The organism is Mesorhizobium sp. 113-3-9, from assembly GCF_016756515.1.
Lineage (GTDB): Bacteria > Pseudomonadota > Alphaproteobacteria > Rhizobiales > Rhizobiaceae > Mesorhizobium.
Genome location: NZ_AP023246.1, coordinates 1,022,882 through 1,079,721 on the forward strand (window position 1 = coordinate 1,022,882; position 56,840 = coordinate 1,079,721).

The 56,840-nt window shown below is 64.9% G+C and carries 53 protein-coding genes and 1 tRNA gene (2 of these 54 running past the window's edge); 24 read left to right on the forward strand and 30 right to left on the reverse strand.

Translation table 11 applies throughout. The features are described 5' to 3' along the window. From MesoLj_RS04830 to lpdA, 3 genes are all read left to right on the forward strand, one after another. Window positions 1-452: the final stretch of an alpha-ketoacid dehydrogenase subunit beta gene (locus MesoLj_RS04830; protein ID WP_202325257.1), read on the forward strand. 562 nt of this gene lie to the left of the window's left edge; the window shows 452 of its 1,014 coding nt (coding positions 563-1,014); the start codon falls outside the window, past its left edge; the stop codon is at window positions 450-452. Window position 453: 1 nt separating this feature from the next. Further along, window positions 454-1,776, forward strand: coding sequence for a dihydrolipoamide acetyltransferase family protein (locus tag MesoLj_RS04835; RefSeq protein WP_202325258.1), 1,323 nt, complete (start codon window positions 454-456; stop codon window positions 1,774-1,776). A 240-nt stretch (window positions 1,777-2,016) separates the two neighbouring features. Further along, complete coding sequence (gene lpdA, locus MesoLj_RS04840; RefSeq protein WP_202325259.1) at window positions 2,017-3,411, forward strand: dihydrolipoyl dehydrogenase; 1,395 nt, start codon at window positions 2,017-2,019, stop codon at window positions 3,409-3,411. Window positions 3,412-3,567: 156 nt separating this feature from the next. Here the strand turns inward: lpdA and MesoLj_RS04845 are convergent, their stop codons facing one another. After that, complete coding sequence (locus tag MesoLj_RS04845; RefSeq protein ID WP_202325260.1) at window positions 3,568-4,671, reverse strand: saccharopine dehydrogenase family protein; 1,104 nt, start codon at window positions 4,669-4,671, stop codon at window positions 3,568-3,570. A 121-nt stretch (window positions 4,672-4,792) separates the two neighbouring features. On the opposite strand from MesoLj_RS04845, the gene MesoLj_RS04850 reads away from it, so the two are divergent. From MesoLj_RS04850 to MesoLj_RS04870, 5 genes are all read left to right on the forward strand, one after another. Next, window positions 4,793-5,221, forward strand: coding sequence for an Lrp/AsnC family transcriptional regulator (locus tag MesoLj_RS04850; protein WP_202325261.1), 429 nt, complete (start codon window positions 4,793-4,795; stop codon window positions 5,219-5,221). A gap of 166 nt (window positions 5,222-5,387) precedes the next feature. Then, window positions 5,388-5,540, forward strand: a complete 153-nt coding sequence (locus MesoLj_RS04855) for a hypothetical protein (protein ID WP_202325262.1) — start codon at window positions 5,388-5,390, stop codon at window positions 5,538-5,540. 100 nt (window positions 5,541-5,640) lie between these two features. After that, window positions 5,641-7,167, forward strand: a complete 1,527-nt coding sequence (locus tag MesoLj_RS04860) for an ArnT family glycosyltransferase (RefSeq protein ID WP_202325263.1) — start codon at window positions 5,641-5,643, stop codon at window positions 7,165-7,167. Next, complete coding sequence (locus MesoLj_RS04865; RefSeq protein ID WP_202325264.1) at window positions 7,164-8,327, forward strand: glycosyltransferase family 2 protein; 1,164 nt, start codon at window positions 7,164-7,166, stop codon at window positions 8,325-8,327. The genes MesoLj_RS04860 and MesoLj_RS04865 overlap by 4 nt, the downstream gene beginning before the upstream one ends. A gap of 110 nt (window positions 8,328-8,437) precedes the next feature. Beyond that, on the forward strand, window positions 8,438-8,989 hold the full coding sequence (locus MesoLj_RS04870) for a phosphatase PAP2 family protein (protein WP_202325265.1): 552 nt from the start codon (window positions 8,438-8,440) through the stop codon (window positions 8,987-8,989). Between the two features lie 88 nt (window positions 8,990-9,077). On the opposite strand, the gene MesoLj_RS04875 is transcribed toward MesoLj_RS04870, so the two are convergent. From MesoLj_RS04875 to MesoLj_RS04915, 9 genes are all read right to left on the reverse strand, one after another. Beyond that, complete coding sequence (locus MesoLj_RS04875) at window positions 9,078-9,332, reverse strand: DUF1344 domain-containing protein (protein WP_202325266.1); 255 nt, start codon at window positions 9,330-9,332, stop codon at window positions 9,078-9,080. Between the two features lie 130 nt (window positions 9,333-9,462). Beyond that, on the reverse strand, window positions 9,463-12,117 hold the full coding sequence (locus MesoLj_RS04880) for an ABC transporter permease (protein ID WP_202325267.1): 2,655 nt from the start codon (window positions 12,115-12,117) through the stop codon (window positions 9,463-9,465). Continuing rightward, window positions 12,114-12,797 carry an ABC transporter ATP-binding protein gene (locus tag MesoLj_RS04885; protein ID WP_244735293.1) on the reverse strand — a complete coding sequence of 228 codons (684 nt, stop codon included), beginning with the start codon at window positions 12,795-12,797 and terminating at the stop codon, window positions 12,114-12,116. The genes MesoLj_RS04880 and MesoLj_RS04885 overlap by 4 nt, the downstream gene beginning before the upstream one ends. Next, the gene (locus tag MesoLj_RS04890; RefSeq protein ID WP_202325269.1) at window positions 12,790-13,452 is read right to left on the reverse strand and encodes an ABC transporter ATP-binding protein; all 663 of its coding nucleotides are present in this window, start codon (window positions 13,450-13,452) and stop codon (window positions 12,790-12,792) included. The genes MesoLj_RS04885 and MesoLj_RS04890 overlap by 8 nt, the downstream gene beginning before the upstream one ends. Before the next feature lies 1 nt (window position 13,453). Beyond that, window positions 13,454-14,056 (reverse strand): hypothetical protein, encoded by a 603-nt coding sequence (locus MesoLj_RS04895; RefSeq protein ID WP_202325270.1) that lies wholly within the window; start codon window positions 14,054-14,056, stop codon window positions 13,454-13,456. Between the two features lie 127 nt (window positions 14,057-14,183). After that, entirely contained in the window at window positions 14,184-15,563 is a 1,380-nt protein-coding gene (locus MesoLj_RS04900; RefSeq protein ID WP_140776292.1) for a HAMP domain-containing sensor histidine kinase, read from the reverse strand. After that, window positions 15,560-16,243 (reverse strand): winged helix-turn-helix domain-containing protein, encoded by a 684-nt coding sequence (locus MesoLj_RS04905; RefSeq protein ID WP_140776290.1) that lies wholly within the window; start codon window positions 16,241-16,243, stop codon window positions 15,560-15,562. The genes MesoLj_RS04900 and MesoLj_RS04905 overlap by 4 nt, the downstream gene beginning before the upstream one ends. 105 nt (window positions 16,244-16,348) lie before the next feature. Continuing rightward, the gene (locus MesoLj_RS04910; RefSeq protein ID WP_140776288.1) at window positions 16,349-17,143 is read right to left on the reverse strand and encodes a COG4705 family protein; all 795 of its coding nucleotides are present in this window, start codon (window positions 17,141-17,143) and stop codon (window positions 16,349-16,351) included. A gap of 142 nt (window positions 17,144-17,285) precedes the next feature. Beyond that, the gene (locus MesoLj_RS04915; RefSeq protein WP_202325271.1) at window positions 17,286-17,534 is read right to left on the reverse strand and encodes a hypothetical protein; all 249 of its coding nucleotides are present in this window, start codon (window positions 17,532-17,534) and stop codon (window positions 17,286-17,288) included. Between the two features lie 265 nt (window positions 17,535-17,799). Between MesoLj_RS04915 and MesoLj_RS04920 the strand changes: the two genes are divergently transcribed. After that, window positions 17,800-18,435 (forward strand): methyltransferase family protein, encoded by a 636-nt coding sequence (locus tag MesoLj_RS04920; protein WP_202325272.1) that lies wholly within the window; start codon window positions 17,800-17,802, stop codon window positions 18,433-18,435. Window positions 18,436-18,458: 23 nt separating this feature from the next. On the opposite strand, the gene MesoLj_RS04925 is transcribed toward MesoLj_RS04920, so the two are convergent. From MesoLj_RS04925 to MesoLj_RS04965, 9 genes are all read right to left on the reverse strand, one after another. Beyond that, window positions 18,459-19,763, reverse strand: coding sequence for an NAD(P)/FAD-dependent oxidoreductase (locus tag MesoLj_RS04925; RefSeq protein WP_202325273.1), 1,305 nt, complete (start codon window positions 19,761-19,763; stop codon window positions 18,459-18,461). A 108-nt stretch (window positions 19,764-19,871) separates the two neighbouring features. After that, window positions 19,872-20,924, reverse strand: coding sequence for an ABC transporter substrate-binding protein (locus MesoLj_RS04930; protein ID WP_202325274.1), 1,053 nt, complete (start codon window positions 20,922-20,924; stop codon window positions 19,872-19,874). Further along, a complete protein-coding gene (locus MesoLj_RS04935) occupies window positions 20,917-22,029 on the reverse strand; it encodes an ABC transporter ATP-binding protein (protein ID WP_202325275.1) in 1,113 nt (370 codons plus the stop codon). The genes MesoLj_RS04930 and MesoLj_RS04935 overlap by 8 nt, the downstream gene beginning before the upstream one ends. Further along, window positions 22,026-22,832, reverse strand: a complete 807-nt coding sequence (locus MesoLj_RS04940) for an ABC transporter permease (RefSeq protein WP_244735294.1) — start codon at window positions 22,830-22,832, stop codon at window positions 22,026-22,028. Before MesoLj_RS04940 ends, MesoLj_RS04935 begins: the two co-directional genes overlap by 4 nt. A gap of 5 nt (window positions 22,833-22,837) precedes the next feature. Further along, window positions 22,838-23,719, reverse strand: coding sequence for an ABC transporter permease (locus tag MesoLj_RS04945; protein ID WP_244735295.1), 882 nt, complete (start codon window positions 23,717-23,719; stop codon window positions 22,838-22,840). Continuing rightward, complete coding sequence (locus MesoLj_RS04950; protein WP_140776276.1) at window positions 23,716-24,891, reverse strand: acyl-CoA dehydrogenase family protein; 1,176 nt, start codon at window positions 24,889-24,891, stop codon at window positions 23,716-23,718. Before MesoLj_RS04950 ends, MesoLj_RS04945 begins: the two co-directional genes overlap by 4 nt. 20 nt (window positions 24,892-24,911) lie before the next feature. Then, window positions 24,912-27,044: an acetate--CoA ligase family protein gene (locus MesoLj_RS04955; RefSeq protein WP_202325277.1), complete on the reverse strand. Its 2,133-nt coding sequence runs from the start codon at window positions 27,042-27,044 to the stop codon at window positions 24,912-24,914. Window positions 27,045-27,223: 179 nt separating this feature from the next. Further along, window positions 27,224-28,147, reverse strand: coding sequence for a LysR substrate-binding domain-containing protein (locus tag MesoLj_RS04960; protein WP_202325278.1), 924 nt, complete (start codon window positions 28,145-28,147; stop codon window positions 27,224-27,226). Then, a complete protein-coding gene (locus tag MesoLj_RS04965; RefSeq protein WP_202325279.1) occupies window positions 28,144-28,791 on the reverse strand; it encodes a TetR/AcrR family transcriptional regulator in 648 nt (215 codons plus the stop codon). The genes MesoLj_RS04960 and MesoLj_RS04965 overlap by 4 nt, the downstream gene beginning before the upstream one ends. Window positions 28,792-29,045: 254 nt before the next feature. Between MesoLj_RS04965 and MesoLj_RS04970 the strand changes: the two genes are divergently transcribed. Next, window positions 29,046-29,345 carry an aminotransferase class III-fold pyridoxal phosphate-dependent enzyme gene (locus MesoLj_RS04970; protein WP_202325280.1) on the forward strand — a complete coding sequence of 100 codons (300 nt, stop codon included), beginning with the start codon at window positions 29,046-29,048 and terminating at the stop codon, window positions 29,343-29,345. Further along, window positions 29,342-30,364, forward strand: coding sequence for a peptidase C39 family protein (locus tag MesoLj_RS04975; protein ID WP_244735296.1), 1,023 nt, complete (start codon window positions 29,342-29,344; stop codon window positions 30,362-30,364). The genes MesoLj_RS04970 and MesoLj_RS04975 overlap by 4 nt, the downstream gene beginning before the upstream one ends. Before the next feature lie 293 nt (window positions 30,365-30,657). On the opposite strand, the gene MesoLj_RS04980 is transcribed toward MesoLj_RS04975, so the two are convergent. Beyond that, the gene (locus MesoLj_RS04980; RefSeq protein WP_140776266.1) at window positions 30,658-31,143 is read right to left on the reverse strand and encodes a hypothetical protein; all 486 of its coding nucleotides are present in this window, start codon (window positions 31,141-31,143) and stop codon (window positions 30,658-30,660) included. Between the two features lie 220 nt (window positions 31,144-31,363). Here MesoLj_RS04980 and MesoLj_RS04985 point away from each other — a divergent pair, with 220 nt between their 5' ends. After that, complete coding sequence (locus MesoLj_RS04985) at window positions 31,364-31,729, forward strand: RidA family protein (RefSeq protein WP_027047560.1); 366 nt, start codon at window positions 31,364-31,366, stop codon at window positions 31,727-31,729. 31 nt (window positions 31,730-31,760) lie between these two features. Further along, window positions 31,761-32,996: an amidohydrolase/deacetylase family metallohydrolase gene (locus MesoLj_RS04990; protein WP_202325281.1), complete on the forward strand. Its 1,236-nt coding sequence runs from the start codon at window positions 31,761-31,763 to the stop codon at window positions 32,994-32,996. A gap of 30 nt (window positions 32,997-33,026) precedes the next feature. Here the strand turns inward: MesoLj_RS04990 and MesoLj_RS04995 are convergent, their stop codons facing one another. From MesoLj_RS04995 to MesoLj_RS05020, 6 genes are all read right to left on the reverse strand, one after another. Continuing rightward, window positions 33,027-33,608: a CatB-related O-acetyltransferase gene (locus MesoLj_RS04995; RefSeq protein WP_140776262.1), complete on the reverse strand. Its 582-nt coding sequence runs from the start codon at window positions 33,606-33,608 to the stop codon at window positions 33,027-33,029. 101 nt (window positions 33,609-33,709) lie between these two features. Further along, complete coding sequence (locus MesoLj_RS05000) at window positions 33,710-36,010, reverse strand: xanthine dehydrogenase family protein molybdopterin-binding subunit (RefSeq protein ID WP_202325282.1); 2,301 nt, start codon at window positions 36,008-36,010, stop codon at window positions 33,710-33,712. Continuing rightward, complete coding sequence (locus tag MesoLj_RS05005; RefSeq protein ID WP_446720295.1) at window positions 36,003-37,367, reverse strand: c-type cytochrome; 1,365 nt, start codon at window positions 37,365-37,367, stop codon at window positions 36,003-36,005. The genes MesoLj_RS05000 and MesoLj_RS05005 overlap by 8 nt, the downstream gene beginning before the upstream one ends. A 2-nt stretch (window positions 37,368-37,369) precedes the next feature. Continuing rightward, window positions 37,370-37,828 carry a (2Fe-2S)-binding protein gene (locus MesoLj_RS05010; protein ID WP_140776256.1) on the reverse strand — a complete coding sequence of 153 codons (459 nt, stop codon included), beginning with the start codon at window positions 37,826-37,828 and terminating at the stop codon, window positions 37,370-37,372. A gap of 290 nt (window positions 37,829-38,118) precedes the next feature. Next, window positions 38,119-39,909, reverse strand: a complete 1,791-nt coding sequence (locus MesoLj_RS05015) for a flavin-containing monooxygenase (protein WP_202325283.1) — start codon at window positions 39,907-39,909, stop codon at window positions 38,119-38,121. 24 nt (window positions 39,910-39,933) lie between these two features. Further along, window positions 39,934-40,878, reverse strand: a complete 945-nt coding sequence (locus MesoLj_RS05020) for a MurR/RpiR family transcriptional regulator (RefSeq protein ID WP_140776252.1) — start codon at window positions 40,876-40,878, stop codon at window positions 39,934-39,936. 311 nt (window positions 40,879-41,189) lie between these two features. On the opposite strand from MesoLj_RS05020, the gene MesoLj_RS05025 reads away from it, so the two are divergent. The 5 genes from MesoLj_RS05025 to MesoLj_RS05045 all read left to right on the forward strand — a co-directional run bounded on the left by MesoLj_RS05025 (window position 41,190) and on the right by MesoLj_RS05045 (window position 46,880). After that, a complete protein-coding gene (locus MesoLj_RS05025; RefSeq protein ID WP_056574351.1) occupies window positions 41,190-42,023 on the forward strand; it encodes an ABC transporter ATP-binding protein in 834 nt (277 codons plus the stop codon). Further along, entirely contained in the window at window positions 42,020-42,862 is an 843-nt protein-coding gene (locus tag MesoLj_RS05030; protein WP_056574354.1) for an ABC transporter permease, read from the forward strand. Before MesoLj_RS05025 ends, MesoLj_RS05030 begins: the two co-directional genes overlap by 4 nt. A 69-nt stretch (window positions 42,863-42,931) precedes the next feature. Beyond that, the gene (locus tag MesoLj_RS05035; protein ID WP_202325284.1) at window positions 42,932-44,095 is read left to right on the forward strand and encodes an ABC transporter substrate-binding protein; all 1,164 of its coding nucleotides are present in this window, start codon (window positions 42,932-42,934) and stop codon (window positions 44,093-44,095) included. A 75-nt stretch (window positions 44,096-44,170) separates the two neighbouring features. Then, window positions 44,171-45,259, forward strand: coding sequence for a Gfo/Idh/MocA family protein (locus MesoLj_RS05040; protein ID WP_140776244.1), 1,089 nt, complete (start codon window positions 44,171-44,173; stop codon window positions 45,257-45,259). Between the two features lie 184 nt (window positions 45,260-45,443). Next, window positions 45,444-46,880, forward strand: a complete 1,437-nt coding sequence (locus MesoLj_RS05045) for an amidase (RefSeq protein ID WP_202325285.1) — start codon at window positions 45,444-45,446, stop codon at window positions 46,878-46,880. Between the two features lie 255 nt (window positions 46,881-47,135). Here the strand turns inward: MesoLj_RS05045 and MesoLj_RS05050 are convergent, their stop codons facing one another. Beyond that, window positions 47,136-48,377: a M24 family metallopeptidase gene (locus MesoLj_RS05050; RefSeq protein WP_202325286.1), complete on the reverse strand. Its 1,242-nt coding sequence runs from the start codon at window positions 48,375-48,377 to the stop codon at window positions 47,136-47,138. Window positions 48,378-48,692: 315 nt separating this feature from the next. Here MesoLj_RS05050 and MesoLj_RS05055 point away from each other — a divergent pair, with 315 nt between their 5' ends. Together MesoLj_RS05055 and MesoLj_RS05060 are read left to right on the forward strand one after the other, a co-directional pair. Continuing rightward, a complete protein-coding gene (locus MesoLj_RS05055; RefSeq protein WP_202325287.1) occupies window positions 48,693-49,481 on the forward strand; it encodes a SapC family protein in 789 nt (262 codons plus the stop codon). A gap of 289 nt (window positions 49,482-49,770) precedes the next feature. Then, the gene (locus MesoLj_RS05060) at window positions 49,771-50,064 is read left to right on the forward strand and encodes an adenylate cyclase (protein WP_202325288.1); all 294 of its coding nucleotides are present in this window, start codon (window positions 49,771-49,773) and stop codon (window positions 50,062-50,064) included. Window positions 50,065-50,160: 96 nt separating this feature from the next. Here MesoLj_RS05060 and MesoLj_RS05065 read toward each other — a convergent pair. Next, window positions 50,161-50,235, reverse strand: a tRNA-Gly gene (locus tag MesoLj_RS05065). A gap of 210 nt (window positions 50,236-50,445) precedes the next feature. On the opposite strand from MesoLj_RS05065, the gene MesoLj_RS05070 reads away from it, so the two are divergent. From MesoLj_RS05070 to MesoLj_RS05085, 4 genes are all read left to right on the forward strand, one after another. Next, a complete protein-coding gene (locus MesoLj_RS05070) occupies window positions 50,446-50,943 on the forward strand; it encodes a prolyl-tRNA synthetase associated domain-containing protein (RefSeq protein WP_056574368.1) in 498 nt (165 codons plus the stop codon). 84 nt (window positions 50,944-51,027) lie between these two features. Beyond that, the gene (gene trxA / locus MesoLj_RS05075; protein ID WP_202325289.1) at window positions 51,028-52,029 is read left to right on the forward strand and encodes a thioredoxin; all 1,002 of its coding nucleotides are present in this window, start codon (window positions 51,028-51,030) and stop codon (window positions 52,027-52,029) included. A 123-nt stretch (window positions 52,030-52,152) separates the two neighbouring features. Continuing rightward, on the forward strand, window positions 52,153-52,824 hold the full coding sequence (locus MesoLj_RS05080) for an LON peptidase substrate-binding domain-containing protein (RefSeq protein WP_140776232.1): 672 nt from the start codon (window positions 52,153-52,155) through the stop codon (window positions 52,822-52,824). A 94-nt stretch (window positions 52,825-52,918) separates the two neighbouring features. Continuing rightward, window positions 52,919-53,161: a Trm112 family protein gene (locus MesoLj_RS05085; RefSeq protein ID WP_202325290.1), complete on the forward strand. Its 243-nt coding sequence runs from the start codon at window positions 52,919-52,921 to the stop codon at window positions 53,159-53,161. Window positions 53,162-53,420: 259 nt separating this feature from the next. Here the strand turns inward: MesoLj_RS05085 and MesoLj_RS05090 are convergent, their stop codons facing one another. Together MesoLj_RS05090 and MesoLj_RS05095 are read right to left on the reverse strand one after the other, a co-directional pair. Continuing rightward, window positions 53,421-56,771 (reverse strand): error-prone DNA polymerase, encoded by a 3,351-nt coding sequence (locus tag MesoLj_RS05090; protein WP_202325291.1) that lies wholly within the window; start codon window positions 56,769-56,771, stop codon window positions 53,421-53,423. Continuing rightward, window positions 56,768-56,840: the 3' end of a DUF6504 family protein gene (locus tag MesoLj_RS05095; protein ID WP_202325292.1), read on the reverse strand. 1,403 nt of this gene lie beyond the right edge of the window; the window shows 73 of its 1,476 coding nt (coding positions 1,404-1,476); its start codon lies off the right edge, out of view; the stop codon is at window positions 56,768-56,770. Before MesoLj_RS05095 ends, MesoLj_RS05090 begins: the two co-directional genes overlap by 4 nt.

Consider the following 56,840-nt stretch of genomic DNA (forward strand, 5'->3'; position numbering starts at 1 on the left):
CGGTGACGCCGTGGTCGAAGCATGAGCTCGGCGAAGTCGCCGATGGTCACTACACCGTGCCGCTCGGCAAGGCGGCGATCCGCAGGGCGGGCTCGGCGGTTACCGTGCTTGCCTACGGCACCATGGTCTATGTCGCCCAAGCAGCGGCCGAGGAGACCGGCATCGATGCGGAGATCATCGATCTCAGAACCTTGTTGCCGCTCGACCTCGACACGATCGTCGCGTCGGTCAAGAAGACCGGGCGCTGCGTCGTCGTTCACGAGGCGACGCTGACCTCCGGCTTCGGCGCCGAGCTGTCGGCGCTGGTGCAGGAAAACTGTTTTTATCATCTGGAGGCGCCGGTGGCGCGGGTCGCCGGCTGGGACACGCCCTATCCGCATGCGCAGGAATGGGACTATTTCCCCGGTCCCGCCCGGGTCGGCCGCGCCCTTATAGAAACCATGGAGGCCTGACATGGGCGAGCACATCATCAAGCTGCCCGATGTCGGCGAGGGCGTCGCCGAGGCCGAGCTCGTCGAGTGGCACGTCAAGGTCGGCGATATCGTGCGCGAGGATACGGTGCTTGCCGCCGTGATGACCGACAAGGCGACGGTCGAAATTCCTTCGCCGGTCGATGGCGAGATCCTGTGGCTGGGCGCCGAGATCGGCGACACGGTGGCGATCGGCTCCCCGATCGTGCGGCTGAAAGTTGCGGGTGAGGGCAATGTGAAACCGCAGAGCGGCGAGGCCGTGGCTGCCGAACCGCCGGCCAAACTTCCGACGCCAAAGCCCGAGGCCGCCGCGCCCGCCGCGAAGACCGCGCCAAAGGTCGCCGCTCCGGAAGCGAAACCTGCACCTGCCGTTTCGAAGAGCACCGGGAAACCCTCCGTCTCCGGCGCGCCGCGCCCGGAAGGCGAAAAACCGCTGGCGTCGCCGGCCGTGCGCCTGCGCGCGAAAGAGGCCGGCATCGATCTGAGACAAGTTGCCGGAAGCGGCCCAGCCGGCCGCATCGGCCACGAGGACATCGAGGCGTTCCTGGCGCGCGGGCCGCAGGTCGCCAAGGCATCGGGCCTCGCCCGCAACGATACGGTCGAGGACATCAAGGTGGTCGGTCTGCGGCGCAAGATCGCCGAGAAGATGACGCTGTCCAAGTCGCGCATCCCGCACATCACCTATGTCGAGGAAATCGACGTCACCGCGCTGGAGGAACTGCGCGCCGCGCTCAACAAGGAAAAGCGCGCCGCCAGGGGTGGGGTGGAGAGGCCGAAGCTGACCCTGCTGCCGTTCCTGATGCGGGCGATGGTCAAGGCGATATCAGACCAGCCCAATCTGAATTCGCTGTTCGATGACGAAGCCGGCATCATCCACCAGCATGGCGGCATCCATATCGGCATCGCCGCGCAGACGCCGTCGGGGCTGGTGGTGCCTGTGGTCAAGCATGCCGAGGCGCGCGACATCTGGGATTGCGGCGCCGAGGTCAACAGGCTGGCCGAGGCGGCCAAGTCCGGCACGGCGACGCGCGAGGAGTTATCGGGCTCGACCATCACCATCACCTCGCTCGGCGCGATGGGCGGCGTGGCGACGACCCCGGTCATCAACCATCCGGAAGTGGCGATCATCGGCGTCAACAAGATGATGGTGCGGCCGGTGTGGGACGGCACGCAGTTCATCCCGCGCAAGATGATGAACCTGTCGTCGAGCTTCGACCACCGCGTCATCGACGGTTGGGATGCGGCTGTGTTCATCCAGCGCATCAAGGCGCTTCTGGAAACGCCGGCTTTGATTTTCGTGGATTGAGGGCGATGAGTTGATCGAAACGGTTCAGAAGGCGCCAGCGTCGGGGTTTGAGCTCCCCCTTCTCCCCTTGTGGGAGAAGGTGTCGCCGCAGGCGACGGATGAGGGGTGTTCCAGCGGAATGAGGCGTCGGCGTTCCCTGGAGCACCCCTCATCCGTCTCGGCGCTGTCGCGCCGATCCACCTTCTCCCACAAGGGAAGAAGGGAAGGCGCGTATCGACCGTCGCCAAAAGGACAGCCAACATGAAAGAAATCTCCTGCAAGCTGCTCGTCATCGGCGCCGGTCCGGGCGGTTATGTCTGCGCCATCCGCTCCGGCCAGCTCGGCGTCGATACGGTCATCGTCGAAGCGGGCAAGCCCGGCGGCACCTGCCTCAATGTCGGCTGCATTCCGTCGAAGGCGCTGATCCATGCGGCGGAGGAGTTCGAGAAGGTCTCGCATATGGCCGGCGGCAAGAGCCCGCTCGGCATTTCGGTCACCGCGCCCGCGCTCGACCTTGCCAGGACCGTCGCCTGGAAGGACGGCATTGTCAGCCGGCTCAACAGCGGCGTCGCCGGCCTGCTCAAGAAGGCTGGCGTGAAGACCGTGCAGGGCTGGGCGACATTCCGCGACGGCAAGACCGTCGAGGTCGAGACCGAGACCGGAAGCCAGGTGATCCGGGCCGAGACGATCGTCATCGCCACCGGCTCGGCGCCGGTCGAACTGCCTTTTCTTCCCTTTGGCGGGCCTGTCATATCGTCCACGGACGCGCTGGCCTTGAGCGAGGTCCCCAGGAAACTCGCGGTGGTGGGCGGCGGCTATATCGGGCTGGAGCTCGGCATGGCCTTCGCGAAAATTGGCGCCAAGGTTACGGTGGTCGAGGCCTTGCCGCGCGTGCTGGCGCAGTATGACGCCGAATTGACCCGGCCTGTCGTCAAGCGGCTCGCCGCGCTCGGTATCGAGGTGATGACAGGCGCAAAGGCCAAGGGCCTGTCGACCAAGGGCGATGCCCTGCTGGTCGAGACAGCGGATGGCAAGAGTGCCAAGGTTGCCGCGGACAGGATCCTGGTGACGGTGGGACGCAAGCCGGTGACGGAAGGCTGGGGCCTCGACCAGATCGACCTCGACATGGCAGGCAAATTCATCAAGATCGACGACCAGTGCCGCACGTCGATGCGCGGCATCTTCGCCATCGGCGACGTGACCGGCGAGCCGATGCTGGCGCACCGGGCGATGGCGCAAGGTGAAATGGTGGCCGAGATCGTCGCCGGCCACAAGCGCGGCTGGGACAAGCGCTCGATTCCCGCCGTCTGCTTCACCGATCCTGAGCTGGTGACATCAGGGCTGTCGCCCGAAGAGGCCAAGGCCCAGGGCGAGGTCAAGATCGGCCTGTTCCCGTTCGCCGCCAATGGGCGGGCGATGACCAGGCTCGGCGAAGACGGCTTCGTCCGCGTCGTCGCCCGCGCGGACAACCATCTGGTGCTCGGCATCCAGGCGGTCGGGCAAGGCGTGTCGGAACTGGCGGCGGCTTTCGGGCTGGCGTTGGAAATGGGCGCAAGGCTGGAGGATATCGCCGGGACCATCCATGCGCATCCGACGCAAGGCGAGGGGTTCCAGGAAGCGGCGCTGAAGGCGCTGGGCCATGCGCTGCATATTTGAACGGTTACCCTCCCCCTTGTGGGGAGGGTCGATCCGCGAAGCGGAGCGGGGTGGGGGTCCTCGCCGACCGTCGGCGCTCACCCCCACCCCGTCTCGCAATTTCCGCTTCGCTCCGATTGCGAGCCAACCCTCCCCACAAGGGGGAGGGTAAAAAGCTCAGCTCGCCAGCCGGCTCACCATCTCGTGCTGGGCGTAGGCGCGGCCAAAGCGGTTGGCCAGAAATGCATCCAGCGCGATCTCTTCCTGCTTGACGAAACCGGTCGCCGGCAGGCTGCCGTCGGCCAGCATGTCGAGCACGGCGCAGATGCCGGACGCGGTGGTGATCTGGATGGCGCTGCGCACCTTGTTGCCGACGCGTTGCGAATAGATCTTGTTGGCGTAGGTCTCCTGCAGCAGGCGGCCGTTGCGGCGGCCGGAGACGGTGACGAAGACGATGACCACGTCCTGCAGCGTCGCCGGCAAAGCACTTTCGAAAATGTCCTTCAGCACGTCGCGGCGGTGACGCAGGCCGAGATCGTTGAGCAGCGCCTTCATGATCGCGGCATGGCCGGGATAGCGGATGGTGCGGTAGTTCAGCGTGCGCACCTTGCCCTTCAGCGTCTCGGCCAGCGTACCCAGCCCGCCCGACGTGTTGAACGCTTCGTAAGTGACGCCGTCGAGCGAGAATTCCTCGCGCTCCTCCAGCGGCGGCACTTCGACCAGCTCGCCCTCGACGATCGCCTCGCAGGGCTCGCAATATTCGTTGATGACGCCGTCGGTGCTCCAGGTCAGATTGTAGTTCAGCGCGTTGGACGGGTATTGCGGCAAGGCGCCGACGCGCATGCGCACGCTTTCGAGCGTATCGAAGCGGCTGGCGAGATCATTGGCGACGATCGAGATGAAGCCAGGCGCCAGCCCGCATTGCGGGATGAAGGCGCTCTTGCCCGAACGCGCCAGTTCCTTGACGCGGCGGGTCGAGACGACATCCTCGGTGAGGTCGAGATAGTGCACGCCGGCGCTGGCCGCCGCCTCGGCGATGCGCGTGGTGAGATGGAAGGGGGCGGCGCTGAGCACCGCGAACTTGCCGGCGAGCGCTGCTTCCAGCGCGCCTACCGCCGCGATGTCGAGTTCAAGCGTCTCGACGCCGGCGGGCACTTCGGCCGCGGCGAGCTGTGCCGCCGAGCGGTCGACAAGGGTAACGTGGTAGTCGCCCGTCGCGGCGAGCATCCCTGCAATGGTCGAGCCGATCTTGCCGGCGCCGACGATAACGATGTTGTTCATGATCAATACCCCTGTCACTTCAATCCGGCGGGAATCATCGCAGCTTGCCTGTCGAAAGGAAGTGTGAAATCTGGCGGAGTGAACCCTAATATTAGCCAATTTGCCGAAGGAATTCGTCGAAATGCTCAGTGAAGCCGAACAGGCCCTGCTTTCCCTGCTGCGCGCCAACGCACGCGCCTCGACGGCCGAACTGGCGCGGCAGCTCGGCGTGTCGCGCACGACGGTGCAGAGCCGGATCGAGCGGCTGGAGCAGCGCGGCATCATTGCAGGCTACGGCGTCAGGCTCTCGGCGGACTATGAGCAAGGGCTGGTCAAGGCGCATGTGCTGCTCACCGTCACGCCGAAGCTTGCTGACAGGGTGGTGCGGGCTCTGCAGGCGCTGCCGCCGGTCAGGACGCTGCATTCGGTCAGCGGCAATTTCGACATGATCGTCATCGTCGACGCCCCGTCGATCCGCGACCTCGACGCGCTGCTCGACCAGATCGGCGCCATGGACGGGGTCGAGCGGACCTCATCGTCGATCATCCTGTCGACGCGCATCGACCGCTGAGTGTCGGGGCCGGCCGGGGCCGGGTCGTCCGAGAACAATTCCACCCCTTACTGATTTGTAAGAACCCGGCAAGGCGGCAGTATGATTGACGAGGCAGTGTCACGCCTGAACCGCTGCGGCTAAGACCGTCCCAAGCCGAAAGCCTGTCGTGTTCCGAGAGGTGGCTTTGTCCGTACCGCGCAATATTCCCGTCCGGGCTGGCCGGTGGATCTGGATTACGACCGGCATCGTGTTGCTGGCCATTGCCTTGGTGCTGATCGTCATGTCCGGAAACGAGCCGATGCCGGACTACGGCACCCATCTGTTCTGGTTCTGGTAGCGCCCAGATGCAGTACGACGAGACCTGGCGAGGTGCCGGGGTTGCCACATGGCCCACATCCAGCGCGGCGCGCTCCTTTCCGGCGTACCCGATCTCTCAGATGGCACTTCTCGTCGTCGTCTTCCTGATCTTCAGGATAGGGCTTGCATCGGTCATCCCACTTTCGATTGACGAAGCCTATGCGGTGGTGGTGTCACGCAGCCACTCGCTTTCCTATTTCGATCATCCTCCGATCGGCTTCGCGCTTGCCCGGTTCATGGCGGATATTTTCGGCTGCGAATGCCGGCTCGTGGTGAGACTTCCCTATGTGTTGCTCGGCTCTGCGTCGGCGTTGCTGCTTTTTGCGCTGACCCGATACGCCTATGGCGCCGTTGCCGCATTCTGGGCCGTTGCCTGGTATACGGTCGCCCCGTTCTTTCTTATCTCCGCCGGCCATTTCGTCGTTCCCGACGGGCCGCTTGATTTCTTTCTGCTGGCCGCCGCCTGCCTGGCCGCACCGATGCTTCTCGGCGCTGAAACCCGGTTTGCCCTTCTGCGCTGGTGCGTGGCCGGCGTGGCGCTCGGGCTGGCGCTGATGTCGAAATATCAGGCCGGTCTGTTCGGCATTTCCGCCCTGCTGGTCCTGCTGTTGACGAAACCCGGGCGGGACCAGCTTCGAACCGCCGGGCCATGGGTGGCCGGCGCCATCGCGGCACTTGGTCTGCTGCCGGTCATAATATGGAACATGGATCATGGCTGGATTTCCTTGGCATTCCAGTCCGGCCGGGGTACCGCCAACGAAGGCCATCTCCTGCATCCCGGCAACCTCGCCGTCACATTGCTCGGCCAGGCGCTCTATGTTTGGCCGCCGATCTGGCTGGTCGCCATGGCGTGCCTGTGGCGAGGTGCCTGGGCCGGCTCGGCAACGGATCGCTTCTTTGTGCTGCTTTCGGCGCTGCCCGTCGTGTTCTTCGACTTGGTCGCCCTGTTCAGTGCCCACTCGCTGCCGCACTGGTCGATGAGTGGCTTCCTGTTTGCCTTTCCGCTCGTCGGCCAATGGTGCGGCGCATTCTCGATGCGCAGGCGAACGCTGCTCATCGTGTCTATCGTTCTCGCCGCCGCTGTCGTTCCGCTTCTGGCCACCGGGTTTGCGGTGCAGGCGACAACCGGCGCCTTGACCAGGCCATTTTTCCAGAGGGCGCCGAAGTTCGACGTCAACTGGCAGCTCGTCGACTGGTCTGGGCTGACGGACAGCAAGGTCGCCGACGAGATCAGGCGCGCCAACGGATATGTCGTTGCCTCGAACTGGATGCAGGCGGCAAAGCTCGGCTACGAACTTGGCCCGGACATTCCGGTCGATGTGCTTCCCGGAGATCCGCGCCACTTCCAGTTCATGGACCACAGGCGACTCGCCAGCCAAACCGCCGGCTTCTTCATCGGAGCCATGAATTTCCGCGACGACGAGGCCGCCCAGGAAAAAGCCTATCGCGACAATCTCGGCGGCCTGTTTGTCGTCGACGGCGACGCTAGGCACATAACGCAACGGATCTCCGGATTTCCGGTCTTCGACATGCTGATCCTGCCGGTGAAGCGCGTAGCGCCGCCGCTCTCCAAGGCCGATGGGCAGCCGGCCGGGGGACAGCCATGAACCAGGCGACCACCTACCAGGACGCCCGCGTGGCGTTGACGGCGGAGAGCGCGTTGCCCGTCACGGCTGCGCATGGCGGCCCGGAAGTGACGATCGTCATTCCGACGCTGAACGAGCGCCCCAACATCGGCCTGCTGGTGGCCCGGCTGCGGCAATCGCTGGCGCACATCGACTGGGAAGTGGTCTTTGTCGATGACGACTCGAAGGACGGCACGATCCTGGCGGTTCACGATATTGCCGCCGGCGATCACCGGGTTCGCGGTATCAGGCGTATTGCTCGGCGAGGCCTCGCCGGAGCCTGCCTCGAGGGCATCCTGTCGAGCTCGGCGCCGATCGTCGCCGTCATGGACGGTGACCTGCAACACGACGAAACATGCCTGCCCGCCATGTTCGCGATCCTGCAAGGCGGTGAGGCCGACCTGGTGATTGCCAGCCGTTACGGGAGCGACGGCAGTGCCCATGGCGGATTCACCAGGCTGCGGTCGAGCGTCAGCCGGCTGGCGACGTATCTTGCGCGCCTGCTCCTGAGAACGCCGATCCATGATCCGATGAGCGGGTTCTTCATGCTGCGCAGGGAAATCGTCGACGCCGTGGCGCCCCGGCTGTCGCGGCAAGGTTTCAAGATCCTGCTCGACATTGTCGCGTCTTCGCCAAGCGCCATCAGGATCAAGGAAATCCCTTACGTGTTTGCCCCGCGTCTGCACGGACAGAGCAAGCTCGACTCCCTGGTCGCGCTTGAATATGCCGGCCTGCTGGTCGCGAAAATGTCGGGAGACCTGATCTCGACGCGCTTCCTTGCCTTTGGCCTGGTCGGGTCCGCCGGCGTTGTCGTCCATCTCGCGGTCCTGCATGCATTGTTGCCGCACGGCCTGTCGTTTGCCGTCGCCCAGACAGCAGCCATGTTCACGGCAATGGCCTTCAACTACACCCTGAACAACGCCTTCACCTATCGCGACCAGCGCCGGCGCGGCTGGCGGTTCCTGACCGGCCTGCTTATGTTCGCCGCGCTTTGCAGCTTCGGCGTCGTGGCAGGTGTCGGCGTGTCGACGCTTCTCTACAGCGGCCACTCACGCTGGTGGGTTGCCGGCCTTGCCGGCGCAATCGTGGGCTCGGCGTGGAACTACATCACCAATTCCGCAATCACCTGGCGCCGCCAATAGAGCGGTGCCCGTTTCACGGAAACGGTTCATTTCTTTGCCTTGACGCGCGTCCGGACGGAAACCCGTCAGGCACTTTTCCGGGGACTTACTCCAACCGAGGCCGCCCACGCATGTATCAATTCGACGCCGCGATCACCACCTGGATAAACACATGGGCCGGACATGCTCCGACGATTGATTCCGTGATGATCGGGATCTCGACGGCAGGCGTGCCGCTGCTGGTATTGGCGGTCGTGGCGCAGTGGTGGGTGCCGCGCTCCGATCCGGCCATCTGTCATGTCCTGATAGCGGCCGGTCTTTCGTTCCTCATCGGACTTGGCATCAACCAGCTGATCCTGCTGTTCGTGCAACGGGCGCGCCCTTACGATGCGCATGTCACGCACCTCATCATCGACAGGACCGTCGATTTCTCGTTCCCGTCCGATCATGCGACGGCAAGTTTCGCCATCGCGGCCGCCTTCCTTGTCCATGGCCTGTCCCGGCGCGGATTCTGGTTTCTTGCGGCGGCACTGCTGATCGGGCTGTCGCGCGTCTATCTCGGAACCCACTACGCCAGCGACATTCTCGGCGGCGCCGCGACCGGCTTTCTGGCGGCGGTCCTGGTTCGCTTCGCGTACCGGGAAAACACCCGGCTCGATCGGCTGGTCACTGGAATACTTTGAAGAAGCCCGCCGACAGCCGTCGGGATCGCTGCCGGCGGGCCCCTCGGCTTTACGCATGTTCCCTGGAATTGCTCCAGGTGGCATTGTTTTATTTAGCCGGCTTGATGCTCGATGCCGCCAGCTTGCCAGCCTTGGTCGAGTAGGTCACGACCACCTTCTCGCCGACTTTCAGTGTCTCGGCTTCGATGCCCTCCGGCAAGGTGAAGGTCTTGCCGTCCGAAAGCGTGATCGAGTCGCCCTTCTTGTCGACGCTGGCGATGGTGCCTGTGGCTGCCTTGGCGAACGCACCGGTTGACGATACGGCGGCGAATATCATTGCGGCTGCGATAGATGATTTCTTCATGGTCTTTTTCCCGTTTTGCTTGGTTGTTAAGCCGCAGGTCCATCGGCCCTTGGAGCGGCTAAACGAGCCTAGGCCGTGGAGTTTTCGGCGGGCTGGCCGCGAGTTTACAAATAGGTAACCGACGTCCAGCTCACAGGTCGCGCAACTGTTCCGCAGCCTGGCCCGCCGATGGCCTGGCGGACCAAATGGCGGCAGCCACCGAAGCGGCGACGAGGCCGAGCATGGTCGCCAGGTAAAGCCAGGGGATCGACAAGGCCTCGGGCGGCGGATCGAAAACGCCGGTCAGCAGCTTGACCAGCATCCATGCCGTCAGCAGGCCCGAAAGCAGGCCAAACACCATGCCGCCGACAAGGATCAGCAAACCTTCGCTCCACAGGAAGGCCGCGAGCTGGCGCGGTTTGGCGCCGATCGCGGCGAGGATGGCGAAAGGCCGGCGACGCTCGAGGAATCCAAGGGCCAGCATCAGCCCGGCGGCGGCGGCGGCCATGACGACAGCGAAGCCCAGTTCGATTGTCGTCAAGCCGCTGAGGTCGACCGCGGTCAGGCTTGAGCCGATAAGATGCGCCGCCTGGCCGATCTCGGCCACCTTCAGCGACGGATCGGATGTGAGCATCGACGAAGCCTGCCGCGCCAGTGCCGCGGGATCCGCCTTGGCCCGCATCAGCACGTATTCGGACGCATCGGAGCCGGTCATGCGGGCGACATAGGCCGAATTGGCGACAAGGAAGGAATCCTTGGGCGCGGTCGGAAATTCGCGGGCGACGCCGATGAACTTGAAGGCCACGGGATGATACTGGTGATCCCTGGCGTCGATGAGCCGCAGATTGATGGTATCGCCTTGCTGGAGCTGGAAATCCTGCACGGTCTCTTCCGAGACCAGGACACCATCCGGCGTCGCGGCGAGCAGGGCAAGCGTGCCTGCCGCGCTGGCGCCGCTGAAATAGGCATCGGAAAGACTGGTTGCGTGTCCGATGCGGCTGGGGTCGATGCCATAGAGGTCCTGCAGGTCCGCGCCGACATAGGCGAAACGATGCTGCATGGGTTCCACCGCTGCCGCGCCGGGCAGCGAGGCGAGAGCAGCAAAGTGCGCTCCGGCGGGCTTGTCCGCCGTGCCGAAGACGGTGACGTCGGAACCGTTGGTGAGCTCGGCGTCGATGCGCGCCTGGGCATTGTAGGTGGTGTTGAAGATGGCGGTCGACGCGGCGAAGGAGATGGCCAGCGCGGTCATCGCAATGCCGATCGTCAGCCGCCCCGATTGCCGCGACAGGGCGGCCGATACGACGGGCGCCAGCGTTCCCGATGCCGGAGCAACCATCATTCGCAGGAGCGCGCCATTGCGGGCGATGACCGTGGCCGACAGCCGGATCGTCAGCAGCGCCATGCCGAGCCAGAACAGGGCCGGCGCGATGAACGCCTTGTAGTCCACCGCCGTTGCCGCCACGCCTTCGGGCGCGAGCACGACCTGATATCCGGTGCTCGCCGACTGCCAGAAGAACAATCCCGCCGCCGCGAGCAACAGGATATCCAGCCACAGGCGCTGCCAGAGCGGCGCCTGTAGCCGGCTCACGGTGCGCCGTGCCGCGCTAACGGTCGCCCAGCGCGCATCGCGCCAGGCCGGATAGAGAAAGGCGATGAACCCGACCAGCAGCCCGAAGAAGGCGACAAGAAGCAACGTCGGGCCGTCAACGCCAAGCGTCGCCTTGAAACCTGGTCCGGTTCCGGACAGGAGCGGTGCGGCGGCCATTCCGATGGCGGTTCCACCTATTGCCGCCATGGCGGCTTCGGCGGCGGACAGAAACAGGATGTCCCTGGTCGTTGCGCCGCGGACGCGAAGCAGCGCCTGTTCCGTGCGTCGGCGTGCGGCGCCGGACGCGGTGACCGCAAAGGTAAGCGCGACCGCCAGCGCGACGCCGGGCAGCCCGAGAAACAGAAACAGCACGGAGGCGTACAGCGCATCCTCGCGGACCGCTCCGAGGCGCGAGCCGAGATTGTCGGCAATGATGGCCTGGCCGGCGATCCTTGCCTCGAGATTGCGCCGGGCGTCGGTGACAAAAGTGTAGGCCGTGACCGGATCCGGCGGCAGCGCCTCACGGGCAAGCCGCACATGCAATTGCAGCCGGGCGGTGTCGGGGCGGGCCTTCTGCTGCGGATCGAACAATTGCCGCCAGGCTTCCCGCGGCAGGATGAGGACATTGTCGGGTGGGGCCTGCGGCGCTGCCTGGGGCGGCAGGCCGACAGCCTGGAACAGGGCGTCGGCGTCCGGGAGGTCGACCACACCGGCAATCCTCACCTCCGCCGGCGGCAGGCCCACCCGCTGGATCGAGACAGTGTCGCCAGGACCGACATGAAGGTTGGCGGCTGTCTGCTGGGCAATCAGCGCGCCGTCAAGGGTGCCGGAAAGCGAGCGGATTTCCGCCGGGAAATCGCCGGAATACCGGCTGTCGAAAGCAACCGCCTGACCGGGGCCCGTGGTCTGGGTCGTCTCGCCGGTCCGAGCCTCGAAGCCGGCGACGTCGGCATAGCGCACCTGATGCACGGCCTTGACCGGAGCGGCTTGCGCCAGCGCCTTGCCGATTAGGTCCGGATCGGCACCGGGGATTACTTGCACCTGCCAGTCGATCGAGACCGCCGACACGGCGCGTGCGGTCATCGATGCACCGGCGTCGGCGAGGAAGAGCGACATCGCCGCCAGCAAGGCGACCGACAGCGCGATGCCGAAGGCAGCGCCGGCCACACGCAGCAAGCGGCGGGCGAGCACACCGCGAATCCACAGCAGGACCATCATGCCGCGGCCGCCCCTGGCCGATGCCCGGCGGTGAGCCGGCCGTGATCCATCGTCCAGCGCGTTGCCATGCGGTTGGCCATGGCTTCGTCATGCGTGGCAACCACCAGGGCGATGTCGGTACCGTCCAGGCGATCGAGCACGGCGTCGAAGAAGCGCAGCGCCGTTCGGCTGTCCAACTGCCCGGTGGGCTCGTCGGCCAGCACAAGCTTTGGACCCATGGCAAGAGCGCGCGCCATGGCAATGCGCTGGGCTTGGCCACCGGACAGTTCCTCCGGCAGCTTGTCGCCGAGTTCGCCGACGCCAAACGATCGCAGAAGCGATACCGCGATGTCGTTGGCGCCGGTATTCTCGCCGGCCAGCAGCAAGGGCAGGCCGACGTTCTGGGCAGCGGTGAGGGCGGGAAACAGGCTGGGCGACTGGAATACGAAGCCGATATGGCGTGGCCTCAAGCTCTCGAACGCGCCAAGCCCGGGCCATTCGACAGTACCGGCCGTCGGCCGGTCGAGGCCGCCAAGAATATGCAGCAAGGTCGTCTTGCCGCTGCCCGAAGGTCCGACAAGCGCGATGCGCGCGCCTGAGGCGATCTCGCAGTCGACATCGCGCAACACGTCGATCCGGCCGGCGTTGCCATCCCGGAAGTCTCGCCCGAGGCCTTTTGCGACGACCAGTGTCTCAGCCACGGTCGATCCTCCCATCCTTCAGCCTGACGATGCGATCGGCTTTCTGTGCCAGGACCCTGCTGTGGGTCGCCAGCAGCGTCGCCAGTCCGGCGTCGCGCCGCGCCTCGAAATGAGCGATCAGCCGGGCTTCGGTCTCGCTATCGACCTCCGCCGTCGGTTCGTCGGCAATCAGGATCGGCGGATCGGCGGCCAGCGCGACAGCGAGGCCCGCGCGCGCCGTCTCGCCGCCGGACAGTTCGGTCGGAAAAGCGCGTGCGCGATGCGAGAGGCCGACACTTTCCAGCAGGCTGGCCGTTCGCCGGTCATCCGGCTTCCTGGCAAGCAGCATCTGCAATCGCAGGTTCTGTTCGACGGTCAAATGGCCGAACAGGTTTCCCGATTGCAGCAGGATGCCGAAGCTGGCGGCGCGAACGCGCGTGCGATGCGCCTCCGGACGCCGGGTCAGCCGGACGCCGGCCACCTCGACATAGCCGCCATCCGGTTCATCGAGGCCGGTCACGCAGGCCAGCAAGGTGGATTTACCGCTGCCGGAGGGTCCGACCAAGGCGACGATCTCGCCGGCGGCGACGTGGAAACTGACGCCTCGCAATGCGGCCGTCTCGTCGTCGCCGATGTGGAAAAAACGATAGATTTCATGCACGTCCAACGCGTGCATCTCATTTCCACCGGAACGAGCTGGACATTAGTTGCCACTGGTCGACATTGTCGGCGCCCTTGGGCGCATAGAGTTCGAGCGCCACAAGCTTGCCGTCCTTGAAATAGAGATAGCGCTCGTTCTCGAGGCGAACCTGCCGGTTGGTGACCGCGTTCGGTTCCGAGTTCGATGTGTAGACGATGCGGATCGCGGCGCCGGCCGGCAGCTTGACCTGCTTGACGGCGCTCACCCGCACGGCGCGTCCGGCGGCTTCGAGCTTGGCGACATAGTCCGCCTTGGCGCTGTCGAGGGTCGGCGCGGCGTTCGCTTTGGAAACAGAGACCACGACGCCGTCCAGCTTGTCGACGAAGCTGGCGCCGTCGGCACGATCCGATCGTGCCCAACCCTCCGGCACCTTCAGGGTGAAGCCTTCCGGCGAGGTATAGTCGATGAAGACCTGCGTATCGGGAATGTCGCCCGGAGGGTTCTTCTCCGGTTGGATGGGCTTCTCGGCGGCCGAGGCCGGCAAGCAACCAAGCGCCGGAACCAGACTTGTCGTGCCCAGGCACGCCGCGACCGTGAGCGCCGGCAGGACGCTGATGGCTTTCCGAAAATGGGGTTTCATTTTCCACGGCCTTTCGATGGAAGGTGAGGTCCATCCAGTATGAAGCTGCAAGCTTACGGACGGGTCGCCAGTCCCATACGCTTTTGTAAGCTATTGCCGCTTTCGCAGGCTTTGACTCGCTTCGGCCTTATGGCGCTTGCGACCTTACGACTGGGAAGCTCACCACCACGGCAAGGCCGGGCCGGCAATCGTCAAGGGCGATGGATGCCCCGTGCAGATCGGCGATGGCCCTGACAAGACTGAGGCCAAGGCCGCTGCCCGGGGTCGAGCGGCTGTGGTCCAATCGGTAGAGCCGCTGAAATACCCTTTCGCGCTCCTCCGCAGGAATGCCGGGTCCGTCGTCGGCGACGCTGGCGAGGACACGCTCACCCTGGCGTGCCACCGACAATTTGATGGTCGTGCCGGGCGGGCAATGGCGCAGCGCGTTCTCGACCAGATTGGCCAACATCTGCGTCAACAGTTCCCTGTCGCCATGGATACGGTCCCCGATTCCGTTCAGTTGCGAGAACGACAGCACCTTTCCGTCATCCTCGGCAACGTCGGCGTAGATCTCGGCCATGGTCTGCAGGATCTCGTCGAGGTCGACATCGGTAAAGCGGGCCTTGCGCGCGCCGGCTTCGATCTGGGCGATCCGCAACAGCGCATCGAAGGTCTCGTTGATCTGATAGCCCTCCGCGCGCGCATCGGCGAGATCGTCGGAGACGTCCTGATCCCGCGCGGCCTTGTCGGCGGCACCTTCCAGGATCATTTGCAGCCGGTTGAGCGGCGTCTTCAAATCGTGCGCGATGTTGGTGCTGACCTGTTTCATGCCGTCGACCAGGCCCGACAGCCGGTCGAGCGCCGCATTGACCTGGCCGGAAACCATGTCGATGTCGTCGCCATTGCCGGTCAGCGGGATGCGCGTGTCGAGCCGGCCATGCGAGACGTCGACCATGGTGGCGGCAATGCCGTCGAGACGGCGTTGGACGCGCGAGGCGAGCAGGGCGCCGCCGGCGATCGCCAGCCCGGTGATGATCAGGGTTGCCCAGCCGAAGCTCATCAGCATGATCGTCTCCAGTTCCTCCGTCTCGGACAGGCTGAAGGCGATGGTCAGGTTGTTGCCGCCGACCGAGCCGGAATAGGCGCGGTATTCGGTATCGGGAGGCAGGCCGGGCATTTCGGCCCCGAACATCGAAAAGCCGTCGGGAAGCTCCGCCGCGGTGAAGTTGCCGGCCAGACGGTTGCCGGCCGCGTCGGTCAGCGAAAAGAGCTGTTCCTTCCTCGGGCTGCGCGTGGAGTGGCTTTGGACGGTCTCCACCAGCTCCTTGAGGTCGTTGTCGGCATAGGTCGCGGCGACGACGGAGTAGGTTTCCTTGATGCTGTCATCGAGCTGCTCGGCAAGATCGGCGCTCATCATCTGGTAGACGATGGCGCCCGCCAGCACGAAGGCCAGCATGAACAAGAAGGCAAACGTCAAGGCGAGCCGGAACGGCGTGCTGCGCAGCAGGCGGGCCCAGGTTCCGGTCATGATGCAAGCGGTGCGTGCAGGCTGTAACCGGTGTTGCGGACGGTATGGATAAGCTGGGTTTCGAACGGCTTGTCGATCTTGGCGCGCAGCCGGCTGATATGGGTCTCCACGACACTGGTCTTGGGGTCGAAATGAAAGTCCCAGACGCGCTCCAGAAGCATGGTGCGGGTGATCACGCGGCCTTCGCCGCGCATCAGCACCTCCAGCAGGCTGAACTCGCGCGGCTGCAGGTCGATCGGCTGGCCCTGCCTGGCAACGCGGCGCATGATGAGGTCCATTTCGAGGTCGCCGACCCGCAGAACGGTCTTCTGCTCCAACGCCGCCGGGCGGCGGCCAAGGGCGTTTATACGGGCGAGAAGCTCCGAAAAGGCGAAGGGCTTGACCAGATAGTCGTCGCCGCCGGCTTCCAGCCCCTCGACGCGGTCGTCGACGCCGCCGACGGAGGTGAGAAAGATGGCCGGCGTGCGCACGCCGGCGGCTCGGACCGCCTTGATCATCGACAGGCCGTCGAGACCCGGGATCATGCGATCGGCTATGATCACGTCATAGGCGCCACTGGTCGCCGCGAAAAGCGCGTCATGGCCATCGCGCAGGAGGTCGCAGACATGGCCGGCCTCGGTCAGTCCCCTGACGATGTAGTCCGCGGTCCTGTGGTCGTCCTCGACAAGAAGAAGTCGCATTGGCTTATCCGGGTGATTGCCGATATCGGGGGCAGGCTATCACCGGGGCGGATCCTTTCCTAGGACGGTCAGGGAATGGCAAGCCACGCAGCGCATGCCGAAGCCTCAATCCGATTCCAGCAGGATCTCGTCGGCATCGTCGGCGGTTCTCTTCAATGTCATGTAGAGAACCAGGGCGATGATGCAGCCCAGGAAGATCACGCTGGTGAAGGTGGTGCCGAAGCCAAGGCCGCCATATTCGCCCGGTTGCGACAGCAAGTCGCCAAAGGAAGCGCCAAGCGGCCGCGTCAGGATATAGGCAAGCCAGAAGGCCAGGATAGCGTCCAGATGGAGGAGATAGTAGGCAAGTGCGATGAGTGCGATCACGCCGCCGAACAGCAGGCCCGTGGTCAGATAGCCCATGTCGAAGCTTTCCGCGACCAGGTCGCCGGCGGCTGTGCCGAGCGAGAAGGTGAAGAGGATCGCCAGCCAGTAGAAGATCTCGCGCCTGGTCGTGAAGATGGTGTGGATCGAGAGCGTCCGCTCGCTGGCGTACCAGACCGCGAACGTCGCCGCGAGCACCACGCTGAAGGCGATCGTGGTGGTCTGCAGGCGTACGCCGAAATTGTCGACGAGGTTGTCGGTGATCAGCGTGCCGACGACGCTGATTAGTACCACGGCCAGCCAGTAGGCCCAGGGCACATAGCGTTTCTGGGCGAACTGCAGGACAAGGGCAACGACCAGAACGCCGGTCATGATCAGCGATGTGGCGGTCAGTCCGAGTCCGAGGTTGACGGCCAGATAGTCGGCCGCCGTCTCGCCCATGGTCACCGCCATCAGCTTGATCAGCCAGAAATCGAAGGTGACATCCGGAACCCTGTTCTGGGCCGGCCCGGCGGGCTGCTTGTTGCTGGGGAGCATGGCTGAAGTCCTGATTTTGATGGTCGTGGCGGGATGAAAGCGCATCGCGAGGGATTCATGCGATCCGCCCCTATTGATGCATGTCTTCTCAATCGCCCGCACACCCTCGGATGATGCCCGAGGGTGCTTTGGACGGCATGGATTACTTGCCCATGACCTTCATGGCCTGGGCGAAGAAGTCGTCGGCGCGCTTGTCGTCATCCGCGTTGCAGCGTTCGATGCCCTTTGTCTCCAGTTCCGAGACCTTGTTCTTGTCCGCGTCATTGAGCTTGGCCGCCGCCTCCGCCGCGCGCAGCGCCTTCAGTGTTTCCTCGCAAGGCGCGGTGGCCGCGAAAACCGGACCGGATGCGGCGAGGAGGCCCAATGCGACCGCAAGTGCAAATTTTCTCATGAAACCATTCCCTGTCTGATGCCGGTGGTCCGGCTGCCGTAAACTGAAGCCGGCCCCAAAATGGCGGGCTGGCATTCGAACGATAGGGAAGCGACTTCACTCCAGCCTGTCCGGCGGCATACAAATTCGTAAGAATGAACCTGGGCCGCGCAAAAGGCCTTTACGAACCTCGCGCGCTGCGCTGATAGAAGCCACCGCCTTGTATCCGCCATCAATGGCGTGCCCCAGTGCCCGAACCTGCAATCCGTGCCCCAGGAAAACCCGAATGACCTATGCTTCCCTCAAGCCGGTTTCGAATGCGTTCGTCCAACGCAAACGGCTGATCTTCGTGCGGGTGGCGGCGGTGCTGGCGGTGCTGCTCCTGTTTCTCACCAAGCCGGCGCTCACCGAGGGCTCGGAAGGTCACGAAGCCCTCGAATTCTTCGGTTTCTGCCTGGTGCTGGTCTGCGTCGCCGGCCGGCTCTGGAGCATTCTCTATGTCGGCGGCAAGAAGAACGAGGAGCTGGTTTCAACCGGCCCGTTTTCCATGAGCCAGAACCCGCTCTATTTCTTTTCGACGGTCGGCGCGGTCGGCATCGGTCTGCTCTATGGCTCGCTGGTGGCGGCGGCAATCCTTGGCCTTGCCAGCTTTCTCATCTTCCGCGTCACGGCGCGCAAGGAAGCCGAATATCTCCTGGGCAAATTCGGCCCGGCCTATGCGGCCTATATCAAGGCGACGCCCAGGTTCTGGCCGAACCCGCTGCTCTACCGTGACAATGACGAGCTGCAGTTCTCGACGCGCGCGCTCAAGCGCACCTTCTATGACGGGCTCTATTTCCTAGCCATCTTCCCGGCCATCGAGCTGATAGAGTATTTCCGGGAAACGGGCATCCTATTCCCGGCCTTCGTCACGCTTTACTGACCATCCATTAGCCGGCTATTCGGTCATGCGGCGCTTCGGCTGTCGAGCAGCTTGTAATACTGGCTGAAGGCGAAGACACCGACCTTGCGCAAGGCATGCAGCGCGTAGCGGTCGGGGGCGGTGACCGGGAACGGCAGGTCGGCCGGAGCGGTGCCCAGGGCAAGATCGGCAAGCAGCCTGCCTGTCGTCGTGCAGGCGGCAACACCGCGTCCGTTGCAGCCAAGCGCGGTGAACAGGCCAGGCGCCAGCATGTGGATATGCGGCATCGTGTCCTTGGTGATCGCGACCTTGCCGCTCCAGACGAATTCAACCGGCGCGCCCGCCGCCTGCGGGAAGATGCGGGCAAGAGCGGCCCTCAGGGGGGCCGCATCGTCCATGGTCGGATTGTCGTCGACCGGCGAGCGGCCGCCCATCACCAGCCGGCCTTCATGGTCGAGGCGGAAATAGAGCAGGAGCCGCCTGGTGTCGGCGACGCCCTGGCCGCCCGGCAGGATGGTGCGGCGCAGCGCCGGCGACAGCGGCTGCGTGGCGATCTGGAAGCTGGTCACCGGGATGACGGTCTGGCGCAGACCCGGCCACAGGTTCCCGGTGTAGGCGTTGGTGGCCAGCACGACCTGCCGCGCGCGGATCGAGGCTTGCCCGAGATCGAGCCGCCAGTTGTAACCTTCGCGCCTGAGGCCAAGCGCCGGCGACCGCGCCAGCACGGTGGCGCCCTGCGAGATGGCGGCGGCGGCCAGGCCACGCGCGTAGCTCAGCGGCTGCAGCACGCCGCCGCGCGGATCGAACCAGCCGCCATGATAGGCCTCGGGCGCCGAGCCGGTGAGATCGGCCATTTGCTGGCGGTCGAGCAGGCGCGCCTCGACGCCCCTGGCGCGCCACTGCCGGAAGCGGGGCGTCACGATGTCCGAAAAAGGCTTGGGTCCGTGCGCGCCCTGGATCCAGCCGCTGCGCTCGGCGTGGCAGTCGATGCGGTACTTCTCGATGAGATCGAAGACCAGATCGCCGCCGGCACCAAAGGTCTCGGTGATGGCGCTGCCCAGCTTCCGGCCGAACTTGGCTTCGAGCGTGTCGGGATCGTGCTTCAGCCCGGCGATGATCTGCCCGCCATTGCGTCCGGAAGCGCCCCAGCCGGGTTCGCTGGCCTCCACCACGATCACCTTCCTGCCGGCCTGCGACAAATGAAGGGCGGCGCTCAAGCCCGTATACCCGCCGCCGACAATGGCGACGTCGGCCACGGCATCGCCTTTTGCCCCGGCATAGAGCGGGGCGGGGGTGGCCGTCGCCGCCCACAGGCTGGCCGGCAAAGCTTGGGGTGCGTCAACAGGCATGTCTTCTCCGGCGAGGTGGTGCGATGCGGCGCCTCAATCGCGGGCGCCGTCCTTGGGCCGATGCTCCGACGTGGCGGGGCTCGGATCAGCCACGCCGGTCGGTGCGGTTCACTGCAGCATCAGCTGGTTCCACTTTTCCTCATAGGCGACCGAATATTTGTCGGCTTCGCCCTCGTTGAGGATCAGCATGTCCTTGATGTTGTCGGGAGCCATGACGAGGATCTTCTTCGTGTCGGCATCGGCGCCCGATGTCGCGCTGCTCAGCACCGGGCCATAGGTCCTGAGCGCGAGCAGCTTCGCCTGCTGGGCTTCGGCGAGCGCGAAATCGATCGCCTCATGCGCCAGCTCGACATTGGGCGACCCCTTGGGAATGACCCACCAGTTCGCCCAGGCGATGCCGTCCTTGTAGGTGAAGCCGACGGGGGCGCCTTCTGCTTCCGCCGCCAGCACGCGGCCGCTCCAGGCCGAGGACAGCGCCAGCTCGCCCGAGGAGAGCAGTTGCGGCGGCTGCGCGCCGCTGCCCCACCAGACGGTGACATGCGGCTTCAGCTCCTTGATCTTGGCCATCGCCATGTCGGCCTTCTCGGTCGTGTAGGGGAACACTTCCGAGGGCTTGACGCCGGAGGCCAGCAGGGCGGCCTCGTAATTGTAATAGAAGAAGCGGTAGAGGCCGCGCGGGCCGGGAAAGCGCTTCACGTCCCAGAAGTCGGCCCAGGATTGCGGTCCGGCATCCGGGAATGCGGTCTTCGACCAGGCCATGATGGTGGCGCCGGTCGAGGTGGCGATGCCGTTGGGGGCGACCCAGCCTTTTTCGAGCGCCGCGGCATTGGGGATTTTCGACACGTCGACCGGCTCGAGGAACCCATCATGGGCGCCCTGCCAGACGGTGCGGCCACCGACGTCGACGAGATCCCATTCGACCGCCTTGGCCTCGACCATGGCCTTGATCTTGGCCGTCTCGGTCGGCGAGGTGTTGACCACTGGAATGCCCTTGAGCTGGCCGAACGGATCGATGAAAGCCGCCTTTTCGGCGTTCGACAGGGCGCCGCCCCAGGAGGTGAAAGTGAAAGGCCGGTCCGCCGCGCGCGCCAGTCGAGGAAGACCCGTCGCGCCGGCCAGCACGCCGCCCGCTGCCGTCAGAAGGAAAGTACGCCTATGCATCAGCTTTCTCCGTTTTGGTGGGTTTGGATGGGGAATGAGGAACCGCGCGGACATGGCCAGGCTTCCACGAGACATGGACCCTGGCGCCGGCCTGCAATGTCCGGTCGGTGATCTGCCGGGCGGCGAGCGTCTGGCCGCTCTCCAGCCGCAAGGTGAGCTGGGTCAATTCGCCGAGATAGATCACCTCGACGATCTCGGCGGCGACGCCTTCGCCATCACGGCCGAGCTCGACATGCTCCGGTCGGATCAGCAGCCGCGCCGGCTCACCCGGCGTCGTTCCCGGCGCCGCATCGACGGCGATCGTCCTGCGGAACGCCTCGACATCGACGGAGGCCTTGCCGCCCGATGACGAGAGCACGCGTACCGGCAGCAGGTTGGATTCGCCGATGAAGCCGGCGACGAAGGCGTTGACGGGACGGTCGTAAAGGTCGTCGACCGTGCCCAATTGCTGGATGCGGCCGCTGTCCATCACCGCGATGCGGTCGGAGAGCACCAGCGCCTCCTCCTGGTCGTGGGTGACATAGATCGTCGTGCGGCCGAGGCTCTGGTGCAGCCGGCGCAGTTCGAGCTGCACCGAGCGGCGTAACTGCTTGTCGAGCGCGCCGAGCGGCTCATCCATCAAAAGCACGTCGGGCTCGATGACCAGCGCGCGGGCCAGCGCCACGCGCTGCTGCTGGCCGCCCGAAAGTTGCTGGACGGGCCGGTCGGCAAAGCCGTCGAGCCGCATCAGCGCCAGGATGTCGGTGACCCGCTTGGTGATGTCGGGCTTGGGCAGCCGGCGCACACTCAGGCCATAGCCGACGTTCTCGCCCACACTCATATGCGGAAACAGCGCATAGTTCTGGAATACCATGCCGATGTTGCGGTGGCGGGCGGGCATGCGGGTGACGTCGCGCTGGCCGATGCGGATCTCGCCCGCCGTCGGCTCGATATAGCCGGCGGTGAGGTTGAGCAGCGTCGTCTTGCCCGAGCCGGAGGGGCCGAGCAGCGTCAGGAACTCCCCGGCTTTGACGTCGAGGTCGGTCGGCTCCAGCGCCCGAAAGCTGCCATAGGTTTTCGACACGCCGGCCAGGCGCAGCGACTGTCCCGATTGGATCGCGGTCATCGGCTCGGGCTCCCGGTTTTGCGGCTGCCAGTCTTGCGGCTGAATGTCTGCGCCAGCGCGAACAGGACGATGGCCAGCGCGATCATTACCGTCGCGGCGACAGCGATGACCGGCGTGAATTCCAGCCGGATCGATTCCCAGATCTTTACCGGCAGCGTTTTCGAGGCATAGCCGGCCATGAACACGGCGATGATCACTTCGTCGAAGGAGGTGATGAAGGAGAAGATGGCGCCGCCGACGATGCCCGGCGTGATGTTGGGCAAGGTGACGGTGCGGAAGATCCGCCATGGGCCGGCGCCAAGGCCGGCGGCGGCGCGCAGCCAGTTGTCGTCGACGGCGCGCAAGGCGATGCCGACATTGATGACGACGAAAGGCAGCGCCAGTATGGCATGGCCGAGGCTCATGCCCAGGATGGTGCCGCTCAGGCCGACATCGAGCGCGCTGCGGTAGAGCGCCACCGCCGTGACGATGACCGGCACGATCATCGGCGCCAGGAACAGGCCGGTGACGAGCGTGCGCAGGCGGCCGTCGATACGGCGCAGCCCGATTGCCGCCAGCGTGCCGAGCACCACCGCGATGATCGTGGCCAGCGTGGCGACCTCGACGCTGTTGATGAGCGAGGTGCGCCATTCCGGATCGGCGAGGAAGCGCTCGTACCAGACGCCGGACCATTCGCGCGGCGGCAGATAGATGAAGCTCGCCTTGTTGAAGGAGGCCGGCACCACGGCAAGGATCGGCAGCACGAGGAAGGCGAGCACCAGGCTGGCGCCGGCGTTGGCTGATACGCGGAGCAGGAGCGGCAAGCTGTTCATCGTGCGAACAGCCCTCTCTCGATCGGCAGCAGCCGGGCGGTCAGCGCCATCAGCACCAGCACGATGGCGAGCAGTGCCAGCGAGCCGGCTGCGGCGAGCGACCAGGCGAGGCGGTCGTTGACGAAGCTGGCGATCAGCATCGACAGCGTGATGGCGTTCGAGCCGCCAAGCAGGGCCGGCGTGATGAAGAAGCCGAGCGACAGCAGGAAGACGAAGGTCGCGCCGCCGGCAAGGCCGGGCAGGCAGAGCGGCAGATATATGCGCCGGAAGGTGTCGACGAGGCTGGCGCCGAGCCCATCGCTTGCCAGCAGCAGGCGGCGGTCGATGCGGACCATGGCGCCGTAGAGCGGCAGGATCATGTAGGGCAAGAGGATGTGGATCATGCCGACCAGCACGCCGACATTGTTGAACAGCAGCGCCAGCGGCGCGTCGGTGACGCCGGTCGCCATCAACAGCCGGTTGATCGGTCCGTTGCGCTCCAGAAGAAGCATCCAGGAGAAGGTGCGCACCAGCACCGAGATCCAGAAGGGAAACAGCACACCGTAGAGCGCGATGCCGAACCAGACGCCGTCGAGGCGCGACAGCACATAGGCGACCGGCCAGGCGAGCAGCACGCAAAGTGCCGTCACCATGATCGCGACGACAAAAGTGTTCCACATCACCTGACGGTAGACCGCGCTTTCGGCGAGCACGCCGAAAGTCGTGAACGGTCCGGCCGGGTCGGTGAAGGCCAGCGAGAACAGCCGCGCCAGCGGCACCACGAACAGCAACGCCAGCACGATCAGCGCCGGGCCGAGCAGGCACGCGGTCTCGACATGCCGGCGCGACGGCAAGGCGGCCCGTGCCCTCGGTTCCGGCAAGGTGCTTGTTGCCGTCACGCCCAGGCCACCTCGCTGAAGACGCCTATGCCGCGCTTGCGGATCTGGCCGGCGACGACCACGCGCTGGATTTCCGACGTGCCTTCCCAGATGCGGTCGACGCGGATGTCGCGATAGAGCCGTTCGACCGGGTTCTCGCGCATGTAGCCGCGCCCGCCCAGCACCTGCAGCGCCTTGTCGATGACGCGGCCGGCGGCTTCCGAGCAGTAGAGCTTCAGCGCGCTGGCATGGGCGTGCACGCGCTTGCGGTCGAGACCCTGGTCGATCTCCCAGGCGACGCGGTACAGCATCGACTTGGCGGCGAAGATCTCGACCGCCATGTCGGCCAGCATGAATTCCACGCCCTGGAAATCGCGGATAGGCCGGTCGAACTGGTGGCGGGAGGTGGCGTAGTCATTGGCGATCTCGGCGGCGCGGGTCGCGGCACCCACCGCATGCGAGGCGATCTGCAGGCGCGCCTCGACGAACCAGTCCTTGGTCAGCTCGAGCCCTTGGCCGATCTTGCCGAGCATCTTGTCCTCGCCGACCGTGGTGCCCTCGAAGCGCAATTCGGCATGGTCGAAGGCGAAATTGTGCATGAATTTCGGCGAGCGCAGATGCACCATGTTGTTCACCGGCTTGTCGACCAGGAACAAGGTCGGCTTGTCGGGATCGTCGTCGACATGGGCATGCACGATGACGAAATCGGATGCGTTGTAGGAGGTGACGAACCATTTCTCGCCGGTCAGGTGCCACTGGCCATTTTTCAAGACCGCGCTGGTCTTGACCCGGCGCGGATCGGAGCCGGCCTCCGGTTCGGTGATGGCGAAGGCGCCGCGGCGATGGCCGTGCGAGGACGGGATCAGATAGTCCTGCTTCTGCGCCTCGGTGCCGAATTTCAGGCTCACCGGCGGACGCCAGACACAGCTCCACAAGCCGTTGGTGACGCGGCCGAGCTGTTCCTCGATCGCCGTCTGCTCGACCATGGTGAGGCCGAGGCCGCCATTTTCCTTCGAGTGGTTGATGCCGGCCAGCCCCCAGTCGCGCACCTGCTGCCGGACAGCCTCCCGGCGCTCCATCGGCAGTTCGCCGTGGTCGTCGGTGATTGCTTCCAGCGGCAGCAGCACCTGGTCGCAGAAGTCGCGCCCCTTCTTCGACAGTTCTTTTTCGCGCGGGCTGAGATCGAAATTCATGGCAGTCCTCTAAAAGCAATTCATCGTGTCGGGTGCCCGGCGTTGCGGCCGAGCAGGAGCGCGTCGACGGCCATGCAGCCATGGCCGGAAACCAGGAGCGGGTTGACGTCCATCTCGTCGATGAGGTCGCCGAGATCGGCGGCGAGCATCGAGAAGCGGGCGAGGGCGGCATGGAGTGCTGTCCTGTCGGCGGCCGGCCGGCCGCGCCCGCCGTCGAGCAGCGGGCTTGTCTTCAGCCTGACGACCAGGGCTTGCGCCTGTTCGAGGCTGAGCGGCGGCAAGGCGACCGCGCGATCCCTGAGCACTTCGATCCAGATGCCGCCGGAGGCAATGACCAGATAGGGTCCGAACTGCTGGTCGCGGATCAGGCCGAATGCGATCTCGACGCCCTTAGGCGCCATTTCGGCAACCAGCACCTGCGGACCGAGCCGCGCCGCCATGTCGGCATAGGCGACCGCCAGCGCCGATTCATCGGCCAGGCTGAGGCGGACGCCGCCGACATCGGATTTGTGCTGGATGCCGGGGACGGCGGTCTTCAGGGCGATGGGAAAGCCGATCTTTCGCGCGGCGGCGACAACGTCATCCGGCGTGGCGGCGGCGATCGAGCGCGGCGTGACAATGCCATAGTCGGCCAGCAGCGCCAGCGCTTCGCTTTCGCCGAACGGCTTTTCCTGGCCAAGGCGCAGGCGCCAGCGCTCGCGGACGTCACGCGCCACGGCATCGGGATAGGTGTGGGTCGCGGCGCGCCGGTCGCGAAACGCCAGCAGATTGCGGATGGCCTGCAGGCCTTCATCGGTGCCGTCGATGACCGGCACGCCGGCCTCCGTGGTCGACAAGGCGAGTGCGCGGTGGTTCACCGTGGCGTAGTTGCTGACCACGGCAACCGGCTTGCCGGTCTTGGCGTGGGAACGGATCACGGCGCGGGTAAAGCCTTCGGCGACGTAGGAGCCGTCGCGTATGTCCTGGAACAGCACGCCGATGGCGGTGTCGGGGTCGGCGAGCATGGCGTCCATGCAGGCCTCGACATGCGTCTCGAAGTCGAGGCCCGAGCCCCAGACATCGAGCGGATTAGCCGGCTGCAGGCCGCTGTCGAGATGTAGCCGCAACCCCGCCTTCGTCCGCTCCGAGATGGCGGCGAACGGCACGCCGGCCTTGGCCGCGAGGTCGGCGACCATTTCGCGTTCACCGCCGGAATCGTGCAGACTGGCAAGGCCGCCGCTGCCGGCCGGCCGGCCGGCCGAAAACAGAGCGAGATTGGCGGCGAGCTGGTCCAGCGTGTCGACGCTGAAGGCGCCCCATTTGTCGAACAGCGCCTCGTAGGCGGCATTGTCGCCGGCAATCGCGCCGCTGTGGCTGGCGGCGAAGCCGGCGCTCAATTCCGTGCGCCCGACCTTCAGGACAACGACCGGAATGCCGAGCCGGTCGGCCTTTTCCAGGCAGCGGGCAAAATCGTCCGGCCGGCGCGCCGTTTCGAGAAACAGGCCGATGACCGAGGTGTCGGGCTGGTCGAGCGCCCAGTCGACATAGTCTGATGTCGTCGTCGTCAGCTCGCGGCCGCTGGAAACGCAGAGCTGGAATTTCAGCCGCTGGTCGTTGTAGGCGAGCGCGGAGAAGGCCGAGCCGGATTGCGTGACCAGCGCCACGCCGCCGGGCTTCATGGCGAGACGGGAGGCGAAGCCGGAGATGCGCAGGCCGATGCCGGGGTTGCAGAAGCCCATGCCGTTGCCGCCGCAAATGACGATGCCGGCCTCGCGGGCGATTTCGGTCAGCCGGCCGGCGAGCGGATCGTTGGCCGCACCGGTCAGGTCGCAGCTGGCGAAGATCGTGACCGCCCTGGCGCCATGGCGGGCGGCCGCCAGCAGACTGTCCTCGAGATAGTCATTGGCGACGCCGAGCACGACATGGTCGACCGTCTCCGGCAGGCTCGCCAGATCGGGAAGACACGGCACGCCTTCCACGACGTCGTATTTCGGGTTGATGGCGTAGAGTCGGCCCTTGTAGCCGTCCATCGCCGCGGCGCGCACCATGGTGTTGCCCGGCGTGTTGGGGCGCACGGACGCGCCGACGAAGGCGATCGACGCCGGCCGCAACAGCGGGTCGAGACGATGTCCTGCGTTCGTCATGCCACCGAGGGCGGCAGGAATCCCAGCCAAATCTCTTCCTCCCACGGCTCGTTCCCAAAGCCATCTCGTCCCGGCGCTCTGATTTTGATTTTGCGAGCTGTCGGACCGATGGCGACTATAGAACCGGGAAACGATCGCGCACGCTCCGAATAGTCACGAGGCGATGACCTGCAGTCATGGGGGTAAAGCCAAATGTGGCCGTCGACGGCTCAGCCGGCGAGGATTTCCCGTTTCAGCACGGCCATTTCATTGAGCAGCCAGTCGCGCACCAGCACGGCCGGCTTGCGCAGCGGGCGTCGTGCCGTTGCCACCAGGTAATAGTGGTCGCCGGTACGCAACTCATGTTTGCCGCCCTTGACCAGGCCTTTCTGCAGCAGTTCGTGGGCCACGACGTGCCACCAGCCGAGCGCCATGCCACGGCCCTTGATCGCCGACTGGACGACCAGCGTGTAGTCGGAGAAGGTCAGGCTGCGGCTGCCCACCGGCTGTGGATAGTCGAACTGCGCGAGATAGTGCTGCCAGGGGATGCGCAACGCGCCGGAGAGATGGGCAAGCGTGTGCCGGCTGAGATCGCTGCAATCGTCGAGACTGCCGTGCTCGGCCAGATAGGACGGGCTGCAGACCGGCAGCACGACCTCTTCCATCAGCGCCCAGCTCTGCTGCTCGGCATTGGGTGGCTGGTTGTAGCGGATGGCGAGATCGACATCCTCGATCGGGCCGGTCGGCTCGCCGCGCACCAGCTGGAAACGCAGGTCGATGCCGGGAAAGCTGGCCTGGAAGCGATCGAAGCGCGGCATGAACCAGTGCATGGCGAAGGCGGACGACAGCGACAGCGTCACCGTGCCGGCCTCGCCCTGGCGTGCCCTGATATCGTCGAGCGCAATCTCGATCTGCTGGAAGCCGCTGCCTACGGCGCCATAGAGCAGGCGGCCGTCGTCGGTCAGGTCGATGCCGGTCGGCGCGCGCACGAACAGCTTGACGTCGAGATGGCTTTCCAGCCGCGCGATCATGCGGCTGATCGCCGACTGGGTGACGTTGAACTCACGCGCCGCGCTGGTGAAGTTGAGATGGCGCGCGGCTGCCTCGAACATGAAGATCGCGTTTGGCGAGGGCAGCAGCTTGCGCAGGGTCATGGCCGTTGGCTCGTTTCGGTACCGAAACTTTTCGGGAAGAAGGCGCGGAGATAAGTCCGGCAGATGGCGCGGGCACGCGCCCAGTCTGCCTCGCCATGGCCGTCACCGATCTGGCTTTCGATCCACAGCCCGTCGAAAATGGCGCTCAGCCCGCCAGCGACCAGCCGATAGTCCGCGGCCGGCGGCTCCTTTTGGGCGAGGGCCGATATCAGCGGTTCGAGCCGCGCCAGATAGGCCCTGTTGAGTTCGCTGAATCGCGCCCGGTAGTCGGCGTTGCGCGAGGTTTCGGCCCAGAACGCCGTCCACACAGCGATATGCCTGTCATCGGTGACATCGGAACCGAGGTCGAGATCGATCAGCGCCTCGAGCTTGGCCGTGGCATCGTCATGGGGGTCGCTGCGCGCATGCCAGGCCGCGCGGTATTCCTCGACCAGGGCGTCGAGCGCGGCCAGCAGCAGGCGGTCCTTGGTCTCGAAGTGGAACGAGACCAGGCCGTAGCCGCAGCCGGCCTGCCGCGCGACATCGGCCAGCGTCACGCCCGGCAGGCCTTTTCGCGCGATAACGGTGATGGCCGCCTGGGTGAGGCTCTGTCGCCGGCGCGCGACCTTTTCGGCATCGCGGCTTTTCTTGTCGGGCTTGCTCAATGGCGCCGTTCTCCCTGGAGTGGTTTCGTATCCGGTTTTCGGCCGGCCAAGCAATGCTTCGTGGATGGCCGTGCGTGCAGGCGATCACTGGAGGTGTCGGGTCGTCCATCGCCCCTTTCCGAGCGTTGGCGCTGCCCTTCATGCGATGGTCCAACGGCACAATCATCATTGACTGATCAATCAGTCTACGAGATTATCGGCCGGCTGCAACCGGAAACGCAGGAACGGTTGCCAGGACAACAGGAAGCCGTGCCATGCCGCCGCAGGACCTCGCCAACGACCAACGCGCAGCGCTCGACGCGCGCCACCTGATCCATCCCTGGACCGATTTCCGCGAGCAGCCGGTGCTGATCCTGGAGGAGGGCAATGGCGCCCATGTCCCCGACAGCAACGGCCACCGGATGATCGACGGCATCGGCGGCATGTGGTGCGTCAACATCGGCTATGGCCGCAAGGAGATGGCGCAGGCGATCGCCGCCGAGGCGGAGAAGCTCTGCTACCATTCGCCGTTCGGCTTCCTTTCCAACACGCCGTCGATCGAGCTGGCGGCGTGACAGTCTTCACTGCCAAGGACGCGTCCGTCTGGGCGGACCTGATGGCGGCGGTGCCGGCGGAGATCGGCGATCGTCTGGCCGGCCTGCGGGAGATTGCCGGCGTCACCGGCGTGGCGCGATACAGCGAAGGCCGCCCGGAGGCGATCATGGTCGGCCAGCGGCGGCCGTCGGCGGCGATGATGCGCATTGCCCTGTCTTGGTCCGCCGCCAGCTTCATCGCGGGTGACGGCCCGTGCCTGCTGGAGACGCTGGAGACGGAGGCGCTTGTGCAAGACGTGCTCTGCATGCGCGCCGACGAGGACATGGCGCTGCGCATCGGCGGCCAATGGGAGCGCCGGCACGGTTTTCTGCAACGCCGGATCGGCATTGAACCATCCCGTTTGCAGGGGCGGATACCGCCGTCCTGGCCGCAGACGGCGGGCTTCACCTGCGGACCGTCGGCGCTCGCCATGGCCATGGCTGGCCTCGACCCGGCCTTGCTGCCGGATCGGGCGCTGGAGGTCGAGCTGTGGCGCGAGGCCACAACCATCATCGGTCCAAGCGGCCCGGGTGGCTGCGACCCCTACGGCCTGGCGCTGGCGGCGCACCGGCGCGGGTTGCGGGTCGAGGTGTTCATGAGCAGCGCCGAGCCGATCTTCCTCGACCGTGCCGCCTCGGAGGAGAGGCGCGGGCTGATGCGTTTCGTGCAAGCCGGTTTCAAACGCGACGCCGAAGCCGCGTCATTGCCGATCGAGACGCGCGCCTTTGCCATCGAAGAAATCGGTCAGGCGCTCGATCGCGGCTTGTTGGCGCTGGTGCTGATCGATCAGGCGCCGATGATGGGCTACACCTGCCCGCACTGGGTGCTCGTCCATGGCCATGGCGATGGCATCTACTTCCTCAACGATCCCTGGATCGAGCCTGACCGGTTCGAACAGAAGATGGACGTTGTCGACCTTCCGGTCATTGCGGCGGAGCTCGACCGGATGGCCTGGTACGGTAATCCGGCCTACCGCGCCGCTGTGCTGGTCGGGCGATAGCGTTCGGTGGAATTAGACGCCTATCACTTCGTCATCCACGGGCGGAGCAAGGAGCGTAGCGACGCGGCGCAGACCCGAGGATCCATGCCGCGACTTCAGAGCGCCTCTGCGGTCCAGAATTATGCTCCGCTGCACTCTTTGATTAATGTCACGGAATGGATCCCAGGGTCTCCGCGACGGAGCTACGCTCCCGCTCCGCCCGGGGATGACGAAGAGGGGAGCGCCTTGGCAAATCTCGAACGTCTACGATAAGCCGACGAACGAACGACGAAATCCCGCTAACCCATCTCTGCTCAACTTCCCAGCGGATAAGGCATGTAACCGACGAAGCCGGTGATCTTCCAGGTTCCGCCGACCTTCCGGCAGAAGTACAGCGTCTGCCATTTCAGCCGGTCGACGGTGCCATCCGCCTTGGCAACGGAGCCATCGAATTTCTTGTGCAGCACGGCGCGGTCGCCGTCGACATCGATGTCGCGCAGATTGGTGACACGAAACAGCGCCTCGCGCAGCGGCTCGGCGAATTTGGTCGCGGCCGTCTCCCCGGCCTGGCGCAGCCACTCGTCGCGATAGATTTCCAGCCTCGGGAACTGCAGCCGCCAGGCATCGGCGTTGGGAAGGAAATGGGCATGCATGCCGAAGAAGCTTTCGGCGATGAAGTCATTCTCGACCATGGACCAGTCCTGGCCGATGAAGGCGTCGATGTCGCGCCGCACCAGCATTTCCCACAGCGCGTGGCGGTCGGCGTCGCCTGGTGGGAACGGGTTCTTGTCGAAAGTCATTCTCGGTTTCTCCGGTCTGGCATAGGCACCTGTCCGTCGCGGCCTCGAGGCCGTCCGGCAAGCGCGCACGATGCAAGCGCTCTTGTAATAAAGCAACACGGATTTCGAAGAATGTTGCTTTCCAACAAGGGCCCTATCGGGACCGGCCCGATCGCGGTAAATCTGCGCCGAAGCGGGCGCCGCCCGGTGTCCTGCCCGTGTGATCAGAGGAGGTCGTCCCTTGCCCAAGCAGACTTTTGGAACATCCCATGTGCCGCTGTCGCCCGCCGTGCGGGCCGGCGACTTCGTTTATGTCTCAGGCCAGGTCCCGGTCGGCAGCGACGGCATCGTGGTCAAGGGCGGTATTACCGAGCAGACCGAGCAGGTACTTGCCAATGTGAAGGCAGCGCTGGCATTGGCAGGCTGCACCCTGGACGATGTGGTGAAGACCACCGTGTGGCTGGAAGACGCGCGCGATTTCGGCGCCTTCAACGCGGTCTATGCCAGGCACTTTCCCAAGAACCCGCCGGCACGCACCACGGTGGAATCGCGGCTGATGATCGACATCAAGATCGAAGTCGAGGCGGTCGCCTACCGGCCGGTCTGATAAAAGAAGCTACGAAGCGGAGGGTCTCCCCATGCAATTCGACCTCCTGCTCAGGGGTGGCCGGCTGATCGATCCGGCGTCCGGGCTCGACGCGCCGCGCGATGTCGCCATCGCCAATGGCCGGGTCGCCGCGATCGACGCCGACATCCCGGCGGATCGCGCCGCGCAGGTCGTCGACGCGACCGGCTGCATCGTCACGCCCGGCCTCGTCGACCTGCACAGCCACGTCTATTGGGGCGGCACCTCGCTTGGCGTCGATGCCGACCGGCTGGCGGCCAAGAGCGGCACCACCACCTTCATCGATGCCGGCAGTGCGGGCGCCGGCAATTTCCTCGGCTTCCGCCGCCATGTCATGGAGCGCTCCAGGGTGCGCATCCTGGCCTATGTCAACATTTCCTTTGCCGGCATCTTCGGTTTCTCGCAGACCGTGTCGGTCGGCGAGTGCAGCGATCTCAGGCTCTGCGAACCGCGTGAGGTGGTTGCGGCGGCGCGCGAGCACGCGGACGTGGTCGTCGGCGTGAAAGTCCGCTCCGGCAAGCATGCCGGCGGCACCAGCGGCATCGCGCCTGTCGATCTCGCCCTGGAGGCCGCCGACAAGGCAGGCCTGCCGCTGATGGCGCATATAGACGAGCCGCCGCCCGGCCGCTCGGAAGTGCTGCCGCGCCTGCGGCGGGGCGATATCCTCACCCATTGCTTCCGGCCGTTCCCCAACGCGCCGGTCTTTGCCTCCGGCGCGGTGCGGCCCGACATGCGGCTGGCGCGTGAGCGCGGCGTCATCTTCGATCTCGGCCACGGCATGGGTTCGTTCGATTTCGAAGTCGCCCGCGCCATGCTCGCCGAGGGGCTGGCGCCCGATGTCATTTCGAGCGACGTGCACCTTTACTGCGTCGACGGGCCGGCCTTCGACATACTGGTCTGCATGTCGAAACTCCTGGCACTCGGCATGCCGCTGGTCGAGGTCTTGCGGGCCGCGACGCAAGGGCCGGCGCAGGCGATCGCACGGCCGGATCTCGGCACGCTGGCGGTCGGCACCGTCGGCGACGTCACGGTCCTTCGCCAGCGGCCGGGCCGCTTTACCTTCGTCGACGCGGTCGGCGCTTCGCTGGTCGCCGATCAGCGGCTGGTCTCGGAAGGCATCGTCATCGGCGGTACCTGGTGGCCGAACGAGGCGGCGAACGATGTCAGCGAAACCGAGCGCTTCGAGCCGCATGCCAACCACACGCATGTCGAGGTTGCCGCCCGGCATTTCGGGCATCGGCACGAGTGAGATCATGCGCGGTGCGGAGCGTCGGCACGGTCACGCCGCCCCCACAACGCTCAGGAAACGCTCGATACCTGTCGCCGTCAAAAGCTCGATGCGTTCACGGATAAGGTCGTCGCTCCAGTTCCACCACTCCAGCGACTGCAGGCGTTGGATGACATCGGGCGCGAACCGGTACCGGATGGTGCGAGCCGGATTGCCGACCGCGATCGCGTAGGGCGGAATGTCCCGGGTGACGATGCTGCCGGCACCGAGGACCGCTCCATTGCCGATCGTGACGCCGCTCAGGACGATACAGCGAGCACCGATCCAGACGTCATGGCCGACCGTGATCGGCCCCTTGCCGGCGGTTCCATTTGCGTTGCGGATCTTGCCGTTCGCAAACTGGATCGGAAAGGTGGTCGCGGTGTCGACGCGGTGCTCGGCCGCGCAGATAAAGAGAACATCCGGGCCAATCGAACAGAACGATCCTATGCGCACCGGAACGTTTTCGTGCGGAACGAAGAACGATTCCTTGGTGAGGCCGTAGGTATGACGACCGATCTCGACGCCTGGCAGCGGCGGCAACGGGTCCTTCTTCAATCCCAGTTTTATGCGAAGTCCTCTCAGCAGACCCATGGGCTTCCTCCCCCGAGTTTGCCGGCTATTATAGCGGAAATCCTCCGTTCCGAGTGCTTCGCAAGCGATTTCGGTCCCGGCTGGTCCAGCGGCGCCGTCGATCAGGCCGCCAGCGAGTAGCCCAGGTCGCGCAACGGCAGCCGGCGTACCCGCTCTCCGGTGGCGGCGAAGATGGCGTTGCCGAGTGCTGGCGCCAGGGCCGGGAAGGCGGGTTCGCCCATGCCGGTCGGCGGATTGTCCGACTGGATGAAATACGGCTCGATCGTCATCGGCGCGAAAGGCATGCGCAGGATCGGATAGGCATTGTAGTTCTGTTCCTCGATCCGGCCATTCTCGATGTTGATCTTGAGGCCCATGGCGGTCGAGAGCGCATCGGTGGAGGCGCCCTGCGCCTGGGCTTCGGAGCCTGCCATGTCGATGATGGGGCCCACATCGAGCACCACCACGATGCGCGCGATCCTGATCCGCCTGCCGGCGTCGACACTCAGCTCGACCGCCTGCGCGACATGGCCGGCGTGGGAATAACACCAGGCGAGGCCCAGGCCGCCGCCCTTCGGCAGCGCCTTGCCCCACCCTGCCTTGTCGGCGCACATCTTGATGACGTCGACCGCCCGCCTCGGGCTGAAGTTGACGCTCTTGTCCCTGGCCACCAGTTCGGGCACGTCGCGGGTCACCGCATCGATCAGGAATTCGACATGGTCGCGGCCGGAAGCCAGCGACAGTTCGTGCATGAAACTCTGCGCTGCGAAGACCTGGGCATTGTCGCCCGGCGCGCGCCAGGCGCCGGTGGGGATCCTCAACGGGAACATGGTCTTGGCGCGGCGCAGGTTCGGCGCCTTGATGGAATATCTCAGATTGTCGGTGAGGTTGGCGCCGGAGGCTTCTTTCTTGCCGTCGGCGGTGAAGGTGATGAAATGCTCCCGCCAGGCGTCGAGACGGCCACCCTTGTCGATCGCGCCCTTGAACTGGTGATAGCCGGCGGGCCGGTAGAAGTCGTGGGCGAAATCGTCCTCGCGGGTCCATTGCAACTTGACCGGGGCACTGACCTTCCTGGCGATGGCCGCGGCCTCGCAGGCATAGTCATTGACCAGCCGCCGCCCGAAGCCGCCACCGACCCGGGTCTGGTGCATCACCACCTTTTCCGGCGCGATGCCCGCCACCTTTGCAATCAGCGGCAGGCCGCGATCGGGCTGCTGGGTGGGCACCCACATTTCCATGATGCCGTCGTGCCAGTGCGCCGTGGTGTTCATCGGCTCCAGCGGCACATGGGCGGCGAAGGGATATTCGTAATAGGCTTCCACCGTCTTGGCGGCATTGGCGAAGGACTTGTCCACGTCACCGACATTGTCATCGGATTTTTGCGGGAAACTGGCCGCCAGCTTCCGGGCCTGGGCCGAGAATTGCGATGTGGAATCGCTCGACGCCTCGCTCAGGTCCCAATCCACCCGCAGCTTGTTCCTGGCCTGGAAAGCGCTCCAGGTATCCCTGGCGATGATGGCCACGCCCGGCATCACTTCGACCATCATGCCGGTACCGTCCACGGCAAAGGCGTCGAGCACGCCGCGCTCACCCTTGATCTCGTCGACATTGAAGGACCTGACCTTGCCGCCCGCAGCCGGACATTTGGCGTAGGTGGCATAGACCATGCCGGGAAGCTGGACATCGATGCCGAACAGCGGCTTTCCGCTGACCACCTTGGGATCGTCGACGCCGCGATAGCGCTTGCCGATCAGGCGGTAGTCCGCGCGGCTCTTCAGCTTAAGGTTTTTGGGATCGGGCACCGGCATCTTCGCTGCCGCCACGGCAAGCGACCCATAGGTTGCGGAGCGACCGCTGGCGGCATGGGTCAAGATCGAATCCCTGGCGGTGATTTGCGAGGGATCCACCGCCCACTGACCCGCGGCGGCGGCGATCAGCATCGCCCTGGCGCCGGCACCGGCCTGGCGCAACTGGTCCCAGGCATGCGGGATGGAGGTTGAGCCGCCCGCCCCCTGGCTGCCATAGACCTTGGGATTGATGTCCGCCTGCTCCATCACGACATGGCTCCAGTCGGCGTCGAGCTCGTCGGCGATGATCACGCCGAAGGACGTCTTGATGCCCTGGCCAATCTCCGGGCATTTCGAATAGATGGTGACCGTGTTGTCGGGAGCGATGCGGATGAAGGCATTCATCGCCTGGTCGTTGCCGTCAGGCGTATCGACGTTCGCTGTTTCGGCCGCGAACGCCGCGCCGCCAAGATGGAAGCCCAGCACCAGCCCCGCGGCGCCAACGCCTGCCAGCTTGAAGAAGGTGCGCCTTCCCATGGTCGTCGGCGCGCTGGCCGGCGGCGCCGAGCGGACCCCGCGTATCAGCGCCGAGAGGTAGGCATCGGACTGGGCAAAGTTGGATTGGGTGTCAACCATGGGGGGCCTCACTGGATTGCTGTGCCGCCTGCTGCCGCAGAGCGCTCACATCCTTGCCTGTCAGGTTCGCGCCTTTGGCGCCGAACCGGGCGGTGACGTAATTCGCCACGGCCGCGATGTCGTCGTCGGAATAGCCCTCGCCGAAGGCCGGCATGAAGATCGTGCCGTCAGCGGTCTTGCGGTTGACGCCGTTGATGACCGTCTGCGCCACATTGGTGGCGCTGGGATCATTCACCGCGCGCACGCCGGTCAGCGTGGCAAAGCCGGTGACCGGGCTGACGCCGGTCCAGTCGTGGCAGGAGGCGCAGGCGCCGGCGAAGATCTTTTCGCCATGCGCATTGGCGACCGCCGCCACGCCCTCCTTGTACGATGCGGGCGCCGCCGTCGTGACGGTACGCGGCAGGTCGCTCGCATGGCCGGGAATGCTGCGCAGATAGGTCACCAGGGCACGGGTGTCGTCCGGCACCAGATAGCTCAGACTGTCGTCGGCGGCTTCACCCATGGGGCCGGCGGCACCGCCATGACCATTGGCATGACCGGTGGACAGATAAGAGGTGAGATCCTCGTCGGTCCAGTCGCCGAGGCCGGAAACGTTGTCGCCGGTGATGTTGTAGGCGCGCCAGCCGGCAGTAAGGGCGCCGGCGAATTTGCCGTGATTGTCCAGCGCAAAAGCCAGGTTGCGCGGCGTATGGCACTCGCCGCAATGGCCCATCGCCTCGGCAAGATAGGCGCCCCGGTTCCATTGCGGGCTCTGGCCGATGTTGGGGCGGAAGCGTTCGTCGGGATTGAACATGATGTTCCAGAGCGCAATCAGGCCGCGCTGGTTGAACGGCCAGGACAGCTGGTTCTGTTTCGGCGGCGCATTCACCGGCGCCAGTGTGAACAGATAGGCTTTGATCGCCAGCGCGTCGGCATCCGTCATCAGGCTGTAGGAAGCGTAGGGCATAGCGGGATAGAGTTTCGCGCCGTCCGCGCGAATGCCTCTGTGCACGGCCGCCAGGAACTGGGCGTCGGTATAGTTGCCGATGCCGGTTTGCTTGTCCGGCGTGATGTTGGTCGAATAGATGGTGCCGAACGGCATGTTGAAGGCGAAGCCGCCGGCGAAGGGCGCGCCGCCCGGCGCGGTATGGCAGGCCTGGCAGTCGGCCGCATGGATGAGGTATTCGCCGCGCTTGACCAGATCGGCGCCGGCAAGCTGCGACGGCACGCCGGTGACATCGGCGCCATGGTAATCGGCCAGCGTCACTGTCGAGCCGGCAGCAAACGACATCGGATCCCGGCCAAGATAAAGCCAGCCCGCGAAACCAAGCGCGACGACGGCAATGACCGCGACGAGAATGCCGATGATCTTCTTCATGGTCAGGCCGATTTGGCGGCGGCGTTCTTGATGGCGCTGCGGATGCGGATATAGGTCCCGCACCGGCAGAGATTGCCCGCCATGGCCGCATCGATGTCGGCGTCGCCGGGTTGGGGATTGTTGTTGAGAAGCGCCGTGGCGGACATGATCTGGCCGGCCTGGCAATAGCCGCATTGCGGCACCGCGGCCTCGATCCAGGCTTGCTGGACCTTGGCGCCGGTGGGCGTGCCGCCAATCCCTTCGATGGTGACGACGGCGCGGGTGCCGACATCGCCAACGGTCAGTTGGCACGAACGCACCGGCTTGCCGGCCACATGCACCGTGCAGACGCCGCATTGAGCGATACCGCAGCCATATTTGGTGCCAACCAGGTTGAGATGGTCGCGCAGGACCCACAGAAGCGGCATGTCCTCCGGCACATCGACATCACGTGACTGTCCGTTGATCGTAAGCGTGAGCATGTCTCTATCCCTGCCTGGAACCGGCGGATGAACGGAATTCGTCCATCGGATTCTAGGGGACCGAGACTCAGCGAGTAGGGCGCGTCCGTTCACATTTAAGACATCGCCGGCGGCCGCCTCATCGATCGGCGAACTGCAAGGATTATCGAAAAAGCCGCGAGCGACCGCACGTGCCCGTGCCGCCATACGGTCTCAAACAGACTGACGTTGCCCGTCGCACCTTGCCGCGTCTTCGCGGATCTGCCGCCTCCGTCCGCTACGTCCCCAACGAGGAGGGCGATCGGGCAGCTTCACTGCCCGGAATTGCTTGGCTTCCCGTAAACCGGCGTCACGATCCCCTCCATACGCGCCTTGATCTGCAGCGCCACGTATTTGGAGTAAAAACGCGACAGCGCCAGGTTGCCGCCGTGGAACCACAGCGCTTCCTGCGCCGTCGGCTTCCACATGTTGCGCAGCTCGCCCTGCCAGGGGCCAGGGTCGCCCTTGACGCCGGAGCCAAGGCCCCAGCAGGGCCCGACCTTGTCGGCGACCTCGCGCGAGACGAGCGCGGCCACATTCTCGTTCATCGACTGGTAGCCGGTGCAGGCGATGATGGCGTCGGCCTCGAGCTCGGTGCCGTCCCCGAACAGGATGCCGTTCTTGGTCAGCGACTTGATGGCGACACCGCTGCGGATGCCGATCTTGCCGTCGATGATCAGGTCCGAGGCGCCGACATCGATGTAATAGCCCGAGCCGGTGCGATAGGCCTTCATCAACAGGCCGGTCTCGTCGTCGCCGAAATCAATGGCGAAGCCCGAGGCGCGCAAGCGGTCATAGAAGGCGGCGTCGCGCGCCCGGATGACATCGTAGAGCGCGCGCTGGCCCTTCGGCACCAGGGCAAATGGCGTCGAGGCGACGATCATGTCGGCCTTCTCGGTGGTGATGCCGCGCGCCAGCGCGTTCTCCGAAAAGATCTCGAAGCCGACCTCCATCAGCGTGTCCGACTTGACCACGGTGGTCGGCGAGCGCTGGACCATGGTGACGTCGGCGCCGCTTTCCCAGAGGTCGACGCAGACGTCATGTCCCGAGCTTGCCGCGCCGATGACCGCAACACGTCTGCCACGGAATTTGTCGCCGCTGGCATACTGGCTGGAATGCAGCAGCTCGCCCTTGAACTCACCGGCGCCGGGCAGGTCGATCTTTCGCGGCGGGCCGTAGGCGCCGGTGGCGAAGACGATGTGTTTCGGTTTCAGCGTGATCTGGCGACCGACGCGGTCGACGACCACGGTCCACTCCTTCTCCGCCTCGTCATAGGAAGCGCTGAGGCATTTCGTGGCGACCCAGTAATTGAGCTCCATGACGCGCGTGTACATTTCCAGCCAGTCGCCCATCTTGTCCTTGGGCGTGAAGACAGGCCAGTTTTCCGGGAACGGAATATAGGGCAGATGGTCGTACCAGACCGGATCGTGCAGCACGAGCGTGCGGTAGCGGTTGCGCCAGGAATCGCCGGGCCGGGCGTTCTTCTCGATGACGATGGTGGGCACGCCGAGCTGCCTCAACCGTGCGCCCAGCATGATGCCGCCCTGGCCGCCGCCGATGACCAGGCAATAGGGTTGCTCGGAGGCGCCAAGCTCGCGCGTCTCGCGCGCCCTCGCCTCCGCCCAGGTCTCGCGCTCGGGGTCGGCCTTGTGGCGCACGCCGAGCGGCCGCTCAGCGCCCTTGCGTTCCTCGAAGCCCTTGAGGTCGGTCATCGCCGTGAACAGCGTACGGCAGCGGCCATCGCGCAGGCGCATGATGCCTTGGCCGGAAGCCACCGCGGTCTCGAATGTGAACCAGGCTTCGATCGTGCCTTCGTCCGAAGTCGCCTCGCCGGTGATCCGCCACGCGGTGGGTCTTGTCGTCGCCAGCGTTGCCGCGAGCATGTCGGCAATGGCCTCGCGGCCTTCCATGGTCGTGACGTTCCAGGTGAAGGTCAGAAGATCGCGCCAGTAGCAATCGTCGACGAACAGGTTGGCCGCCGCTGCCACGTCGCCGGCTGCGAGCGCCTGTGCCAGGGATTCGAGCCATGCGGCTGCCTGTTTCGTCGGTGCTATTTCGAGCATGTCTTCCCCTCTTCCTGCAATGAACTAATCCCCGAGCGGCTCCATCTCCTTGCCGGTGCGGTGGATCTGGGCGTTGTACTTGATGCGGCGCACCGTCTCGCGTGCGGACCCATCGAGCTTGTAGGCCGAGGCCACCGCCAGCAGGTCGATCGCCGCCAGGAAGGCGAAGCGCGAGGCCGTCGGCTTCAGCGTGTCGGGATATTCCGGCACCGCCACGGTCAGCCTGACGTCGCAGGCGCGGGCCAGATCGGTGTCGGGCGCGGTCACGGCGATCGCGTTGGCGCGGTAATGCTTGGCGAGTTCGACGGCCTCGATCACCTCGCGCGTGCGCCCGGTCGCCGAAATGGCGATCACCAGGTCGCCGGGCTTCAGCGTCGAGGCGGTCATCCGCATCAGATAGGGGTCGCACTGGGCGCTGACCGTGATGCCGTAGCGAAACAGCCGGTACTGGGTCTCCTGCGCCAGCGCCGAGGAACTGCCACCGAGACCGAAGACCGTGATCTGGCGCGCCTTGGCGATCAGCTCGGCGGCCTTCTGCAGCTCACCCGGGTCGAGCTGCCGTTCGGCCTCCTGCAGCGCCCGGCGCGCCTCGCCGAAGACGGCGTTCCAGAACGGCATGCCATTGTCGTTGCTGACGGTCGGCGACTTGGCCAGGTACAGCGCGCCGACGACGAGGCTTTGCGCCAGCTTCAGCTTGAAATCACGCACGCCCTCGCAGCCGATGGCGCGGCAGAAGCGGGTCACCGTCGGTTCGCTCACGCCGGCGCGTTCGGCAATCGCCGCATTGGAAGCGTCGACGGCGTATTTGACATCGTCGAGCACGACATCGGCGACGCGGCGTTCGGCCGGGCGCAACTCGGCGTAGGAATCCTTGACCAGCGAGATGATGTCGGGAATACGCCGGACAGGCTCGCGCTCCTCCGGATCGGTGCTCAAGGCGCTGTCTTCCCTGTTGTCAGCTTCGGTCATGAAGTCGGTCTTCCCTGCCCTTTTCGACCTGACCTCTTATCATGTTTGCACGCTGTCGTTCCATGCGCCCGGCCACGCTGCAACCGTTGCGTGCCGCAAGGGCATGTTCGCATCCGTTTCGCCGAGTATGTAGGAAAGCAACACGCATTTCAAGACGAAGAAAATCCTTTCAAAACAATGCCATGAACATGGATATGGGTTTTGGTGATACAGGTATTACCGCGAACGCTTGACAGCAAAGTAGGATAGTTACACACTGATTTTTGGCAGTCCGATGACCATTGGATCATCGCGCAATCTCCGAGGGGCGGATGAACGCGGGCGAGACAACAACGCCGAAACTTGGCGTGCAGGCAGCGACCAAGATCTATCACACGGCATCCGGCGACCTGCTGGCGCTGGACCGCTGCAGCCTGGACATCCGAGCCAATGAAATCGTCTCGATCGTCGGCCCATCCGGTTGCGGCAAGACCACGCTTTTGTGGTCGATGTCGGGCCTGCACGGCCTGACCAGCGGCGAGATCCGGCTGGACGGCAAGGCGATCACCGGCCCGCATCCCGATATCGGCATCGTCTTCCAGGAGGCCAACCTTTTGCCCTGGCGCAATCTCGACGCCAACATCCGCTTCCCCTTCGAGATCAAGGGCGAGAAGCCGGACCGTGCCTGGATCGCGCACCTCCTGAACCGGGTCGGCCTCGACGGTTTTGGCGGCAAGTTCCCGCGCGAGCTTTCGGGCGGCATGCAGCAGCGCGCGGCGATCGTGCGGGCGCTGGCGCTGAAGCCCTCGGTGCTGTTGATGGACGAGCCGTTCGGCGCCCTCGACAGCTTTACCCGCGAAGAGATGAACCGGCTGGTCGAGGAGATCTGGCTCGACACCAAGACCACCATCGTCTTCATAACCCACTCGATCGAGGAAGCGATCTTTCTCTCCGACCGTGTGGTGGTGCTCAGCGCCCGGCCGGGCCGGGTCGCAAAAGAATATCGCGTGCCGTTCGCGCGGCCGCGCTCACTGGAGATCATGGCGACCAAGGAAGTCTTCGACCTCACCAACCGGATCAAGATGGACATTGTCGGCGAGCGCGCCAGGCCGAAGGCACCGGAACAGGAGCGCACCAGCGCCGAGATCGTGAGGATCAGGCCGTGAGCGACGCGATCCCCGAATTCTCCAAATCCAAGCCGGGCGACGGCAAGGATGTCAGCCTGACCAATCTGTCGGCCTTCGCCAGCGGGCCTGGCATCAAGTCGGGCAAGGAAGTGGCGGCCATCATCGCCGTTGCGGTGATCATCATCGGCGGCATCGAACTGGCGCTGCGGCTGTTCCACGTGCCGCTCTACATCATGCCGCCGCCAAGCTCGATCGCCTACGCGCTGTTCGACGAGTTCCCGCTGATCGCGCCGCATCTCGGTTATACGCTGGTCGAGCTCTTGTCGGGCTTTGCCATCGGCGCCGTCGTCGGGCTGGTGCTGGCCGCCGTCATCACCCAGTTCCCTTTCGCGGAAAAGATCGTCGCGCCCTACATCCTGCTGCTGGTCACCACGCCGATGCTGGCGCTGGTGCCGCTGCTCATCCTACGCTTCGGCTTCGGCTACACGCCGCGCATCATCGCGGTGGCGCTGGCGGCCGGGCCGATGGTGATGATCAACGCCGCCACAGGCTTCCGCCGCGTCGACAGCGCCAAGATCGCGCTCGCCCGCTCCTACGGCGCCAGCACCTTGCAGATCTTCTGGAAGATCCGCGCGCCGATGGCGCTGCCGATGATCCTGGTCGGGCTGATGATCGGCGCCATCTTCGGCCTGCTCACCGCCGTCGGCGCCGAGATGGTCGGCGGCGGCTTCGGCCTCGGCAACCGGCTGACCACCTATTCGTCGATGATCCAGATGCCGCAGTTCTTCGCCGTGGTGCTGATCCTGTCGACGCTCGGCATCCTGATCTACGTGCTGTTCTTCCTCATCGGCAAGAAATGGGCGAGCTGGGAGGCATAGGCAACACGCAACGACGGCGCCCGGGAGGCGGGCGGCAACAGACTGACGTCAAACAAAAAGGGGAAAGCGATGACCAAAGACAATTCGATCCGCCAGGCGGTGATCTCCCGCCGCTATTTCCTGCAGGTCACCGGCGCCGGCCTGGTGACGGCAACGGCGCTCGGCGCCACCGGCCTCAAGGCCAGGGCCGAGGCCTATGGCAAGTTCACCTGGATCTCGCCGCGCGGCACGCTCGAGGTGCTCGACGACTATCCCTACTGGGCGGCGAAGAAGGCCGGCTATTTCGACGGGCTCGACACCGACATGCAGCCGGGTCCGTCGGACGGTACGGCGACGGTGAAGTTCGTCGATGTCGGCCAGGCCGATATGGGCTTCCCCTCGCCCGGCGTGTTCTCCTTCGCCATCCAGAACGGCATGAAGCTGAAGTCGGTGTTCCATATGGGCGCGCGCGACACGTTCAGCATCGCCTTCCGCAAGGGCGAGGGATCGAACGACCTGAAGAAGCTCGAAGGCAAGACCATCCTGCTCGGCTCCGCCGCCTGGCAGTCGATCACCGATCCGCTGCTGGCCGCGCAAGGCGTCGACATCAAGAAGGTCAAATATGTCGAGGCCGGCTGGCCGACCTGGGGTACCGCACTTGCCGGCGGCCAGGGTGACGCGGCCCTGTCGTGGGAGGGGCTGCGCGCCGAATGGATCGCCAAGGGCCTCGACTTCGAATACTGGCTCGGCGTCGAGCATTCCAAGCTGCCGGCCAACACCTTCGTCGTGCGCAGCGCCGATCTCGAGGATCCCGACAAGAAGGCGTTCCTGGAAAAGTACCTGCGTGGCTGGGCGATGGGTCTCGAATTCGGCTACCAGAACCCGCGCGCGGCGGTCGAAGCGGTGTTCGAGCAGTTCCCGACGCTGGCCAAGAATCTCGGGCCGGAGCTCGGCACCACCTCGATCCTGCAGCAGATCAACGTCTTCCGTGGCGACATGGACAAGCGCGGCGGCTGGGGCTCGCACGACATGGCGAGCTGGCAGGGCTTCTTCGACGAGATCCACAAGATCGGCCAGATCACCAGTCCGGTGAAGGCCGAGGATGTCTGCACCAACGACCTGATCCCGGCGGCCAACGACTTCGACAAGGCCAAGGTCAAGGCCGATGCCGACGGCGTCAAGCTGTCGGAAGGCTTTGCCGCGCTCGATGTCGAGAAGATCAAGGCGCATCTGTTCGATTCGGCGGTCAAGTAAGAACTGCCGGCAGCAAAATTGGGCGGCGACAGGGTTGCCGCCCGCACTTCATTGGAAAAAGCATGGGAGGCTGATGTGGCCGACAAGGTAAAAGTGCTGGTGGTGGGTCTGGGCAATATGGGTGCGTCGCACGCCAGCGCCTATCACCGCTCCGAGGGCTTTCAGATCGTCGGCATCATGAGCCGCTCGATCAAGAGCAACACCAAGATCCCGGCGGAATTAGCCGGCTATCCGCTCTACGAGGATTTCGACCTGGCGCTGAAGGAGACAAGGCCGGACGCGGTCTCAATCAACAGCTGGCCGAACACCCACGCCGAATACGCGCTGAAGGCGATCGCGGCCAATTGCCATGTGTTCATGGAAAAGCCGCTCGCCACCAATATCGAGGATGCCGAAAAGGTCGTGGCGGCGGCACGGGCCAAGAACCGCAAGCTGGTGCTCGGCTACATCCTTCGCGTCCATCCCTCTTGGATCAAGTTCATCGAGGTCGGCAAGACGCTCGGCAAGCCGCTGGTGATGCGCCTCAACCTCAACCAGCAGAGCAGCGGCAGCGCCTGGCACTGGCACAAGAACCTGATCGATTCGCTGATTCCGATCGTCGATTGCGGCGTGCACTATGTCGACGTCATGTGCCAGCTGACGGGCGCCAAGCCCGTACGCGTGCACGGCATCGGCGCCAAGCTCTGGGCGGAGGCCGACAAGCAGAATTACGGCCATCTGCACGTCACCTTCGATGACGGCTCCGTCGGCTGGTATGAAGCCGGCTGGGGCCCGATGATGAGCGAGACGGCCTATTTCGTAAAGGATGTGGTCGGCCCCAAGGGCGCGGTGTCGATCGTCGCCGGCCAGGCCGCAAGCACGGCCTCGGATGCCGAGGTCTCCAATTCGGCCGACATCGACCGGCATACCAAGACCGATGCGCTGAAGATCCACTATGCCGCCGTCGACGGCGACAAGAATTTCAAGAAACCGGACGAGATCGTCAGCATGGAGGACGAGCCCGGCCACCAGGAGCTGTGCGACCGCGAGCAGGCCTTCTTCCTGCGCGCCATTCGCGAGGATCTCGATCTGACCGAGCAGATGGACGCGGCGGTCAACAGCCTGCGCATCGTGCTCGCCGCCGAACAGAGCATCGAGCTCGGCCGGACCGTCGAGCTGGCCTGACGCAATCCGGCTGCTGGTGCTGGAGGAGGTGCCGGCGCCGCGGGAGTTTCATCCTCTCCCCGTCCCTATACGGGGAAAGGGTGCCGGCAGGCGGATGAGGGGCGGCGCTTACATTTGCAATTGGCTGGCAGGGACAGCGCGCATTTCAGGCGCGGTGTCGAGGCATGGAAACTGGGAGAGAGACATGGTCACCGACAGTCTGTTGAAAACCTATGCCGAGTCCGATGCGCTCGACCTCGCCGCACTGGTGCGCGGTGGCCAGGTTTCGCCGGCCGAACTTGTCGAGGCGGCGATCACGCTGGTCGAGCGGCTCAACCCGGCACTGAACGCTGTTATCCACCGCCTTTACGACATGGCGCGCGCGCAGGCGCAGACGGTCGACAGATCGGCGCCCTTTGCCGGCGTGCCGTTCCTGCTCAAGGAGCTGGCCTCGTCCTGGACGGGGGCACCCAACACGAATTCTTCCTTCTATTTGAAAGATGTCGTCGCCGATTTCGACACCGAAGTGGTCCGCCGCATGAAGGCGGCGGGGCTGGTACTGGTCGGCAAGTCGAACGCGCCTGAAAACGGCTGGTCGATCACGACGGAACCGAAACTCTACGGGGTGACGAAGAATCCGTGGAAGGAAGGCATCACGCCCGGCGGCTCGAGCGGCGGCGCGGCGGCGGCCATTGCGTCGCGCATGGTGCCGATCGCCGAAGCCAGCGACGGCGCCGGCTCGATCCGCATCCCGGCCTCCTGCTGCGGCATTGTCGGCCTGAAACCGTCGCGCGGCCGCGTCAGCCTCGCGCCGTTCGGCGACTATTGGTATGGCGGCGCCTATTTTCTCTGCTGCTCGCGCAGTGTTCGCGACACGGCGGCCTATCTCGACGCGGTGTCCGGCGCGCTGCCTGGCGATCCCTACACGCCGCCGGTGCCGGATGGCTCCTGGCTAAGCCTGTCGGCGCGGGCGCCCAAGAGGTTGCGCATCGGCTTCTCCGTCACGCCACCCAACGGCACCGCCATCGATCCGGAGGTGAAGGCGGCGGTGCTGGCAACCGTTGCGACGCTCGAGCGGCTGGGCCACGATGTCGAGGCGCATGACATGCCGCTCGACGCCAATGCCGTCTGGGCGACCTACACCAACATGACCTGCGTGCAGACGGCGGCGACGTTCGACTATCTCGAAACGGTGATCGGCCGGCCGGTGATCCCAGGCGACGTCGAAGCGGTGACCTGGGCGATCATCGAGCGCGGCCGCGCGACGAGCGGTGTCAGGCACATTTCCGATGTCGAGCAGCTCAGGCAGGTCGGCCGCGACATCGTCGGCGACCTCAACGCCTACGACCTTTTCATCACGCCGACACTGACCCAGCTGCCGCGTCCGCTCGGCTATTACGACATGTCGGAAACCGACATCGACCGCTACAACGCCAAATGGGCGGATTCCGTGTTTGCCTTCCCCTTCAACATTTCGGGCCAGCCGGCGATCTCGCTGCCGCTCGGATGGTCGAAGGGCGGCGTGCCGATCGGTGTGCAGCTGGTTGGCCGCTATGGTGACGAGGCGACGGTGCTGGCGGCGTCGGCGCAGCTGGAGCAGGAGATGCCGTGGAAGGATCGGCGGCCGCCGGTGAGTGCATAATTTTGCGGAACGGCGAGGATGGAGCGGTGAACAGAGGCTTCCACCGTCGCGCTCCACGGCGCCCCCCTCTGTCCTGCCGGACATCTCCCCCACAAGGAGGGAGATTGGCAGCTTCGGCGGCGGCCCCATCTTTGCAAAGTTGAAAATTGACGAAAGCGGCTACGACAGCCGATCTCCCCCCTCGTGGGGGAGATGCCCGGCAGGGCAGAGGGGGGCGCCGTAGAGTGCCAACGGCGATAGGGACCCCGCCTTCCGCTACCCAATCCTCTCCAGCCGCCTCGGCAGCCTGTTCATCGGCCTCGGCCCGTCCGGCGTGATCAGGAACTGGTCTTCGAGATTGAAGCTGGCGAGGCCGTCTATGTAGAGTGGGATCTCGAAGGCCAGCACCATGCCGGCTTCGATGACGACATCACTGTCGGCCGCGATGAACGGCCATTGTTCGGAAAAGACCGACTGGCCGACGCTGTGGCCGAAATGGCCGCGGCGGTACGAGCGCAGCCCTTGCCGCGCCAGGCTTTCGGTGGTGACGCGGTGGACATGGGCGAGCGTGTTTCCGGGGATCAGCGCGGCCAGCCCGTCCTCGAAAGCGCGCTCGGCGATCGCATGCAGTTCGGCCTGGTCGGCGGAAGCCGGCCCGAAGATGAAATTGCGCGACATGTCGGAGGCGTAGAAGCCGACCGTGCAGACCATGTCGCATTTCAGCGGGTCGCCGGCCACGGCCCTGGCATCGGCGCCCTTGGCCCGGGCGCCCAGCGTCACATATTCGGCCGTGGCGACCGGATGCGACAGCCCTGCCGCCGCCTCGGCGACGCCTTTCCGGTAAAGCGCGACGAGATCGGCCTGGCGCATGCCGGCCATGGCGTCGACCTGCAGACGCTCCAGCCCGGCTTCCGACAGGATGATGCCTTGTTGCAGCAAATCGATCTCGCGCTGCGTCTTGATGGCCCTGAGCCGGTCCAGTACCGGTGAACCGTCGACCATCGGCCTATCCGGCAGCAGCGCCTGGATGGCCGCGAAATCGGCGGCCGGAATAAAGTCGAGGTCGGCGCCGAGCGTTGCACGCGCCAGCCCGAAGTCGTCCAGTAGGGCCCGCAGCTGGTGTACCGCGCCGGCGAGATCGAAGGTGGCGGGCCGTGAGAAATCCGGCGCGCGGCCAAGCGAGGCGAGGCCGGCCTCGATGCGTTCCGCCAGAAGACCGTGAGCACCTGTCTCCATTGGCGCGGTCTCGATCCAGATCGGGTGCGAACGCACAATCGCTTCGGGCGCGGCGAGCCGCAACTGCGCGGCGTTGAAGTCCGCGACGACGATGCCGATCGGCAGATCCTGCCGGGCCGGGATGACGACGAAGCCGCCGCCGGCGCGCCGGAACAGTCCCGCCGGCCCGATCCACGCACCGGTCGCATAGTGGAAGGCCTCGGGCGCTGAAAGCACCAGCGCCCCGATGCCGGCGCGTTCCATCAAATGCGCGGCTCGCTGGCGGTCGACAAAGCCGGTCATGTCTTCTCCCGATCTCCGAAGCGGCAACGGAGCATTGCGGGCAGCGACGATCAAGGGGCAAATACCAACCGGGCGGCAATGCCGGCGAAATCGTTATTTTGATCGGCTCCAGCTTGGATGGTCGCGGTGAAGCCGATCAACGGCACAGGGATGGTGACCGGGTGACCGATTCCATGCCGGTGGACACTGTAGTAGCTTGCTGCCGCGCCGGATTCTTGCCCAAGCAAGATCAGCGCGGCAAAAGCGGATTACGGTCTTCGGGGTCCGATGCTGAAGAAGCCGGCTCGACCGGCTGGCGTGAGAAAGGGATCGACCATGGCGGACAAGGCGGCGAAGACGGAGGCGGTGCCGGGAAGCGATGCCATGCCGCTGTTCTATTCCAGGCCCGAGGCGCTCAACCCGGCACGGCACGGCTCGCTGGGCCTGACCGCGCACAGCGACCTTTCCTTCGCGCGCGGGGTGCATGCCATTCCGGTGGTGGCGTCGGAGATGCCGGCGGCGATGCGGTCCTATCCGATCGTCTTCATCGGTCCGGCCAAAGCGCCGGTGATCATCACCGGCGTGCGCCAGGGTGAGAACCTGTTCGTCGGCACCGACGGCCGGTGGACCGCGCCGCATTACATTCCCGCCTATGTCCGTCGCTATCCGTTCATCCTGGCCGAGGACCCGACCACGGCGGGCCGGCTGACGCTGTGCGTGGACAGGGCAAGCGAGCGGGTCGTCGACAAGGTCCTGTCGCCACTGCGTGACGACAAGATAGCCCCCTTCTTCAACGGCGCCGAGCCGACCGAAGCGACGAGGCAGGCGCTGGCCTTCTGCAATCAGTTCCAGATCGACTTCAGGGCCACCCGCGCGATGGTCGAGAGGATCGACGCGCATGGCCTGTTCGCGCCGCGCCAGAGCACGGTGACGCTGGAAGGCGGCGAAACCCTCAACCTCACCGATTTCCAGGTGATCGACGAGGACGCCTTCAACAAATTGAGCGACGAGGCGTTTCTCGACCTGAGGAAATCCGGCGCGCTCACCCTGCTCTACTGCCACCTCGCCTCGACCAACAGCTGGACCTCGCTGGTGCACCAGGCGTCGCTGCGCAAGGCGGGGTAAGGGCGGCTGGGAGCGAAAAGAGCCGGCCTGACGACAGGCCGGCACAACGCCGCCTGAAAATTGGCTTGCGGGCGCGAATTTCAAGTCGGCGCCGGAATTCCGGATGTCTCGCGCATCCATCAGACCGGCGCGGTTTACCCTATGCAACAAGCCACGTCAGTGTCGCCCTACATCACGGATTCGAAATATTCGGGATGAACGGTGGTCCCAGGAGCGTTTAATCGTTAGTTCGCCGGGTGCTCCTGAGACCCCGAGCGCCCTTGAATCAACCGCTTTTGGGAGAACAACGATGAAACATCGCCTCATTCCCATGGTGCTGGGCTTGCTTGCAACCTCCGCCGGCCCGGCCTTGGCCGCCAATGTCCACTCGGTAACGGGGACGAAGGGTCAGCCCAATCAGACAATCGGCACCCCTCAGACAGGGACTGCCACGCCTGGCAATGCCAGCACCGCCCCGGGTTCAGCCTTCAACCCGAACGGAAACGCTGGAACGCATTACGCGGGGATCCAGCCGCAGAACTCCAAGAATCCGAAGAGCGTATCTCAGTACGATGTTGCGGGCTTCCAACAGTCCCAAAAGTAACGACCGGCCCTTGGCGCCGGGGTTCAGCCCGCCCCCAAAAACGAAAAAGCCGCGGCGGACCGCGGCTTTTCGATGCTTGATTTCCCTTGAGGAAATTGGAGCGGGTGAAGCGATTCGAACGCTCGACCCCAACCTTGGCAAGGTTGTGCTCTACCCCTGAGCTACACCCGCTCACACGGCGTCTTGGCCGCAAGCCGGGCCTATATGGCTTAAGAGCGCGGCGATTGCAACAGGGAAATCGCAGCCTTTTTGCAACCTTTCGAGTGATGCCGGCAAACCGCCGCGATGCGCGGATTTCATTGTGCCATCGCGCGATGGTCTTGTGTCTTACGCCTCATTGGCCGTAAACGGCGAGGCAGGAAACGGACAAAGAAGAAACCAATGCCGAAGACCGAAGCCGAGCTTTTTGCCTTTCTTGCCGAACTGGGCATCGCCGTTTCGACGAAACGCCATCCGCCGCTCTATACGGTGGCCGATTCGCAGGCGCTGCGCGGCGAAATCGACGGCGGGCACACCAAGAACCTGTTCCTGAAGGACAAGAAGGACAATTTCTTCCTGGTCACCGTCGGCGAGGACGCTGTCGTCGACCTGAAGCAGATCCACCAGCTGATCGGCGCCGCCAGCCGTGTTTCCTTCGGCAAACCGGAGATGCTGATGGAGCTTCTGGGCGTTTCGCCGGGCGCGGTCACCGTCTTTGGCGTCATCAACGACACGGCAAACAAGGTGAAGCTGGTGCTCGACAAGGATTTGATGGATCATGCCGTCATCAATGCGCATCCGCTGACCAATGAGGCGACGACATCGATCGCGGCGGCCGACCTCATCAGATTCGTCGAGGCAACCGGGCATGATGCTGCTATCTTGAAAGTCTCGGCATGATCGCCACATGGATGGCGAAACCGACTTCCAGTGAAGACATTGCGCCGACCCGCGGGCCGGCGGCGCGACCGAAAGGGTGACGAGATGAGCGACAACAATCCGTTTGGCGGGTCATTCGGCAGCAATGGCGGCCAGTATGCCACATCAGTGCAGTATGGCGGAACCGCACCCGCGCCGGCAAAGGTCGCGCTTGGCGACGCGCCTCCTGCCGCTGGCGACGTCATCAAGGACACGACGACCGCCGCCTTTGCCGCCGACGTCATCCAGGAATCGCGCCGCCAGCCTGTGCTGGTCGATTTCTGGGCGCCGTGGTGCGGGCCTTGCAAGCAGCTGACGCCGCAGCTCGAAAAGGCGGTCAGGGCCGCCGGCGGCAAGGTCAAGCTCGTCAAGATGAACATCGACGATCACCCCTCGATCGCCGGCCAGCTCGGCATCCAGTCCATTCCGGCGGTCATCGCCTTCAAGGACGGCCAGCCGGTCGACGGCTTCATGGGCGCGATCCCGGAGAGCCAGATCGCCGAATTCATCACCAAGGTCGGCGGCAAGGGCAATGGCGCCCCGGCCGTGGCCGAGGCGCTGGCGGCGGCGACGGAAGCCCGCGACGCCGGCGACATGCAGACCGCCGCCGACATTTTCGACGCCATCCTGGCGCAGGCGCCGGAGACGGTCGAGGCGATCGCCGGGCTGGGTGACCTGCTGTTCGAGGCCGGCGACACGGAAGGCGCCGAGGCGTTGCTGGCGACGGCGCCAGAGGCCAAGAAGGATGCGCCCGCGCTTGCCGCGCTGCGTGCCAAGATGGCGCTTGCCGCGCAAGCGGCGACGCTCGGCAATCCGGCCGAGTTCGAGCGCCGCCTGGCGGAAAATCCCGGAGATCATCAGGCCCGTTTCGATCTGGCCATGATCCAGAACGTCAAGGGCGAGCGCACGGCGGCGGCCGACAATCTGCTGGCCATCATCAAGGCCGACCGCGCCTGGAACGAGGATGGCGCCAGGACGCAATTGCTGCAATTCTTCGAGGCCTGGGGCATGACCGACGAGGCGACGCTGGCGGCGCGGCGCAAATTGTCGGCGCTGCTGTTTTCCTGAGCCGGCGGCTGTTTCGTCGCATGGGCTTGGCGTCGGAGGTGGCCGCGCCAGATTAGGAAGCTGGCGCCGGTTCGCCGATGATCCCGGCGGCGGGAAGCTGTAGAAGTCGATGGGAGGACTATGGTGCAAGCGGGAAACGCGCATTACCGGCTCGCCAAGGATCTGCCGTCGACGATCCCGATCTTTCCGCTCGAGGGCGCGCTTCTGCTGCCGGGCGGGCGCATGCCGCTCAACATCTTCGAGCCGCGCTACCTGCAAATGGTGGACGAGGCGGTCGCCGGGTCGCGGCTCATCGGTGTCATCCAGCCCAGTCTTGACGGCGCCCTGCGCGACGATGGCGAGCCTCAGCTCTGCAATGTCGGTTGCGCCGGCCGCATCATCGCCTTTTCCGAGACCGGAGACGGCCGCTACCTGATTTCGCTGCAGGGCGTGTGCCGGTTCCGCATCGGCCATGAACTGACGGTCAAGACGCCGTTTCGCCAGGCGAAACCGGCGCCTTTCCTCGCCGATCTCGATGACGATCCGGCGGCGAACGAGATCGACCGGCCGGCGCTGCTGAGGGCGTTTCGCGCCTATCTGCAGGCCAATGATCTCGAAGCCGACTGGGAAAGCGTCAGCCGCGCCGAAAATGCCATGCTGGTCAACGCGCTGTCGATGATGGCGCCCTATGGTCCGGCCGAGAAACAGGCGCTGCTCGAGGCCGCCGACCTGAAGACAAGGGCCGAAACGCTGATCGCCATCACCGAAATGGCGCTGGCGCGCGAGAATGAGGATTTTGGCTCGAGTCTGCAGTAAGATGTGCCGATATTCAGGTGATGCCGGCCATTTTTCGACCCGGCCTGGCCTGAATCTCAACGCATCTTCCGATGGTTGGTCAGGAGGCGACACGGTGGCGGCGGATGGGCGTGACGGAAAGAATTTCAATGTCGACCCCAAGTTGCTGGAGCTCCTGGCCTGCCCGCTGACCAAGGGGCCGCTGGCCTGGGATCCGGAGCGGGGCGAACTGATCTCGCGGGTCGCCAAGCTCGCCTATCCGGTGCGCGACGGCATCCCGATCATGCTGCCGTCCGAGGCGCGGACCATCTCGGCGGAGGATGTGCCGGCGCCGCCGCGGCTGGGTGGGCCTTCGTAGGAGGTGCAGAGCCGCCAGTCGCTTCGTCATCCCAGGGCGGAGCAGCCGCACAGCGGCGTCGCGGAGACCCTGGGATCCATGCCGCGACGTATGTGACGTGCGGAAGCGGTCCAGAACCAGGTGCCTTTCTCCCCACAATATAGAGACGCAATTCTGGACCGTGACACTCTTCGTTCGAAGTCGGGGCATGGATTCTCGGGTCTGCGTGACGGAGCTTCGCTCCTGCTCCGCCCGTGGATGACGAAGGTAAGGGCCGCACCTACTGAAAATTGCGGCCCTTGGGCATGACGCGTTCCGCCTCTTCCGACAGCATTGCAATATCCTGTCCGGCCGGCGCATTGCGTGGCGCGGGTCTGCTATCGCGACCCGGAGCCTCTGCCTTCGCGGCCGCAGGGGAGGCGCCCGGCGCTCCGGCCCCGCTGACCTTCTCCAGGAGCACGGTCAGCCAGGGCGTCAGATCCTCGATCTTTTCCGCCACGATATGGATCACACCCGATTCCGACTGCAATTTCCCGCTGACCTTCACGAACCGCGCACCCATGACGATGGGGCGGAAGCGGGTAAAGGTCCGCTCCCAGAAGATGACATTGGCGACAGCCTTGTCGTCCTCCAGCGTCAGGAAGATCGCATTGCCCTTGCCGGGGCGCTGGCGCACCAGCACCAGCCCGGCGACGGAAACCCGCCTGCCGTCGCGCTGGGAAGGCAGGTTGGCATTGGGCGTGACGCCGGCGCGGTCGAGCCGTTCGCGCAGGAAGGCGACGGGATGTGCCTTCAGCGACAGGCCGAGCGAGCGGTAGTCGTGGATGACGTGTTCGCCAAGCGGCATTTTCGGCAGCTTCGTCTCGGGCTCGAGTTCGCGCAGGCGCAGCGCCGGCTGGTCGAACAGCGGCAGCTTTTCGGCCGCACTCCTGGCGCCCAGCGCGCGCACTTCCCACAGTGCGGCACGGCGGTCGAGGCCGATCGAACGGAAGGCATCGGCCTGCGCCAACCTCTCGATCTCGTCGACATCGAGGCCGGAGCGCAGCCAGACATCCCGGACGGTCTCGTAGCCTGAGCCGCGTCGCGTGACGAATTGCTCCATGCGTTCCTTGGAAAGCCCCTTGATCTGCCGGAAACCGAGCCGAAGCGCATGATTTGTCTCGATGACACCACGCATCTCGGCATGGCGAGGCAGGATGCGGGCCGGATCGAAAGCTGCCTTTTCCAGGGTGCAGTCCCAGACTGAATAATTGACGTCGACCTCGCGGATGTCGACGCCATGGTCGCGCGCGTCGCGTACCAGTTGCGCCGGCTGGTAGAATCCCATCGGCTGCGAATTCAGGATCGCGGCGCAGAACACGTCGGGATAGAAGGTCTTGAACCAGCACGAGGCATAGACGAGCAGAGCGAAGGAGGCGGCGTGGCTTTCAGGAAAGCCGTATTCGCCAAAGCCTTCGATCTGCTTGAAGCAGCGCTCGGCGAAGTCTCGTTTGTAGCCTTTCTTGACCATCCCTTCGATCATTAGCGTTTCATAGTTCCCGATCGTGCCATTGCGTTTAAAGGTGGCCATCGCGCGCCTTAGCTTATCTGCCTCGCCGGGAGAGAAGCCCCCGGCATCAATGGCGATCTTCATTGCTTGCTCTTGAAACAGCGGCACACCGAGCGTCCGCTTGAGAATGGCTTCAAGCTCCTTGCTCGGATACTCAACCTTCTCTTTCCCTTGCCGTCGGCGGAGGTAGGGGTGAACCATATCGCCCTGGATCGGGCCGGGCCGAACGATCGCCACTTCGATGACCAGATCATAGAATGTGCGGGGCCTGAGACGCGGCAGCATGGACATCTGGGCGCGCGATTCGATCTGGAAAACCCCAAGCGTGTCGGCACGGCAGATCATATCGTAGACGCGGCCATCCTTTTGCGGAATCGTCGCTAGGGTCAGGCGCCGGCCATATTTGTCTCTCACACCGTAGTGAGTTTCCAGCAGATCAAAGGCGCGCCTCAGGCAAGACAGCATCCCTAGCGCGAGCACATCGACTTTGAGGATGCCGACATTGTCGAGGTCATCCTTGTCCCATTCGACCATCTTGCGCTCGTCCATCGCCGTCTTGACGATGGGGACGATCTCGTCAAGCCGATCCTTGGTGATGACGAAGCCGCCGACATGCTGGGACAGATGACGAGGAAAGCCCATAATATCGTTGGAGCGCTCGATCACCAGTCTCGCCAGTGGATCGGCACGGTTGATGCCGCCGGCGTGAGCCTCCTTCTCGCCAAGCTCAGAGGTTGACCAGCCCCAGATCGTGCTCGACAATGCGCTTCTGACATCCTCGGAGAGGCCCATCGCCTTCGCCACTTCGCGTAGTGCCGAGCGACCGCGATAGCTGATGACAGCAGCAGCAAGTGCCGTGCGCTTGGCACTGTATTTGTTGTAAATATACTGGATGACGACATCGCGCTTTTCATGCTCGAAATCGACATCAATGTCTGGGGGCTCGTCACGTTCCGTTGAAACAAAACGCTCAAAAAGAACGTCCAGAAGGCTGGGATCAACTTCCGTAATCTCAAGGCAAAAACAAATGACGGAGTTTGCGGCGGAGCCGCGTCCCTGACACAGAACACCCTCCGAGCGCGCGAACCGAACGATGTCGCGAACGGTAAGGAAATAACGGGCATATTTCTTCAGGCCAACAATTGTGAGTTCATGCCGGATGAGACCTTCCACTTTGTCAGGGATGCCCTCGGGGTAACGTTTCCTGGCGCCATCCCAAGTCAATCTTTCCAGTTCGGTCTGAGGGTCGACGCCTGCCTCGGTGGTCTCTTCCGGGTAGTTGTGCTTCAGCTCTTCCAGAGAGAACTCTAGACTCTCCCCGAAACGCAGCGTCTCGGCCAGCGCTTGCGGGTGCCGGCGAAAAAGCCGCGCCATCTCCAGCGGCGGCTTCAGGTGACGCTCGGCGTTGGCGGTGAGTTCGAGGCCGACCTCTGCGACGGGCGTGTTGAGGCGGATCGCGGTCAGCACGTCCTGCAATGGGCGCCGTTCGGCCGTGTGGTAGAGGACATCGTTGGTCGCCATCAGCGGGATGCCGGCACTCTCGGCCATCGCCGCGGCCTGCTCGATCCGGAAACGGTCATTGCCCGCATAGTCGGGCGAGACGCCAAGCCGCAGGGCTTTGCCGAAACGATCCTTGAGTTGGCGAAGCAGGGCAAGAGTGCCTTGCGCCTCCGCCACCAGATCGGGCAGGACCGCCAGCGACATCAGGTCCCCCCATTCCAGGAGGTCGCTGCGCTGGAGAAGGGTGGCGCCTTTTTCGGTTTCGTCACGCAGATTGGCCTGGGTGAGCATGCGGCACAGATGCCCCCAGCCCGCACGGTTTCGGGGATAGGCGAGAATGTCCGGCGTGCCGTCGCCGAAAACCAGCCGGCAGCCGGGGTGATAGGAGAGTTTTTCGACCTTGGCCTGCTGCCAGGCGCGCACCACGCCGGCAACCGTGTTGCGGTCGGCAAGGCCGATCGCGGAGAAGCCCAGGAGCTTGGCCGCGACCACCAGCTCCTCCGGTTTGGAGGCGCCGCGCAGGAAGGAGAAATTCGACTGGATGCCGAACTCGGCATAGGGGATGACGGTCAGCGCGTTCATGCGAAGACCCCGTGCATGAACCAGCGCGGCGGCACCTGCGGGTTGCCATAAAGGCCTTGCCGGTAGAGC

Coding starts and splice junctions, on each gene's coding strand:
- MesoLj_RS05005 (WP_446720295.1), bottom strand. CDS start 37,367: ATGAAGAAGATCATCGGCATTCTCGTCGCGGTCATTGCCGTCGTCGCG.
- MesoLj_RS05060 (WP_202325288.1), top strand. CDS start 49,771: ATGAAACATCGCCTCATTCCCATGGTGCTGGGCTTGCTTGCAACCTCC.
- MesoLj_RS04860 (WP_202325263.1), top strand. CDS start 5,641: ATGGCACTTCTCGTCGTCGTCTTCCTGATCTTCAGGATAGGGCTTGCA.
- MesoLj_RS04920 (WP_202325272.1), top strand. CDS start 17,800: ATGACCTATGCTTCCCTCAAGCCGGTTTCGAATGCGTTCGTCCAACGC.
- MesoLj_RS04845 (WP_202325260.1), bottom strand. CDS start 4,671: ATGAACAACATCGTTATCGTCGGCGCCGGCAAGATCGGCTCGACCATT.
- MesoLj_RS04995 (WP_140776262.1), bottom strand. CDS start 33,608: ATGGGTCTGCTGAGAGGACTTCGCATAAAACTGGGATTGAAGAAGGAC.
- MesoLj_RS04835 (WP_202325258.1), top strand. CDS start 454: ATGGGCGAGCACATCATCAAGCTGCCCGATGTCGGCGAGGGCGTCGCC.
- MesoLj_RS04870 (WP_202325265.1), top strand. CDS start 8,438: ATGTATCAATTCGACGCCGCGATCACCACCTGGATAAACACATGGGCC.
- MesoLj_RS04950 (WP_140776276.1), bottom strand. CDS start 24,891: ATGAATTTCGATCTCAGCCCGCGCGAAAAAGAACTGTCGAAGAAGGGG.
- MesoLj_RS04865 (WP_202325264.1), top strand. CDS start 7,164: ATGAACCAGGCGACCACCTACCAGGACGCCCGCGTGGCGTTGACGGCG.
- MesoLj_RS04930 (WP_202325274.1), bottom strand. CDS start 20,924: ATGCATAGGCGTACTTTCCTTCTGACGGCAGCGGGCGGCGTGCTGGCC.
- MesoLj_RS04875 (WP_202325266.1), bottom strand. CDS start 9,332: ATGAAGAAATCATCTATCGCAGCCGCAATGATATTCGCCGCCGTATCG.
- MesoLj_RS04895 (WP_202325270.1), bottom strand. CDS start 14,056: ATGAAACCCCATTTTCGGAAAGCCATCAGCGTCCTGCCGGCGCTCACG.
- MesoLj_RS05010 (WP_140776256.1), bottom strand. CDS start 37,828: ATGCTCACGCTTACGATCAACGGACAGTCACGTGATGTCGATGTGCCG.
- MesoLj_RS04890 (WP_202325269.1), bottom strand. CDS start 13,452: ATGCACGCGTTGGACGTGCATGAAATCTATCGTTTTTTCCACATCGGC.
- MesoLj_RS04970 (WP_202325280.1), top strand. CDS start 29,046: ATGCCGCCGCAGGACCTCGCCAACGACCAACGCGCAGCGCTCGACGCG.
- MesoLj_RS04960 (WP_202325278.1), bottom strand. CDS start 28,147: ATGACCCTGCGCAAGCTGCTGCCCTCGCCAAACGCGATCTTCATGTTC.
- MesoLj_RS04910 (WP_140776288.1), bottom strand. CDS start 17,143: ATGCTCCCCAGCAACAAGCAGCCCGCCGGGCCGGCCCAGAACAGGGTT.
- MesoLj_RS04980 (WP_140776266.1), bottom strand. CDS start 31,143: ATGACTTTCGACAAGAACCCGTTCCCACCAGGCGACGCCGACCGCCAC.
- MesoLj_RS04905 (WP_140776290.1), bottom strand. CDS start 16,243: ATGCGACTTCTTCTTGTCGAGGACGACCACAGGACCGCGGACTACATC.
- MesoLj_RS05015 (WP_202325283.1), bottom strand. CDS start 39,909: ATGCTCGAAATAGCACCGACGAAACAGGCAGCCGCATGGCTCGAATCC.
- MesoLj_RS05045 (WP_202325285.1), top strand. CDS start 45,444: ATGGTCACCGACAGTCTGTTGAAAACCTATGCCGAGTCCGATGCGCTC.
- MesoLj_RS05000 (WP_202325282.1), bottom strand. CDS start 36,010: ATGGTTGACACCCAATCCAACTTTGCCCAGTCCGATGCCTACCTCTCG.
- MesoLj_RS05070 (WP_056574368.1), top strand. CDS start 50,446: ATGCCGAAGACCGAAGCCGAGCTTTTTGCCTTTCTTGCCGAACTGGGC.
- MesoLj_RS04925 (WP_202325273.1), bottom strand. CDS start 19,763: ATGCCTGTTGACGCACCCCAAGCTTTGCCGGCCAGCCTGTGGGCGGCG.
- MesoLj_RS04900 (WP_140776292.1), bottom strand. CDS start 15,563: ATGACCGGAACCTGGGCCCGCCTGCTGCGCAGCACGCCGTTCCGGCTC.
- MesoLj_RS04915 (WP_202325271.1), bottom strand. CDS start 17,534: ATGAGAAAATTTGCACTTGCGGTCGCATTGGGCCTCCTCGCCGCATCC.
- MesoLj_RS05020 (WP_140776252.1), bottom strand. CDS start 40,878: ATGACCGAAGCTGACAACAGGGAAGACAGCGCCTTGAGCACCGATCCG.
- MesoLj_RS05090 (WP_202325291.1), bottom strand. CDS start 56,771: ATGAACGCGCTGACCGTCATCCCCTATGCCGAGTTCGGCATCCAGTCG.
- MesoLj_RS05055 (WP_202325287.1), top strand. CDS start 48,693: ATGGCGGACAAGGCGGCGAAGACGGAGGCGGTGCCGGGAAGCGATGCC.
- lpdA (WP_202325259.1), top strand. CDS start 2,017: ATGAAAGAAATCTCCTGCAAGCTGCTCGTCATCGGCGCCGGTCCGGGC.
- trxA (WP_202325289.1), top strand. CDS start 51,028: ATGAGCGACAACAATCCGTTTGGCGGGTCATTCGGCAGCAATGGCGGC.
- MesoLj_RS04850 (WP_202325261.1), top strand. CDS start 4,793: ATGCTCAGTGAAGCCGAACAGGCCCTGCTTTCCCTGCTGCGCGCCAAC.
- MesoLj_RS05035 (WP_202325284.1), top strand. CDS start 42,932: ATGACCAAAGACAATTCGATCCGCCAGGCGGTGATCTCCCGCCGCTAT.
- MesoLj_RS04880 (WP_202325267.1), bottom strand. CDS start 12,117: ATGATGGTCCTGCTGTGGATTCGCGGTGTGCTCGCCCGCCGCTTGCTG.
- MesoLj_RS04990 (WP_202325281.1), top strand. CDS start 31,761: ATGCAATTCGACCTCCTGCTCAGGGGTGGCCGGCTGATCGATCCGGCG.
- MesoLj_RS05050 (WP_202325286.1), bottom strand. CDS start 48,377: ATGACCGGCTTTGTCGACCGCCAGCGAGCCGCGCATTTGATGGAACGC.
- MesoLj_RS04935 (WP_202325275.1), bottom strand. CDS start 22,029: ATGACCGCGATCCAATCGGGACAGTCGCTGCGCCTGGCCGGCGTGTCG.
- MesoLj_RS05025 (WP_056574351.1), top strand. CDS start 41,190: ATGAACGCGGGCGAGACAACAACGCCGAAACTTGGCGTGCAGGCAGCG.